The sequence below is a fragment of the Ramlibacter sp. genome, from assembly GCF_041916345.1.
Taxonomy (GTDB): domain Bacteria; phylum Pseudomonadota; class Gammaproteobacteria; order Burkholderiales; family Burkholderiaceae_C; genus Ramlibacter.
This window is the reverse complement of the sequence record NZ_JAYRZR010000001.1, coordinates 1-56,005: the sequence shown is the minus strand read 5'-3', so window position 1 is coordinate 56,005 and position 56,005 is coordinate 1. Positions and strand designations below refer to the sequence as shown.

General features: G+C 70.3%; 52 protein-coding genes (1 of these 52 cut by a window edge). 13 read left to right on the top strand and 39 right to left on the bottom strand.

Annotated features, from left to right (window positions below):
* Both ACE3T5_RS00260 and ACE3T5_RS00255 read right to left on the bottom strand, forming a co-directional pair.
* A protein-coding gene (locus ACE3T5_RS00260) for a hypothetical protein (RefSeq protein ID WP_374663196.1) crosses the window boundary here: on the bottom strand, positions 1-782 show its 5' end (the start). It extends 1,345 nt beyond the left edge of the window; the window shows 782 of its 2,127 coding nt (coding positions 1-782); it begins with the start codon at positions 780-782; its stop codon lies off the left edge, out of view.
* A 534-nt stretch (positions 783-1,316) separates the two neighbouring features.
* Entirely contained in the window at positions 1,317-2,159 is an 843-nt protein-coding gene (locus ACE3T5_RS00255) for an SMP-30/gluconolactonase/LRE family protein (protein ID WP_374663194.1), read from the bottom strand.
* Positions 2,160-2,255: 96 nt separating this feature from the next.
* Here ACE3T5_RS00255 and ACE3T5_RS00250 point away from each other — a divergent pair, with 96 nt between their 5' ends.
* The 4 genes from ACE3T5_RS00250 to ACE3T5_RS00235 are packed head-to-tail and all read left to right on the top strand — an operon-like array spanning position 2,256 to position 5,285.
* Positions 2,256-3,215 carry a GNAT family N-acetyltransferase gene (locus ACE3T5_RS00250; protein WP_374663192.1) on the top strand — a complete coding sequence of 320 codons (960 nt, stop codon included), beginning with the start codon at positions 2,256-2,258 and terminating at the stop codon, positions 3,213-3,215.
* 8 nt (positions 3,216-3,223) lie between these two features.
* A complete protein-coding gene (locus ACE3T5_RS00245; protein WP_374663190.1) occupies positions 3,224-4,132 on the top strand; it encodes a DMT family transporter in 909 nt (302 codons plus the stop codon).
* Positions 4,129-4,710, top strand: coding sequence for a chromate transporter (locus ACE3T5_RS00240; protein WP_374663188.1), 582 nt, complete (start codon positions 4,129-4,131; stop codon positions 4,708-4,710). The genes ACE3T5_RS00245 and ACE3T5_RS00240 overlap by 4 nt, the downstream gene beginning before the upstream one ends.
* A complete protein-coding gene (locus ACE3T5_RS00235; RefSeq protein WP_374663186.1) occupies positions 4,707-5,285 on the top strand; it encodes a chromate transporter in 579 nt (192 codons plus the stop codon). Before ACE3T5_RS00240 ends, ACE3T5_RS00235 begins: the two co-directional genes overlap by 4 nt.
* A 20-nt stretch (positions 5,286-5,305) precedes the next feature.
* Here ACE3T5_RS00235 and ACE3T5_RS00230 read toward each other — a convergent pair whose 3' ends face one another.
* Positions 5,306-6,031 carry an NAD-dependent deacetylase gene (locus ACE3T5_RS00230; RefSeq protein WP_374663184.1) on the bottom strand — a complete coding sequence of 242 codons (726 nt, stop codon included), beginning with the start codon at positions 6,029-6,031 and terminating at the stop codon, positions 5,306-5,308.
* A gap of 105 nt (positions 6,032-6,136) precedes the next feature.
* Between ACE3T5_RS00230 and ACE3T5_RS00225 the strand changes: the two genes are divergently transcribed.
* Complete coding sequence (locus tag ACE3T5_RS00225) at positions 6,137-8,275, top strand: hypothetical protein (protein ID WP_374663182.1); 2,139 nt, start codon at positions 6,137-6,139, stop codon at positions 8,273-8,275.
* Positions 8,276-8,288: 13 nt separating this feature from the next.
* Here the strand turns inward: ACE3T5_RS00225 and rlmB are convergent, their stop codons facing one another.
* On the bottom strand, positions 8,289-9,029 hold the full coding sequence (gene rlmB, locus ACE3T5_RS00220; RefSeq protein ID WP_374663180.1) for a 23S rRNA (guanosine(2251)-2'-O)-methyltransferase RlmB: 741 nt from the start codon (positions 9,027-9,029) through the stop codon (positions 8,289-8,291).
* A gap of 130 nt (positions 9,030-9,159) precedes the next feature.
* Here rlmB and ACE3T5_RS00215 point away from each other — a divergent pair, with 130 nt between their 5' ends.
* Both ACE3T5_RS00215 and ACE3T5_RS00210 read left to right on the top strand, forming a co-directional pair.
* Entirely contained in the window at positions 9,160-10,035 is an 876-nt protein-coding gene (locus ACE3T5_RS00215) for a DUF3365 domain-containing protein (RefSeq protein ID WP_374663178.1), read from the top strand.
* A 13-nt stretch (positions 10,036-10,048) separates the two neighbouring features.
* The gene (locus tag ACE3T5_RS00210) at positions 10,049-12,325 is read left to right on the top strand and encodes a protein kinase (RefSeq protein WP_374663175.1); all 2,277 of its coding nucleotides are present in this window, start codon (positions 10,049-10,051) and stop codon (positions 12,323-12,325) included.
* A gap of 25 nt (positions 12,326-12,350) precedes the next feature.
* On the opposite strand, the gene ACE3T5_RS00205 is transcribed toward ACE3T5_RS00210, so the two are convergent.
* Positions 12,351-13,052, bottom strand: coding sequence for an ABC transporter ATP-binding protein (locus ACE3T5_RS00205; RefSeq protein ID WP_374663173.1), 702 nt, complete (start codon positions 13,050-13,052; stop codon positions 12,351-12,353).
* Here ACE3T5_RS00205 and ACE3T5_RS00200 point away from each other — a divergent pair.
* Positions 13,051-13,689, top strand: a complete 639-nt coding sequence (locus ACE3T5_RS00200) for an arylesterase (RefSeq protein WP_374663171.1) — start codon at positions 13,051-13,053, stop codon at positions 13,687-13,689. The two genes, ACE3T5_RS00205 and ACE3T5_RS00200, sit on opposite strands and share 2 nt — an antisense overlap.
* Positions 13,686-14,792 (top strand): tRNA 2-selenouridine(34) synthase MnmH, encoded by a 1,107-nt coding sequence (mnmH, locus tag ACE3T5_RS00195; protein ID WP_374663169.1) that lies wholly within the window; start codon positions 13,686-13,688, stop codon positions 14,790-14,792. The genes ACE3T5_RS00200 and mnmH overlap by 4 nt, the downstream gene beginning before the upstream one ends.
* Here the strand turns inward: mnmH and ACE3T5_RS00190 are convergent.
* The 22 genes from ACE3T5_RS00190 to ACE3T5_RS00085 form a co-directional block, all read right to left on the bottom strand.
* Entirely contained in the window at positions 14,741-15,580 is an 840-nt protein-coding gene (locus ACE3T5_RS00190; RefSeq protein ID WP_374663167.1) for a DUF2189 domain-containing protein, read from the bottom strand. The genes mnmH and ACE3T5_RS00190 overlap by 52 nt on opposite strands.
* A 69-nt stretch (positions 15,581-15,649) precedes the next feature.
* Positions 15,650-16,849: a PLP-dependent transferase gene (locus tag ACE3T5_RS00185; protein ID WP_374663165.1), complete on the bottom strand. Its 1,200-nt coding sequence runs from the start codon at positions 16,847-16,849 to the stop codon at positions 15,650-15,652.
* A gap of 25 nt (positions 16,850-16,874) precedes the next feature.
* Entirely contained in the window at positions 16,875-17,399 is a 525-nt protein-coding gene (locus ACE3T5_RS00180) for a phosphoribosyltransferase (protein WP_374663163.1), read from the bottom strand.
* A 28-nt stretch (positions 17,400-17,427) separates the two neighbouring features.
* Complete coding sequence (locus ACE3T5_RS00175; RefSeq protein WP_374663161.1) at positions 17,428-18,756, bottom strand: adenylosuccinate synthase; 1,329 nt, start codon at positions 18,754-18,756, stop codon at positions 17,428-17,430.
* A gap of 45 nt (positions 18,757-18,801) precedes the next feature.
* Entirely contained in the window at positions 18,802-19,965 is a 1,164-nt protein-coding gene (locus ACE3T5_RS00170; RefSeq protein ID WP_374663159.1) for an ATP phosphoribosyltransferase regulatory subunit, read from the bottom strand.
* Positions 19,966-20,034: 69 nt separating this feature from the next.
* Positions 20,035-20,223 (bottom strand): DUF2065 domain-containing protein, encoded by a 189-nt coding sequence (locus ACE3T5_RS00165; protein WP_374663157.1) that lies wholly within the window; start codon positions 20,221-20,223, stop codon positions 20,035-20,037.
* Between the two features lie 19 nt (positions 20,224-20,242).
* A complete protein-coding gene (hflC, locus tag ACE3T5_RS00160; protein WP_374663155.1) occupies positions 20,243-21,148 on the bottom strand; it encodes a protease modulator HflC in 906 nt (301 codons plus the stop codon).
* A gap of 13 nt (positions 21,149-21,161) precedes the next feature.
* Complete coding sequence (gene hflK / locus ACE3T5_RS00155) at positions 21,162-22,517, bottom strand: FtsH protease activity modulator HflK (protein WP_374663153.1); 1,356 nt, start codon at positions 22,515-22,517, stop codon at positions 21,162-21,164.
* A gap of 46 nt (positions 22,518-22,563) precedes the next feature.
* Entirely contained in the window at positions 22,564-23,718 is a 1,155-nt protein-coding gene (gene hflX, locus ACE3T5_RS00150; protein ID WP_374663151.1) for a GTPase HflX, read from the bottom strand.
* A 70-nt stretch (positions 23,719-23,788) separates the two neighbouring features.
* Positions 23,789-24,037 carry an RNA chaperone Hfq gene (hfq, locus tag ACE3T5_RS00145; protein WP_374663149.1) on the bottom strand — a complete coding sequence of 83 codons (249 nt, stop codon included), beginning with the start codon at positions 24,035-24,037 and terminating at the stop codon, positions 23,789-23,791.
* Positions 24,038-24,208: 171 nt separating this feature from the next.
* Positions 24,209-25,546: a ribosome biogenesis GTPase Der gene (gene der, locus ACE3T5_RS00140; RefSeq protein WP_374663147.1), complete on the bottom strand. Its 1,338-nt coding sequence runs from the start codon at positions 25,544-25,546 to the stop codon at positions 24,209-24,211.
* A gap of 18 nt (positions 25,547-25,564) precedes the next feature.
* Positions 25,565-26,722: an outer membrane protein assembly factor BamB gene (bamB, locus tag ACE3T5_RS00135; protein ID WP_374663145.1), complete on the bottom strand. Its 1,158-nt coding sequence runs from the start codon at positions 26,720-26,722 to the stop codon at positions 25,565-25,567.
* Complete coding sequence (locus ACE3T5_RS00130; RefSeq protein WP_374663143.1) at positions 26,719-27,399, bottom strand: YfgM family protein; 681 nt, start codon at positions 27,397-27,399, stop codon at positions 26,719-26,721. Before ACE3T5_RS00130 ends, bamB begins: the two co-directional genes overlap by 4 nt.
* A gap of 31 nt (positions 27,400-27,430) precedes the next feature.
* Positions 27,431-28,756 (bottom strand): histidine--tRNA ligase, encoded by a 1,326-nt coding sequence (gene hisS, locus ACE3T5_RS00125; protein ID WP_374663141.1) that lies wholly within the window; start codon positions 28,754-28,756, stop codon positions 27,431-27,433.
* An 11-nt stretch (positions 28,757-28,767) separates the two neighbouring features.
* The gene (gene ispG / locus ACE3T5_RS00120) at positions 28,768-30,051 is read right to left on the bottom strand and encodes a flavodoxin-dependent (E)-4-hydroxy-3-methylbut-2-enyl-diphosphate synthase (RefSeq protein WP_374663139.1); all 1,284 of its coding nucleotides are present in this window, start codon (positions 30,049-30,051) and stop codon (positions 28,768-28,770) included.
* Complete coding sequence (locus tag ACE3T5_RS00115; protein ID WP_374663137.1) at positions 30,051-31,067, bottom strand: helix-turn-helix domain-containing protein; 1,017 nt, start codon at positions 31,065-31,067, stop codon at positions 30,051-30,053. The genes ispG and ACE3T5_RS00115 overlap by 1 nt, the downstream gene beginning before the upstream one ends.
* Complete coding sequence (gene pilW, locus ACE3T5_RS00110) at positions 31,060-31,884, bottom strand: type IV pilus biogenesis/stability protein PilW (RefSeq protein WP_374663135.1); 825 nt, start codon at positions 31,882-31,884, stop codon at positions 31,060-31,062. The genes ACE3T5_RS00115 and pilW overlap by 8 nt, the downstream gene beginning before the upstream one ends.
* Positions 31,881-33,035: a 23S rRNA (adenine(2503)-C(2))-methyltransferase RlmN gene (rlmN, locus tag ACE3T5_RS00105; RefSeq protein WP_374663133.1), complete on the bottom strand. Its 1,155-nt coding sequence runs from the start codon at positions 33,033-33,035 to the stop codon at positions 31,881-31,883. The genes pilW and rlmN overlap by 4 nt, the downstream gene beginning before the upstream one ends.
* 19 nt (positions 33,036-33,054) lie before the next feature.
* Positions 33,055-33,480, bottom strand: coding sequence for a nucleoside-diphosphate kinase (gene ndk / locus ACE3T5_RS00100; RefSeq protein WP_374663131.1), 426 nt, complete (start codon positions 33,478-33,480; stop codon positions 33,055-33,057).
* An 81-nt stretch (positions 33,481-33,561) separates the two neighbouring features.
* Complete coding sequence (locus ACE3T5_RS00095) at positions 33,562-34,968, bottom strand: pseudouridine synthase (RefSeq protein WP_374663129.1); 1,407 nt, start codon at positions 34,966-34,968, stop codon at positions 33,562-33,564.
* A 4-nt stretch (positions 34,969-34,972) separates the two neighbouring features.
* Positions 34,973-35,719, bottom strand: a complete 747-nt coding sequence (scpB, locus tag ACE3T5_RS00090) for an SMC-Scp complex subunit ScpB (RefSeq protein ID WP_374663127.1) — start codon at positions 35,717-35,719, stop codon at positions 34,973-34,975.
* Positions 35,720-35,812: 93 nt separating this feature from the next.
* Positions 35,813-36,838, bottom strand: a complete 1,026-nt coding sequence (locus ACE3T5_RS00085; protein ID WP_374663333.1) for an RluA family pseudouridine synthase — start codon at positions 36,836-36,838, stop codon at positions 35,813-35,815.
* Between the two features lie 35 nt (positions 36,839-36,873).
* On the opposite strand from ACE3T5_RS00085, the gene ACE3T5_RS00080 reads away from it, so the two are divergent.
* Complete coding sequence (locus ACE3T5_RS00080) at positions 36,874-37,671, top strand: outer membrane protein assembly factor BamD (protein ID WP_374663331.1); 798 nt, start codon at positions 36,874-36,876, stop codon at positions 37,669-37,671.
* Here the strand turns inward: ACE3T5_RS00080 and ACE3T5_RS00075 are convergent.
* Both ACE3T5_RS00075 and ACE3T5_RS00070 read right to left on the bottom strand, forming a co-directional pair.
* Positions 37,634-39,673, bottom strand: a complete 2,040-nt coding sequence (locus ACE3T5_RS00075) for an ATP-dependent DNA helicase (protein WP_374663125.1) — start codon at positions 39,671-39,673, stop codon at positions 37,634-37,636. The genes ACE3T5_RS00080 and ACE3T5_RS00075 overlap by 38 nt on opposite strands.
* Positions 39,670-39,873: a YdcH family protein gene (locus ACE3T5_RS00070; RefSeq protein ID WP_374663123.1), complete on the bottom strand. Its 204-nt coding sequence runs from the start codon at positions 39,871-39,873 to the stop codon at positions 39,670-39,672. Before ACE3T5_RS00070 ends, ACE3T5_RS00075 begins: the two co-directional genes overlap by 4 nt.
* A gap of 99 nt (positions 39,874-39,972) precedes the next feature.
* Between ACE3T5_RS00070 and ACE3T5_RS00065 the strand changes: the two genes are divergently transcribed.
* A complete protein-coding gene (locus tag ACE3T5_RS00065; protein WP_374663121.1) occupies positions 39,973-40,746 on the top strand; it encodes a PP2C family serine/threonine-protein phosphatase in 774 nt (257 codons plus the stop codon).
* Positions 40,747-40,776: 30 nt separating this feature from the next.
* Here the strand turns inward: ACE3T5_RS00065 and ACE3T5_RS00060 are convergent, their stop codons facing one another.
* The 5 genes from ACE3T5_RS00060 to ACE3T5_RS00040 form a co-directional block, all read right to left on the bottom strand.
* Complete coding sequence (locus tag ACE3T5_RS00060; RefSeq protein ID WP_374663119.1) at positions 40,777-41,373, bottom strand: hypothetical protein; 597 nt, start codon at positions 41,371-41,373, stop codon at positions 40,777-40,779.
* Entirely contained in the window at positions 41,370-42,470 is a 1,101-nt protein-coding gene (zapE, locus tag ACE3T5_RS00055) for a cell division protein ZapE (RefSeq protein ID WP_374663117.1), read from the bottom strand. The genes ACE3T5_RS00060 and zapE overlap by 4 nt, the downstream gene beginning before the upstream one ends.
* Before the next feature lie 13 nt (positions 42,471-42,483).
* Positions 42,484-43,911 (bottom strand): dihydrolipoyl dehydrogenase, encoded by a 1,428-nt coding sequence (gene lpdA, locus ACE3T5_RS00050; RefSeq protein WP_374663115.1) that lies wholly within the window; start codon positions 43,909-43,911, stop codon positions 42,484-42,486.
* Between the two features lie 160 nt (positions 43,912-44,071).
* Positions 44,072-45,328 (bottom strand): 2-oxoglutarate dehydrogenase complex dihydrolipoyllysine-residue succinyltransferase, encoded by a 1,257-nt coding sequence (gene odhB / locus ACE3T5_RS00045; RefSeq protein WP_374663113.1) that lies wholly within the window; start codon positions 45,326-45,328, stop codon positions 44,072-44,074.
* Positions 45,329-45,442: 114 nt separating this feature from the next.
* Complete coding sequence (locus ACE3T5_RS00040) at positions 45,443-48,313, bottom strand: 2-oxoglutarate dehydrogenase E1 component (RefSeq protein ID WP_374663111.1); 2,871 nt, start codon at positions 48,311-48,313, stop codon at positions 45,443-45,445.
* Positions 48,314-48,510: 197 nt separating this feature from the next.
* On the opposite strand from ACE3T5_RS00040, the gene ACE3T5_RS00035 reads away from it, so the two are divergent.
* On the top strand, positions 48,511-49,833 hold the full coding sequence (locus tag ACE3T5_RS00035) for a tetratricopeptide repeat protein (protein ID WP_374663109.1): 1,323 nt from the start codon (positions 48,511-48,513) through the stop codon (positions 49,831-49,833).
* Between the two features lie 19 nt (positions 49,834-49,852).
* Here ACE3T5_RS00035 and ACE3T5_RS00030 read toward each other — a convergent pair whose 3' ends face one another.
* The 3 genes from ACE3T5_RS00030 to ACE3T5_RS00020 form a co-directional block, all read right to left on the bottom strand.
* Positions 49,853-51,748, bottom strand: a complete 1,896-nt coding sequence (locus tag ACE3T5_RS00030; RefSeq protein ID WP_374663107.1) for a propionate--CoA ligase — start codon at positions 51,746-51,748, stop codon at positions 49,853-49,855.
* A gap of 112 nt (positions 51,749-51,860) precedes the next feature.
* Complete coding sequence (locus tag ACE3T5_RS00025; RefSeq protein ID WP_374663105.1) at positions 51,861-52,460, bottom strand: isochorismatase family protein; 600 nt, start codon at positions 52,458-52,460, stop codon at positions 51,861-51,863.
* 76 nt (positions 52,461-52,536) lie between these two features.
* A complete protein-coding gene (locus ACE3T5_RS00020) occupies positions 52,537-53,715 on the bottom strand; it encodes a PQQ-dependent sugar dehydrogenase (RefSeq protein WP_374663103.1) in 1,179 nt (392 codons plus the stop codon).
* Between the two features lie 134 nt (positions 53,716-53,849).
* On the opposite strand from ACE3T5_RS00020, the gene ACE3T5_RS00015 reads away from it, so the two are divergent.
* Entirely contained in the window at positions 53,850-54,467 is a 618-nt protein-coding gene (locus ACE3T5_RS00015) for a C40 family peptidase (RefSeq protein WP_374663101.1), read from the top strand.
* Here the strand turns inward: ACE3T5_RS00015 and ACE3T5_RS00010 are convergent.
* Together ACE3T5_RS00010 and ACE3T5_RS00005 are read right to left on the bottom strand one after the other, a co-directional pair.
* Positions 54,433-55,323, bottom strand: coding sequence for a serine/threonine-protein kinase (locus ACE3T5_RS00010; protein ID WP_374663099.1), 891 nt, complete (start codon positions 55,321-55,323; stop codon positions 54,433-54,435). The genes ACE3T5_RS00015 and ACE3T5_RS00010 overlap by 35 nt on opposite strands.
* 4 nt (positions 55,324-55,327) lie before the next feature.
* Positions 55,328-55,699, bottom strand: a complete 372-nt coding sequence (locus ACE3T5_RS00005; RefSeq protein ID WP_374663097.1) for a hypothetical protein — start codon at positions 55,697-55,699, stop codon at positions 55,328-55,330.
* Between the last annotated feature and the right edge of the window lie 306 nt (positions 55,700-56,005).

The window sequence follows — 56,005 nt, the reverse complement described above, 5'->3', positions numbered from 1 at the left end:
CTGTTCACCTCAGCAGTGAGTGCAGATTGGCGGTCCACAACCTGCTTCTCCCTCACATCAAGAGTTTGATGAGAATCATATTCTTTCAGGCGAGGCTCAATGTATTCTTTCCAATACTTCTCGCGCGAATTGAAATTTGACACCCTCTCCTGAAGTTCCAACCCGTCCGAAACAAGCCTCTGCGATTCTCTACTCAACTCCGAATCTCGCAAGTCAAGTTCCCGACTCCTTGCTTCAAATCTTTTTCGAGCATCTTCAAATTCACACTGAAGAAGATTGTATTTCTCCACGCCATCATTCAAGCTGGCCCTCAGCTCATCATTTCTGGCCTGAAGCCCCAATATTATGCGATCAGAGTTGAGTTTCTGATGTTCAATATGCCGCTGAAGCCCGCCCAGTTTTTCAGCGATTGCGGACTTGGCCACATGAGCATCATGAAGTGCAGCCTCCAATCTTGAAACGATCCGCTCCTTTTCCTCAAGAGAAGACTTCAACTCATTTAAACTCGCAGCAAACTCAAGACTCTTGACCTCAAGCTGCCTTTCAATACTGTTAGCATCGACCTCAAGCTTCGATGCAATATTGGTAAGATCAGCTATTATTAGATCCTTTTCCGCAATTGCTCTTGGATACTCTCGAATCTTGCCTTCTAGGATCCCGATGGTGGATTGCAATTTTTCATTTACACCCAAAAGGCGTTTTAGCTCAAGCCCTCTGCCCTCAACCTCTTTGCGGAGATTGACGATCTGCTCTTTATTGAAAATATTGTCAAACAATCCCATCACCCACTCCGTCTAGTCAAACAGCCACTCTGGGTTTCGAGAAAATTCAATGAAATTTGCCGAATAATGGAAAACTACATAGTCAAAGTCCAACCACCAACCCCATTCCAGATCGCCTACGACCGCTGATCGCCTGCCACCAAAGAGTCTTCAGCCATGTTACCTTCGGTCGGGTATTTTGGAGATCCTCTACGCCCGATTGGTGGAATGGGGTCAAACATCACTTCGTGCGAATTTTGACTTGGTTTGGGTTTATCACAAAGACTTGCTCCGACAACAGGCTGGACCGTGCATTCTGGTGGAGCGAATTGATCCTCAACGCCTTGATAACGACGGCGGGCTACCAACTGACTGTGGGCAGCTGTCCATCGACGTGGCGCCAACAACGCTCTCGGTTGCCGTTGGACTTACTGCTACACGCAACAGTTGGATCCGGGCTGAAGCTGAAGTTGGCCGGCTTCAGTCGCATGTATGCCGGGCCCCAGCATGGATTCGATGCATGCGTACTAGGAATGGCTCCCTCGTCTTTGCCTGTCACGGCATCCCCGCACCCGCGACCTCCACCCGCATCTGCAGAATCTCGCTCCCCAGCGCCGCGCACGCCTGCTCCGGCGTGACCATCACCCGCCCCGTGCAGACATAGAGCGTGCGGCGATCCTCGCCGCCCAGCATGCAGGCCACGGCCTGTTCGCGCGTGGGGATGCGATGGGTGATGGCGCCGCCTTCACGCACGCGCAGCACCTCGCGGCTCACGGGTGAGGCGATCCAGATGGCGCCTTCGGCATCCAGGCAGATGCCGTCGGGCCCGATGCGCCCCTCGAAGCTCGCCCACACCCGACGGTTGGTGAGCGAACCGTCGTCCTTCACGTCAAACGCCGTGAGCCGCTGGCCGTAGCTCTCGGCCACGATCAGCGTGCGGCCGTCGGGGGTGAGCACGGTGCCGTTCGGGAAGTGCAGGACCGGCGCCGCCACCTGCGCCCGACCCGTCGGGTCCACGCGGATCAGGCTGGCGGGCGCGAAAGGGGCGCGCCCGGGCAAGTCGAAGCCGAAGTGGCCCACCCAGGCGCGGCCTGCGCCATCCACCAGCATGTCGTTGCAGGGCGCAGGGGCCAGCGCCGACAGGTCGGCGTGCACGGTCACGTGGTGACCGTCCCATCGCAGCACGCGCCGGCTCATCATCGCCACCACCAGCAGATCGCCGCCCGGCAGCCAGCCCAGGCCGGAAGGCTGGTCGTCGAGGGACAGCATCATCTCCACCCGGCCATCGGGACAGGCGCGCGCCACGCAGCGGCGGTAGAAGTCGGAGAACCAGAGCGCGCCCGCATGCCAGCGGGGCGATTCGGCAAAGGCCAGTCCGGCGACGAAGGGGTGAAACACGATGGCAGCATAGCCGCGGGCGCGGCGCTGCGGAACGCCAGTGCCCGGTCGGCGCAATTGGTTGACTGCGTCAAGTATCTGGCCGACACTCCCCCCATGCGGCGTTCCACCCCTGCCCCCACGCCACCCGCGGTGGCCCCGGCTGACGTCAAGGCCCTGCGCGCCTTCAACCGCTTCTACACGCAGCGCATCGGCGTGCTGAAGCGCTACCTGGACAGCGACTTCACCCTGACGGAGGTGCGCGTGCTGTACGAGGTGGCGCATCAACCGGGCCTGACGGCGGCCACGCTCGTGCGCCAGCTCGATCTGGACGCGGGCTACCTCAGCCGCATCCTGCGCCGGTTCGAGCAGCGCGGCTGGCTGGCCCGCGAGGCATCGCCCCACGACGCGCGGCAGAGCCTGCTGCGCCTGACGGACGCGGGTCATGCCGTGTTCGCACCGCTGCAGCAGAAGTCGCGCGATGAGGCGGCTCAGTTGCTGGGCACCCTGCCCGCGCCGGAGCGGCCGCGTCTGCTGCAGGCGCTGGGCACCGCGCAACGCCTGATGGCCCATGAGGCGAGCGACGCGCAGACCGCGCCGGATGTGACCCTTCGCCCCCTGCAGCCCGGCGACATGGGCTGGGTGGTGCAGGCCCATGGCGAGGTCTACGCGAAGGAGTACAGGTACAACGCCGAGTTCGAGGCGCTGGTGGCCGAGATCGCGGCCCGCCTGCTGCGCCGCTTCGACCCCGCGCGCGAAGCGGGCTGGATCGCTGAACGCCAGGGCCAGCGCGTGGGCTCGGTGTTCCTGGTGCGCAAGTCCGCGCGCGTGGCCCAGTTGCGGCTGCTCGTGCTCACGCCGGATGCAAGAGGCTTGGGGCTTGGCAGTCGGCTCACCGATGCCGCGCTGGACTTCGCCCGGGCCAAGGGTTATCGCAAGGTGGTGCTGTGGACGCACCGGCAGCTCAAGGCCGCCCGGGCCATCTACCAGACACGTGGCTTCCGCCTGGTGCACAGCGAGCCGCATCATGCCTATGGACGCAAGCTGGTGAGCGAAACCTGGGAGCTGACGCTCTGAACACCGCCTTGCTGGCCGCCGCCGCAACGGGCGTGCAGGTGGGCGCGGCCATCGTGGCCTCCCGCTTCGCGGTGGGGGAGATTCCGCCCTTCACGCTGGCGCTGCTGCGCTACCTGATCGGCCTGGCCTGCCTGCTGCCCTTCGCCGTACCGGCCTGGCGCCGCTGGCGCCGTGCCCACGCGGCACCCTCCAGCATCGATCTGGCGTTGATGGCCGTGCTGGGCATCGTGCAGTTCGGCGTGCTCATCGCGCTGCTGAACTGGGGCCTGCAGCATGTCGCCGCGGCGCGGGCTGCCCTGCTGTTCAGCCTGTTCCCGCTGTTCACCCTGCTGCTGGCCGCGGCCCTGGGGCATGAGCGCATCACGCCGCCGGTGCTGGCCGGCGTGCTGCTGTCGCTGGGCGGGGTGGCGGTGGCCCTCTGGCCCAAGCTGCGCGAAGCGGTGCCGGCAGCGGGCTGGTGGGGTGAGGCCGCGGTCGTGGGGGCGGCCGGGCTCGCGGCCTTGTGCAGCGTGCTGTACCGGCCCTACCTCCGGCGCTATCCGTCGCTGCCCGTCTCCGCCTACGCCATGCTCGCCGCGGTGGGCTTGCTGGCGGTGATGGCTGCGGCGGAGGGCGGCCACGCGCGGCTGGGCGAGGTGTCGGTCACGGCGTGGAGTGCCGTCGTCTTCATCGGCATCTCCAGCGGCGCGGGCTACTTCGCGTGGCTGTATGCCCTGTCGCGCGAGGCCGCCACGCGGGTGACCGTGTTCCAGGCGCTGGGGCCGGTCACGGCCGCCCTGCTCGGCTGGTTGCTGCTGGCCGAGCCGCTCGGTGCCAGCTTGGCCGGCGCACTGGCACTCATTGCCGCCGGCCTGGCCCTGGCCACGGGCGCGTGGACAGCGTTTCGACAGCGCGCCTCCGTATCATCCAGCCGATGAGCAGCCCAGCGGCCACACCGCCCACCACCGAGCGGCCCGCCTCCCTGTGGGAGGTCTTCACCTCGTTCACCGGGCTGGCCTTGCAGGGCTTCGGCGGCGTGCTGGCCGTCGTGCAACGGGAGATGGTGGAGAAGCGGCGCTGGCTCACGAAGGAGGAGTTCATCGAGGAATGGGCCGTGGCGCAGATCATGCCCGGACCCAATGTCGTGAACCTCTCGCTGATGCTGGGCGCGCGCTGGTTCGGCCTGCGCGGCGCGCTCACGGCGCTGGCCGGCATGCTGGTGTGCCCGCTGCTGGTGGTCCTGGCCCTGGCGCTGGTCTACGCGCGCTTCGCGGCCGATCCGCACGTCGCCGGTGCGCTTCGGGGCATGGGGGCGGTGGCGGCCGGCCTCGTCACCGCCACCGGCATCAAGCTCGTGCCCGCGCTCGCGCGCAATCCGCTCGGCCAGGGCCTGTGCGCGCTGTTCGGCGTGGCCACGTTCGTCGCGGTGGCCTGGTTGCGCCTGCCGCTGGTGGCGGTGCTGCTCGTGGCGGGCGGCCTGGCCTGTGTGGTGGCCTGGCGGAGGATCGCGCCTTGACGCTCACCACCACGCTCGGCACCGCCGACTGGGTCGCCCTCTTCGCGCACTTCCTGGGCTTGTCTCTGCTGGCGGTAGGCGGTGCGATCACCACGGCCCCCGACATGCACCGGTTCCTGGTGCAGGACAAGGGGTGGCTGACCGACCCGCAGTTCAGCGCGTCCATCGCCATCGCGCAGGCCGCCCCCGGGCCCAACGTGCTGTTCATCGCCCTGCTCGGCTGGAACGTCGGGCTGAATGCGGGCGGCGTGCCGCTGGCCGTGCTGGGCATGGCGCTGTGCATGATGGGCATCCTGCTGCCCAGCACCACGCTCACCTACGTCGCCGCGCGCTGGGGCCACGCGAACCGCGAATTGCGCGCCGTGCGGGCCTTCAAGCAGGGCATGGCCCCCGTGGTGGTGGCCCTGCTCGTGGCCACGGGGTGGATCCTCGCCACCGCGCACGGCTATGACCTGGCCAACTGGCGCCTGTGGGCGGTGGCGGCCGTGACCACGGTGATCGTCTGGCGCACGCGCATCCACCTGCTGGTGCTGCTCGCGGCCGGCGCGGCCCTGGGCGCCGCCGGCTGGGTCTGACGGGCTGGCAGCCGACGCGCTCAGGCGTCCGCCAGCACCTTCGGCAGCACGGCGGCCGCGGTGCCCCGCACCACGAGATCAGCCGCATCATCGAGATCGCTCTCGTGCGGATTGATCACGACGACGCGCCCTCGTGTCGCCCTGGCGAGCCCGGCCGCCGGGTAGACGACGCCAGACGTGCCCACCACCAGCATCAGGTCGCAATCGCGCGCGGCGCGCTCGGCCTGCGCCAGTTCCCGCGCGGGCAGCATCTCGCCGAACCACACCACGGCGGGCCGACGCAGGTTGCCGCACACGCCGCAGGCCGGCGGGCGCCCCGGCACCGGTGGCGCCGCCTCGCAGCAGGGCCGAGGCGGATCGAGCCAGGTGTCCTGCGCGATCTGGCCGTGCAGGGCCAGCACGTCCGGCGATCCCGCGCGCTGATGCAGGCCGTCGACGTTCTGCGTCACCACGGTGAGCCGGCCGGGATGCCGCCGCTGGAAATCGGCGATGGCCAGGTGTCCGGCATGCGGGGCCACGTCGCGCATGCGGGCACGGCGCTCCTCATACCAGTCCCACACGAAGGCCGGCCGCGCGCGGAAGGCCTCGGGCGTGGCCAGCTCCTCGGGGCGGAAGTTCGCCCACAGGCCGGTCTGCGCGTCGCGGAACGTGGGTACGCCGGATTCGGCGCTCATGCCTGCGCCGCTCAGGATCACCAGCCGCGCGGCCGCGCGGATCCATTGGTGCAATTCGACCGTGACATCCATCCAGGCATTGTTGCAAGCACACCCCTTCGTGACATTCTTCGTTTTCCTGTCGGTGACATCTGGATACACTTGTACCGGTCGAAGTAATCAGATGGTGAACAGCCGATGACCCAGGAAGCACCCGCCACGACCGAAGTCCCTCGATTTGACGTGGTGGCACGGCTGCCCAGCAGTGCGCGTCTGGAAGACGTGGAGGCGAGGGCCCTGGCCGCTGGCATCCGGCCGGACCGCGTGGAGGCACTGATCAAGGCCCTGCGCACGCTGCCCTCCGTCAAGATCGGCGCCGCGGTGGACCGCGAACGCGCCGACAAGGCGCGCGAGCAGTTCACGGCCGCCGGGCTCACGGTGGAGATCACGCCGGTGCTGGCGCTCGCCCCGATGATGACCGGCGCCTTCGACAACCGCTTCGAATGCCCCAACTGCGGCCAGCGCGTGGACCTGCCCGAGAACCGCCAGTGCCCGCACTGCGGCGTGTTCGTGGACAAGGTCACGCCCGAGATGATCATGCGCCGCAAGCTCCGCGAGAAGGAGAAGCTGGCGCTGGACTTCCGGCTGCAGCGTGACCAGCAGGCGGCAGAGCGTGCGGCGCGCGAGGCGCTGGAGAACCAGGTGCGCGAGGAGGTGCGCCGCGAACTCGAGGCCGAACTGGGCCTGGGCAAGGGGCGCATGACGGTGAACCGCAACCTCATGATCGGCGGCGCCCTGCTGGTGGCGGCCAGCGCCTTCGGGGCCGGCCTCGTGTCTTCCGGCGGCATGGCCATCGACGGCCTCTTCGGCGGCGGCAAGGCCGACCAGCCCGTGCAGGATGCGCGCACCAAGGGGCTGATCGACCAGCTGGACAAGCTCGACAAGAGCGCTGCAAAGGGCGGCGACACGGCCGCGGCGGCCCGTGCGAACGGCGGCCCGGCCACCGGCGACCCGGACGTGGACGATCCTTTGGTGCAGGCCGCGGGCGGCAAGCGCATCGGCGCCAAGGGCATCTCCGTCGAACAGGCCGTGCAGGCCGCGCAGACGCTGGCCAAGGCGGCCGGCTACAAGGGCGTGGGCACGGAAGCCGCCGTGGCGGCCCCCGGTGATCCGACCGCTTCGCTGGAAGCGCGCATCGAGGCCGGTGGCGGCGCTGCCCCGGCCGCCTCGGGTGGCGCGGCAGCGGGTGGCGCGCCTGCGGGCGCCCCGGGCGGGGCCGCAGGCGCCACCGCCGCCGGCGCCGACCCGGCCGCCGCGGTGCAGGTCTCTCCTCGCGTGCGCGCCCTGGTGGCGGTTGACCTGGCGCGAACCGTGGCGCAGGTCGGCCAGACGGCACGGGCCCGCGAGATGATCCGGGCGCTGCAGGACAACCCGGCCTATCGCGCGGACCCCGCGCTCGTCGAGGCCACTTCGCAGGCCGCCGTCGAGATCCGCGCCTGGAGCCTGCACACCGCTTCGGCGGGCAACCTGCGGCAGGCCGCGGAAGCGGTGCTCGCCGACGCACGCATCCTGCCCACCCCGCTGGCCCGCGTGCAGGCCCTGGCGGCAGCGGGCGCCATCGCTGCCCGGCACCCGCTGCTGCCGCCCGAGACGGCACGCCTCTTCCTCTCGGAAGCGGCGGAAGCGCTGAAGCGGGTCGAGGGCCCGCAGCAGGCCCGCGGTGCGAGCCTGTGGGCGGTGGCGCTGGGCGAGGTGATGCTGCAGGAGGCGACGCACCGTGCCCGCACGGGTCAATGGGCGCGCGCCAACGAGCTCACCGGCCAGATCGAGTCGCTGGCTGCGCAGGCGCCCGATGGCGCCTCGGCGGCACGGCTGCGCGCCCTGGAGCACCAGGCCCGGCTGCTGGTGGGTCAGGCCGACAAGGCCGCCGCCGCGCTCACGGCCGGCCTCGCCCTCGTGGGCAAGGAGACCCGCGTGGCCGACCGTGCGGCGTTGCTGCGCGCCCTCGCCCACCTGGGGGGCGGCGCCACGGACGAGCGCATGGCCGCGGCGGTGGAGCAGGTGAAGGCCGCTGCCCAGACTGCCGCCCCAACGGAGCGTGCCGTCGCCCTGATGCACCTGGCGCTGCTGCATGCCGAGGCCGGCCTGCGCGGTCGCGCGGGCGAGTACACCCAGCTCGCGCTGGCCACGCCGGGACTGGCCAAGACCGAGGCCGGCGACCTGCATGCCGAACTGCTGCTGCGCGGCGACCTGGCGACAGCCCAGTCGCTGCACCAGATCGGCCTGTACGCGGAGGCCGAGTCGGCGCTGCGCAGGCTGGGCGGCCTGGTGCTCTGACGGTGGGCCGCCCTCAGGCGGCCAGTCGCTGGCGCACCGCCTCGTACAGGCAGATGCCGCTGGCCACCGAGACGTTCAGGCTCTCCACCGCGCCGAGCATCGGGATGGACACGAGCGAGTCGCAGGTCTTGCGCGTGAGCTGGCGCAGGCCTGCGCCCTCGGCGCCGAGCACCAGCGCGGTGGCGGTCTTCAGGTCGGCCTGGTAGAGCGACTGGGTCGCCTCGTCCGACAGGCCCAGGCACCAGATCTGGCGCTCCTTGAGCTCGCCCAGTGTGCGCGCGAGATTGGTCACCATGAAGTACGGCACCGTCTCGGCCGCGCCGCTGGCCACCTTCGCCACGGTCGCATTGATGCCCACCGCGTGGTCCTTCGGTGCGATCACCGCGTGCACACCCGCCCCGTCGGCCACGCGCAGGCAGGCGCCCAGGTTGTGCGGGTCGGTCACGCCGTCGAGCACCAGCAGCAGCGGCGGCACCTGCAGCGCGTCGAGCAGGTCGTCGAGCGAGGTCTTGGCGGGCAGCGGCTGCGCCCGCGCCACCACGCCCTGGTGCCCCGCACTGCCGGCCAGGCGTGACAGGCGCAGGCTGTCGGCCTCCACCAGGCGCACGCCCGCCTCCTGCGCGCGTGAAAGAAACTGACGCATCCGTGCATCCTTCCTGGACGGATCCACGTAGATCTCCACAATGGATTCGGGAGCGGTGCGCAGGCGCACGCCGACGGCATGGAAGCCGAACAGGACTTTGGGGGCGGACATGCCGGCATTATCGAAGGCTGCCGCATCCGGTGTCCCGCGCGGTGGAACGCGGGCCCGGCAAGCCTGCCCCACGTGTCAAGGTTCGATCCGCGTGGTTAGAATGCAAAAGGCTCAATCGGAGAGGGCTGCTATGGGACTTCGACTCAAGTTCAACCTGGTACTCATCGTCGTGTTCCTCGCCGGCTTCGCTGCGGCGGGATGGGTGTCACGCCAGCTGCTGCAGGAGAACGCCCGTGATGAGGTCGTGCGTGACGCGCGCCTCATGATGGAGGCCGCGCTCTCGGTGCGCGCCTACACGGTCGACCAGATCCGCCCGCATCTCATCAAGCAGATGGATGAGGTCTTCCTGCCGCAGACCGTGCCCGCGTTCGCCGCCACCGAGGCCATCAGCACGCTGCGCAAGAAGTACGCCGAGTACAACTACAAGGAAGCGGTGCTCAACCCCACCAATCCGCGCAACCGCACGGCCGACTGGGAGGCGGACATCGTCCAGCAGTTCCGCCAGTACCCCGATCGGGGCGAGATCGTGGCCGAGCGACAGACCAGCACCGGCCGCAACCTCTTCATCGCCAAGCCGATCCAGATCAGCAACCCCGCCTGCCTGCAGTGCCACAGCACGCCGGCGGCCGCGCCGCCTTCCATGCTCAAGGTCTACGGCGAGGCCAATGGCTTCGGCTGGAAGCACAACGAGATCGTAGGCGCGCAGGTCGTGACCGTGCCCATGGACGTGCCGCTGCGCAAGGCCGAGCGCGCCTTCACCACCTTCATGATCTCCCTGGCGGCGGTGTTTTTCTCCGTTTTCGTGGTGCTCAACATCATGCTCAGCTGGCTGATCGTGCGGCCCATCCGCCGCATGTCGGAAGCCGCCGACAAGATCAGCACCGGCGATTTCGGCGTGCCCGAGTTCGCCGAGAAAGGCCGTGACGAGGTCTCGGTCCTGGGCAGCTCGTTCAACCGCATGCGCCGCAGCCTCGAGAAGGCCATGCAGATGATCGGCGACCAGTGAGGCGCGAGCGCCCGTGAACGCGGCGGCCGCCAACCCGCCCCCACCGCCGCCCGTGGACGCGGCGGCGCTGCCGGCCAGCTATCGCATCAACGAGTACGAGATCGAGCGGCCGCTGGGCGGCGGCGGCTTCGGCATCACCTACCTGGCCCGCGACGGCAACCTGAACCTGCCGGTTGCCATCAAGGAATACTTCCCGGCGGATCTCGCGCTGCGCGGCGCCAACCACACCGTGCTGGTGCGCACCGGCCAGGCCGACGTGCGCGAGCAGTACGACTGGGGCCTGGAGCGCTTCCTCGACGAGGCGCGTGCACTGGCCACCTTCCGCCACCCGCACATCGTGCGCGTGCTGCGCTACTTCCGCGACAACGGCACGGCCTACATCGTGATGGAGTACGAGTCGGGCCTGCCGCTCAAGCGCTGGGTGCCGCAGAACGCGCCGCTCACGCAGCGCTCGCTGCTGGGCATCGTGCGGCCGCTGCTCGACGGCCTGGAGCAGGTGCACCGCGCCGGCTTCCTGCACCGCGACATCAAGCCCGACAACATCTACGTGCGCGCGGACGGCTCGCCGGTGCTGCTCGATTTCGGCTCGGCCCGCCGCGTGGTGGCGAACACCGAGCTCACCAACATCGTGAGCCCGGGCTTCGCGCCCTTCGAGCAGTACCACTCGCAGGGCCACCAAGGGCCCTGGACGGACATCTACTCCCTGGGCGCGGTGATGTACTGGATGGTCACGGGCCGCAAGCCGGTGGAATCCGCCGCGCGCGTGCGCGAGGACGCGATGATGCCCGCCTCCACCCTCGCCGATGCGTCGGTATACGGCGAGAACCTGCTCAAGGCGATCGATTGGGCCATGCGCCCCGATGAGTCGCAGCGGCCGCAGTCGGTGGCCGAGTTCCGCACCGCGCTGACCGGCGCCGAGCGCAGCGGCGGCGGCGACCCCACCCAGGTGCTGCCGGATCGCCGGGCCATGGCCGCGGCCGGCTTTGCGCCTTCCCAGCCGTATGGCAGCGGCGCCTCCGGTGCGTCCGGATCGCAGCGGCGCAACCTGCTGGGCACCATCATGTTCCTCGACCTGGTGGGCTACTCCATCCGCTCGGTCGATGACCAGGTGGCCGTCAAGCGCCTGTTCAACGAACTGATCGGCAAGGCCCTGCGCGGCGTGCCGGAGGAATCGCGCATCGCCATCGACACCGGTGACGGCGCGGCCATCTGCTTCATGGGCGACCCCGAGGAAGCCCTGCACTCCGCCCTGCTGCTGCGCGATCTGCTCACCCAGCGCTACGGCACCGTGCTCACCGCCCGCATCGGGCTGCACATGGGGCCGGTGCGCGTGATCGCCGACATCAACGACCGCATGAACGTCATCGGCGACGGCATCAACGTGGCCCAGCGCGTGATGGACTTCGCCCAGCCCAACCAGGTGCTGGTCTCGCGCGCCTACTACGACGTCATCTCGCGCATCACCGACGACACGGCCGAGCTGTTCAGCTACCTCGGCCAGTACGAGGACAAGCACGGCCGCCTGCACGAGGTGTACGCGGTGGATACGCAGCAGGCCGCCACGGGCACCACGCGCCGCCAGGGCCCAGCCACCGGCTTCACCCAGACGGTGCCGGCAGGCCAGGTGCTCGACGACGAGACCGTGCACGACGTCGAGGCCGAACTGGCCCGCCACATCGGCCCGCTCGCCAAGGTGCTGGTGCGCAAGGCCAGCGTGATCGCGCAGTCGGGCGCCCAGCTGCGCGAGGCCCTCGCCCCGTCAATCCAGGACGTGAAGGCACGCGAGCAGTTCCTGGCCGGCCCGCCCGCCACGGCGCCCTCACGCAGTGGCTCACCAGGCGCGGCCTCGCGCAGCGGCCCGCCCAGCGTGTCCTCGGGGGCACCGCACAGCGTGCCTCACCAGTCCGGTTTCGGCCCCAGCGTGCCGGCCGGGCTCAGCCGGCCGGCCACGCAGCCGCCGCCGCGCGGCGCCACCACGCCGCTGCGCGCGCCGGCCGCGGCCCAGACCCGGCCCATGCCCGCCACGCAGACGCTGACGTCGGTGCCGCGTTCGGCGCCGGTGTCCGGACGCACCGGCCCCGAGCTCAGCGCGGAGGAATCCGCGGCGCTCGAACAGGCATTGGGCAAGTTCATCGGGCCCATGGCCCGCATCGTGCTCCGCAAGGAGGCCGCGCGCGCCGCCACCTTGAAGGATCTGGTGGCCGCCCTCGCCGCCCAGGTGGACACGGCGGCCCAGCGTGAGGCCTTCGTCCAGGCCGCCCACAAGGCCATCCCGCGGCGCACGTTCTGACCGGCGCCTGCGCCTCCGGCAGGCCTCAGGCCGGCTGCGCGGCCCCGGTGCTCTCCAGCGAAGCAATGCGGCCCGCCTCGATGGTGATGCGCCGCTCGCAACGCGCGGCGATGCCGCGGTCATGCGTGACCAGCACCAGCGTCGTGCCCTGCTCGCGGTTGAGGTCGAACATGAGCTGCATCACCGTCTCGCCGGTGGCGAAGTCGAGGCTGCCGGTGGGCTCATCCGCCAGCAGCACCGCCGGCTGCACCACGAACGCACGCGCCAGGGCCACGCGCTGCTGCTCGCCGCCCGACAGCACCTTCGGATAGTGACCCAGCCGCTCGCCCAGGCCCACGCGCGCCAGCATCTCGCCGGCCGCCTTGCGCGCGTCGCGCCGGCCCGCCAGCTCCAGCGGCAGCATCACGTTCTCGAGCGCGGTGAGGTTGCCCATGAGCTGGAAGCTCTGGAACACGAAGCCCACCTGGCGCGCGCGCAGCGCCGCGCGCTCGTCTTCGTCCAGCGCGAACAGGTCCTGCCCCGCCAGACGCACCGTGCCACTCGTGGGCGTGTCCAGCCCGGCGATGATGGACAACAGCGTGCTCTTGCCCGAGCCGGAGGCGCCGACGATGGCTGCCGTCTCGCGCGGCGCGAGGGTGAAATCGATATCGCGCAAAATGTCGAGGGTGCCGGTCGAATCAGTGACCGACTTGTGGACGTGCTCGACGGAGATGATGGGATCGGACATGGGCTCTCGCGGTTGGCGGCGGCGTCACTTTATCGCGGCCGGCTTAGCCGGCTCTTATGCAGGGTTGGCCGGCGCCGCCGTGCCGCTGATCCTGGTGGTGGGGGATTCGCTCAGCGCCGAGTATGGCCTGAAGCGCGGCACCGGCTGGGTCGCCCTGCTGGAGCAGCGGCTGGCGCGCGAGAAGATCACCGCCCAGGTGGTCAACGCCAGCATCAGCGGCGACACCACCTCGGGCGGACGCGCACGGCTGCCCGCCCTGCTGCGCCAGCACAAGCCCAGCCACGTGATCATCGAGCTCGGCGGCAACGATGCCCTGCGCGGCCTGCCCCTGCCGATGACGGAGGAGAACCTGTCGCAGATGACGGTGGCCGCGCAGAAGGCCGGCGCGCGCGTGCTGCTGGTGGGCATGCAGGTCCCGCCCAACTACGGCACGGACTACGGTGAGCGCTTCGCCGGCCTGTTCGCCAAGGTGGCCCGGCAGCACAAGGCCGCGGTGGTGCCCTTCCTGCTGAAGGGCGTGGCCGACGGGCCGGACCCGACCCGCCTGTTCCAGCCCGATCGCATCCATCCGCGCGAGGAGGCGCACCCGATCATGCTGAACAACGTGTGGCCGGTGCTGCGCGGGCTGCTGCCATGAGCGTCCACATGCTGCCCGCCGCCCAGGCGCTGGCGCGGCTGGGTGAGTTCGACACCGTCATCGACGCCCGCAGCGAATCCGAATACGCGGAAGACCGCCTGCCCGGCGCGGTGAACTGGCCGTCGCTCAACGACGCCGAGCGCCACGAGGTGGGCACGCTGTACAAGCAGGTCAGCCCGTTCGATGCGCGCAAGCGCGGGGCCGCGCTGGTGGCGGCCAACATCGCCCGCCATGTCGCCGCCCACGTGGCCGACAAGCCCAAGGACTGGCGGCCGCTGGTGTACTGCTGGCGTGGCGGCCAGCGCAGCGGCTCGCTCGCGCTGGTGCTCGGGCAGATCGGCTTTCGGGTGCATGTGGTCGAAGGCGGCTACAAGGCCTTCCGCAGCGTGGTGCTGGCCGAGCTGCCCGGGCTGGCCAGCCGCTTCACCTGGCGCGTGGTCTGCGGCCCCACCGGTTCCGGCAAGACGCGCTGGCTGCAGGCGCTGGCCCAGGCAGGCGCCCAGGTGCTCGACCTGGAGGCCCTGGCCAGCCACCGCAGCTCGGTGCTGGGCCTCATCCCGGGCCAGCCGCAGCCATCGCAGAAGCGCTTCGACACGCTGATCTGGGAGCACCTGCGCGCGCTCGATCCGGCGCGGCCGGTCTACGTGGAAAGCGAGAGCCGCAAGGTCGGCAACGTGGCCGTGCCCGAGGCGCTGATCGTCGCCATGCGCGCGGCCGACTGCATCCGCCTGGAGCTGAGCAACGAGGAGCGGGTTCGCCTGCTGCTGGAGGACTACGCCTTCTTCACGCACGACCGCGAGCTGTTCTGCGAGCGGCTCGGCGCGTTGACAGCGCTCCGAGGCCGCGCCCAGGTGCAGGCCTGGCAGCAGGCCGTGCGCGCCGGCGCGCTCGAGGACGTGGTGCGCGAGCTGCTGGCCCGCCACTATGACCCGGGCTATGCGGCATCGACCGAACGCAACTTCCCGCGCTTTGCGCAGGCGGTGCAGGTGCGCCCGGCGAACCGATCCCCCGCGGCGATGGAAGCCGCCGCACGCGAGCTGGTCGCCGCCGATCAGGCAGCGGCCGCAGGCGCCGCGTCTTCCCAGCCCACGGCGTCGCGGTAGGCGTGCCAGGTGGCATGGCCCAGCAGCGGGCCGGCCAGCAGCAGGCCCAGTGCCCAGGGCATCAGGGCCAGCAGCGTGATCACCACGATGAGCGCGCCCCAGAACACCAGCACGCCCGGATTCTCGAACACGACACGGATGCTGGTGATGGCCGCGGTGATGGCGTCGGTGTCACGGTCCAGGATCATCGGGATCGACACCACCGTGCTGCAGAACACGAGCGAGGCGAACACGCCGCCGACCACGGTGTAGACGGCCAGGAACTCCCAGTTGCGCGGGTTGAACACGGCCTCCAGCACGGTGGCGGTGGTGGGCATGCCGGTGTTGAAGAACACGGCGAACACGACCAGCGACGCGCGCCCCCACAGCAGCTCCAGCACCGTCAGCACCAGGACCAGCAGGCCCATGCTGCCCAGGTGCTGGTCCCAGCAGGTGAGGGAATGCGAGAGCGCGACCTCGGCCCCCGTCTCCAGGCGCCGGCTCACCTCGTACAGGCCCATGGCCATGAAGGGGCCCACCAGCAGACAGCCCGAGACGATGGTCATGGTGTATTCGGGCTTGTGCCGGAACACCGCGCCGAGCGTGAGGGCCATCATCCAGAAGCAGAGGCCGTAGAAGACGCCGATGCCGATGTGCCGTCGCAGGTCCTTCGCGCCGAGCGCGAGCCAGCGCAAGGGGGCGCTCAGGCCCAGGCGCCGGACCACCATGCGGGGCGGCGGCGGGGCGCCCGGGGCGGGCGCTTCGGCAGGCGCATCGTGGGCGGGGGACGGCGTGGTGGTGGGCGTCAAGTCAGTCCAGCAGGTCGGCGAATCGGTGGCGCAGCGTAAGGCCGCGCACCGATGCCAGGCCATCCGGACTCACCCGGAGTGCAGCGCGCCGAGCGCCTGTTCCAGATCGGCCCGGAGGTCCTCGACCGCTTCCAGCCCGATGGAGAAGCGAACCAGCACGCCGGCATGCGGCCACGCCGGTCGCATCGACGGCACGTCATACGGCACCACGAGGCTCACCGGCCCGCCCCAGGAGTAACCCAGGCGGAACAGGCGCAGCCGGTCGCAGAAGGCGTCCACCCGCGCGGTGTCGAAGCGGGCATCGAGCACGACCGAGAACAGGCCGGCGGCAGCATCCTGCATGCCGCACAGCGCCCGCCAGTGCGCGTGCCCCGGGGCGCCTTCCAGCGCCGGGTGCAGCACGTGGGCCACCTCGGCGCGTCCGCGCAGCCAGGTCGCCAGCTCGCGAGCCGCCGCATCGTGCGCGCGATAGCGCAGCGCGATGCTGGGCAGCGCCCGCAGCACCGCCTCGGCATCGTTCGCGCCCACGCCCCAGCCGCCGCGCATGTGCGTGAGCTTCAGGCGGTGATGCAGCGCCTCGTCGCGCGTGACCACGCTGCCCATGAGCACGTCGCCGCCGCCGCTGGGGTACTTGGTCAGCGCCTGCACGGCGATGTCCACCGCGAGCGGCGTGGCCGCACCCGGCTGCAGGTCGAAGGCGTTGAAGGCCAGGCCCGCGCCCCAGGTGTTGTCCAGCGCGCAGGTGACGCCGCGCTCGCGGCAGAGGCGCACCAGCGCCGGCAGATCCGGGAACTCCATCGTCACCGAGCCCGGCGCCTCCAGCCACACCAGCTTCGTGCGCGGGCCGATGCGGGCCGCCAGGTCCTGCGGCTGCATCGGGTCATACAGCTGGTGCGTGATGCCCCACTGGCGCAGCTCGCCCTCGGCCAGGGCCTTGCTGGGGCCGTAGACATTGGCAGGCAGCAGCACCTCGTCGCCGGTGGCGAGCAGGGCCATGCCCACGTTGGCGATGGCGGCCAGGCCACTGGGCAGCAGCAGGCACTCGCGCCCGCCTTCCAGCGCGGCGATGCGCTCTTCCAGCAGGAAGGTGGTGGGCGTGCCGTGCAGGCCGTAGGTGTAGCCGTTCTTGTGGCGCCAGTCGCGCGCGCGCATGGCGGCCACGCTGGCGAAGAAGACGGTGGAGGCCTTGTGCACCGCCGGCTGCGGCGCTTCAAAGCCGGCTGGCGGCTGGTACGGATGGTGGATCAGGTCGGTGATGCGCTCGGACATCAGCCGATGGTAGCGCCGGGCGCGCTCAGATCTTCCACTTCTCCAGCAGCTTGTCGGGGGTGAGGCTGTCGTAGCCCTCGAAGGGCTGGTGGATCCACGGATTCGTGGGCAGGAACTCCACCGAGTAGTCGGGCTGGAACGTGGAGAGACCCTTGGTCCAGATCACGGCGCTGCGCAGCTCGGTGATGGGCTTGTAGCTGCCCCGCAGCAGGTCGATCACCTTGTGCAGGGTGTGGCCGGAATCGGCCAGGTCGTCCACCAGCAGCACCTTGCCGCTGATCTCGCCCTTGGGCGTGGTGATGTAGCGCGCAATGTCCAGGTGGCCCTGCACCGTGCCGGCCTCGGCGCGGTAGGAGCTGGTGGACATGATGGCCAGCGGCTTGTCGAAGATGCGCGAGAGGATGTCGCCGGGCCGCATGCCGCCGCGGGCCAGGCACAGGATGGTGTCGAACTGCCAGCCCGACTGGTGGATCTTGATCGCGAGCTTCTCGATGAGGTTGTGGTACTCGTCGTAGCTCACGTACAGGTGCTTTCCGTCCTCAGTCAGCATGCAGGGCTCCTCTGTGCTCGGGATGCGCTCAGGGCAGGTAGGGATGGCGCATCATGATGGTGTGGTCCCGGTCGGGGCTGGTCGAGATGATATCGACTGGCACGCCGGTCACCTGCTCGATGCGCTGCAGGTACAGGCGGGCGTTCACCGGCAGCTTGTCGTACTGGGTCACGCCCACGGTCGACTCGGTCCAGCCGGGCAGCGTCTCGTACACGGGCTTGCAGCGCGCGATCTCGTCGGCGCCCATGGGCAGGATGTCGATGTGCTCGCCGTCCAGCTCGTAGCCGGTGCACAGCTGCAGTTCCTTCAGGCCGTCCAGCACGTCCAGCTTGGTGATGCACAGGCCCGACAGGCCATTGACCTGCGCGCTGCGCTTCAGCAGCGCGGCGTCGAACCAGCCGCAGCGGCGCGAGCGGCCGGTGGTGACCCCCTTTTCCGCGCCCACGGTCGACAGGTGGTAGCCCACGGTGCCCGGCGTCTCCCAGTCCAGCTCGGTCGGGAACGGGCCGCCGCCCACGCGCGTGCAGTAGGCCTTGGTGATGCCCAGGATGTAGTGCAGCATGCCCGGGCCCACGCCAGCGCCCGCGGCGGCGTTGCCGGCCACGCAGTTGCTGGAGGTGACGTAGGGATAGGTGCCGTGGTCCACGTCGAGCAGCGTGCCCTGCGCGCCCTCGAACAGCAGGTTGTCGCCGTGCAGGTGCGCCTCGTTCAGCTCGCGCGAGACGTCGGCCATCATCGGTCGCAGCAGCTCGGCGTGGCGCATGGCCTCGTCGAACACAGCCTGGAAGTCCAGCGGCTGCGCATGCAGGTAGTTCACCAGCACGAAGTTGTGCAGCTCCAGCAGCACGCGCAGCTTCTCGGCGAAGCGTTCCGGGTGCTTCAGGTCCTGCACGCGCAGCGCGCGGCGGGCGATCTTGTCCTCGTACGCGGGGCCGATGCCGCGGCCGGTGGTGCCGATCTTCTCGGTGCCGCCCTTCTCGCGCAGGGCCTCGCGGGCCACGTCCAGCGCGGCGTGGAAGGGCAGGATCAGCGGGCAGGCCTCGCTGATGCGCAGGCGCGAGCGCACCTCCACGCCGGCCTTCTCCAGGCCCTCGATCTCCTCCAGCAGCTTGGCCGCCGAAAGCACCACGCCGTTGCCGATGTAGCACTTCACGCCCGGCCGCATGATGCCGCTGGGGATGAGGTGCAGCGCTGTCTTCACACCGTTGATCACCAGCGTGTGGCCGGCGTTGTGGCCGCCCTGGAAGCGCACCACGCCTTGCGCCATCTCGGTCAGCCAGTCGACCAGCTTGCCCTTGCCTTCGTCACCCCACTGGGTGCCGACCACGACCACGTTGCGGCCCTTCGTCTTCGTCATGACAGATCGCTCTTTGCGAATGGGGATGGGAAATGGGGGTGCGGCTCAGCGCGCACGCACGGACCAGCCGCCGGCGCCGTCGGCCACCAGCTCGCGGTCGCAATGGAATTCGTCGACCTCGCTGCCGTGCCCGGGCAGCATGCACACGACCGTCTCGCCCTGGCCGCGCAGCGCCGCGATGGCCGCGCGCAGGCTCTCGGCCTCGGCGCCGGCTTCCAGCCAGGGGGCGCGGACCGCGGCCTTCAGCGCGGGACGGGCGGCAACCGCCGCCAGTTCCTTCACGTCGAGGCTGAAGCCGACGGCCGGGCGGTTGCGCCCGAACACCGCGCCCACCTCGTCGTAGCGGCCGCCGCGCACCAGCGCGTCACTCGCGCCGGGCGTGTAGATGCCGAAGCGCACGCCGCTGTAGTAGGCGTAGCCGCGCAGATCCGCCAGGTCGAAGCGGACGGCCGCGCCCTGCACCTGCTGAGCCAGCGAGGCCATCTGGGCCAGGGCCTCGTGCACGCCCGGCAGCGCCGGCAGCACGGCGCGGGCCTCGGTCAGCACGGCCTCGTCGCCGTACAGCCGCGTGAGGGCCTGCAGGGCGGCGCTGGTGCCAGGTGCCAGGTCACGGCACAGGCTGGCCAGCTCAGCCGCATCCTTGGCGGCCAGGGCGGCGTGCAGGGCCGCCTCGCGTGCGGCGTCGAGCGACTGGCCCGCCAGCAGCGCGCGCACCACGCGCACGTCGGCCATGTCCACGGTCAGCGGACCCACCTGCGTGGCCCGCAGGCAATCGAGCGCCAGGGCCAGCGCCTCCTGGTCAGCCTCGGGGCCGGCGTGGCCGTAGATCTCGGCGCCGAACTGCAGCGGCTCCCGCGTGGCGTGGGGCTTGTCGGGGCGGGTGTGGAGCACCGGGCCGCAATAGCACAGGCGCGTGACGCCTCGGCGGTTGAGCAGATGTGCGTCGATGCGGGCCACCTGCGGCGTGGTGTCGGCGCGCAGGCCCATCATGCGGCCGGAGAGCTGGTCCACCAGCTTGAAGGTCTGCAGGTCCAGCGCCTCGCCGGTGCCGGTGAGCAGCGACTCCAGGTGCTCCAGCAACGGCGGCATCACCAGCTCGCAGCCATAGCCGCGGGCAGTGTCCAGGAGCAGTCGGCGAAGTTCTTCGATATGCCGGGCCTCGGAAGGCAACACATCGGCGATGTGATCCGGCAGGACCCAGGCGGACATGGGCGTCGGGTGGGGCTGTTAAAACGTGGATTCTACGCGGTCGACCGAGGTCGCCCGCGGCGGCCCGGCTCAGGCCAGCAGCCAGAGCCCGGTGAGGCCGAGCACGATGCTCACGAGTCCGAAGAAGCGCAGCTGGCCGTCGCGCAACTGCAGGATCTGCTGGAAGGTGCGCCGCCAGCCGCCCGGCGAGAGGAAGGGCAGCAGGCCCTCGAACACCAGCATCAGGGCCAGCGCGGCCCAGAAGACGTCGGCGCTCAAGGCGGCTGCCCCGTGGCGGCTACTTGCGCGGCGCGGCCGGGGCGGGCGCGTTGCCGCCGCGGAAGGTACGGAAGAACTCCGATCCCTGCGGGTCGACGATCATCACGTCACCGCGGCGGCCGAAGCTCGCCTTGTAGGCTTCGAGGCTGCGGTGGAACTGCGCGAACTGCGGATCGCGGCCGAAGGCCTCGGCGTAGATGGCCGCGGCCTGGGCATCGCCCTCGCCCTTGATCTTCTGCGCGTCGCGGTAGGCGTTGGCCACCGTCACCTCGCGCTGCCGGTCGGCGTCGGCGCGGATCTTCTCGCCCTCGGCGCCGCCGGTGGAGCGCAGCTCGTTGGCCACGCGCTTGCGCTCGGCCTCCATGCGGCGGTAGACGGACTCGGTGATCGCCTCCACGTAGTCGGCGCGGGTGATGCGCACGTCGATGATGTCGATGCCCCAGGGCTTGGCGCCCTTCACGGCCTCGATCACCTCGCGCTTCACGTCGGACATGATCTCCTCGCGCTTGGCCGACAGCAGCTCGCGCACGGTGCGGCGGTTGATCTCTTCCTGGAACGCGTTGCGCACCACGCGGTTGAGCTGGTTGGCGCCGGCGGCCTCGTCGAGGCCGACGTTGCGGATGTATTCCGACGGATCGGTGATGCGCCAGCGCACGTACCAGTCGATCACCACGCGCTGCTTCTCGGCGGTGAGCATGGGTTCGGTGTCCACGCTGTCCAGCGTGAGCAGGCGCTTGTCGATGTAGCTCACGTTCTGGAACGGCGGCGGCATCTTGACGTGGAGGCCCGGCTCGGTGATCACTTCCTTGATCTGGCCGAGCGCGTACACCACGCCGAACTGGCGCTGGTCGACGACGAAGAGCATGGAGCTGGCCAGCGCGAGCGCCACCAGCAGGGAGGAGACGATGAATCCGACTTTGTTCATGGCGGGGCCTCGATCAGCGGGTCTCGCGTTCGCGGCTGCGCGCGTTGTCGCGCGCCCGGGCATCGCCCTGCGCCGACGGGGTCGTCACGGCGGCCGGCGCACTGATGGCCGGCGCGGCCTCGGCGGCGGCGCCCTGCTGCGCGACCTGCTGCATGATGCGGTCCAGCGGCAGGAACAGCATGTTGCCGCCCTGGCGGGACTCGACCATCACCTTGGTCACGTTCGAGTAGATCTGCTGCATGCTCTCCAGGTAGAGGCGGTCGCGCGTGACCTGCGGCGCACGCTGGTATTCGGCCAGCAGCAGCTTGAAGCGTTGCGCGTCACCCTGGGCCTGCGCCACGATGCGGGCCTTGTAGCCTTCGGCCTCCTCGGCCAGGCGCGAAGCCGCGCCGCGGGCCCGCGGGATGACCTCGTTCGCGTAGGCCTGCGCGTCGTTCTTGGCGCGCTCGCGTTCCTGGCCGGCCTTGAGCACGTCGTCGAAAGCGGCCTGCACCTGCTCGGGCGGCCGCACGCCACCTTGCTGCAGGTTGATGCCCACGACTTCCACGCCCACCTTGTAGCGGTCCAGGATGGTCTGCATCAGCGCCCGCACGCGCGGGCCGATCTGGTCGCGCTCGTCGGCCAGGGCGGAATCCATCTTCATCTTGCCCACCACCTCGCGCACGGCGCTCTCGGCGGCCTGGACCACGGCCTCGGCGGGGTTCTTGCTCTCGAACAGCCAGGCACGGGCGTCGTTCAGGCGGTACTGCACGGCGAACTTGATCTCGACGATGTTCTCGTCCTCGGTCAGCATCGCCGATTCCTTCAGGCCGGTGGTGCGGATCACGCTGTCGCGGCCCACGTCGACCGAGCGGATCTGCGTGACGTACACCACCTCGTGGCGCTCGATCGGGTATGGCAGGCGCCAGTTGAAGCCCGCGCCGACCGTGGAGGTGTACTTGCCGAAGCGGGTGATGACCGCCTGCTGGCCTTCCTGCACGATGAAGATGCCGGTGCCCATCCAGATGACGACCACCACCGCGGCGATCAGGCCGGCGCCGACGCCGGCGCTCTTCATGTCGGGCTGGAAGCCACCGCCCTGCCCGCCGCCGCCGAAGCCGCCGCCAGAACCGCCGCGCTTGCCGCCGAACAGGCCGCCGAGCTTGCGGTTGAAGTCACGCCAGAGTTCGTCGAGGTCCGGCGGACCCTGGTTGGGGCCCTGCGGCCGGTTGCCACCGCCCTCGGGCCGATGGCCATTGCCCTCGGGCCGCTGGCCGCCGCCCTCGTTCTTGTCCTCGCCACGGCCCCAGCGCGGGTCGTTGAGGTTGAACATGCCCCGGATCCGACCACGGAGGCCGGCCATGCCCAGGCTGGGGAAGGAAAATTTCATGCGCTTGGTCTTCTCTCGAATTCGGCCCGATTGTGCCCAATCACGACTAGGCATCGACTGGAAGGGCTTCCCGCGTGGCGCCGGCCCGGTCGGCGACGGCCTGTGCCAGGTGCTCGCGCAGCGTGTCCAGGCCTTCGCCCGTGCGGCTGCTGACGAACACCCGCGGCACGGGGTGGCCCTCGATCTCGTAGAGATCATGTCCATGGGGCGGCCGGCGGTCCGCCGGCAGGGCGTCGAGCTTGTTGAACACCAGCACCTGCGGCACGGCCGCGGCGCCGATCTCCTGCAGGACGCGCTGCACCTCGGCGATCTGCTCGGGGTGATGGGGATTGGCGGCGTCCACCACGTGCAGCAGCAGGTCGGCATCGGCCGCCTCCTGCAGGGTGGCCTGGAAGGCGTCGATCAGGCCGTGCGGCAGATCGCGGATGAAGCCCACCGTATCGGACAGGGACACGCTGCGGCCCGCCTCGCCCAGGTAGAGCTGGCGGGTGGTGGTGTCCAGGGTGGCGAACAGCTGGTCGGCCGCGTAGGCGCGGGCCTTCACCAGCGCGTTGAACAGCGTGGACTTGCCGGCGTTGGTGTAGCCCACCAGCGAGATGTTGAAGGTGTCTCGCCGCTCGCGCTGGCGGCGCTGCGTCTGGCGCTGCTTCTTCACCTTCTGCAGGCGCTCGCGGGTGCGCTTGATCGCGTCGTCGATCATGCGGCGGTCCAGCTCGATCTGCTTCTCGCCCGGGCCGCCGCGCAGGCCGGCACCGCCCGTCTGGCGCTCGAGGTGGGACCAGCGGCGCACCAGTCGCGTGCTCAGGTACTGCAGGCGGGCGAGCTCGACCTGCAGCTTGCCCTCATGGCTGCGGGCACGCTGGGCGAAGATCTCGAGAATGAGCAACGTGCGGTCATTCACCGGCAGGCCGGTGTGGCGCTCGAGGTTGCGCTGCTGCGCGGGCGAGAGCGCCTGGTCGAACAGGATCTCGGTGGCGCCCGAGGCCGTGGCGAGCATCTTGATCTCGTCGGCCTTGCCGCTGCCCACGAACAGCGCGGCATCCGGCGCGCGTCGCTTGCACGTGATGCGCCCCACCGGTTCGAGGCCGGCAGTCTGGGCGAGAAGGCCGAGCTCTTCGAGTTCGGCGTCGAAATGGGGCAACCCCAGGTCCACCCCCACCAGGATGGCGGAGGCGGCGGGCTTGTCGGACGTGGGTGTCAAGTCGTATGGTGGCGGGTAGCAGGTCGCGGGGCTGGCCCGCCGGAGAGGCCCGGCCTCTGGGGGGCGCGGCTCAGCCGGCGCCGCCCTCGGCCGGCTCCGCCGGCGAGAAGTTCACCGCCCGGCCGGGCACGATCGTGGAGATGGCGTGCTTGTAGACCATCTGGGTGACCGTGTTGCGCAGCAGGACGACGTACTGGTCGAAGGATTCGATCTGGCCCTGCAGCTTGATGCCGTTGACCAGATAGATCGAGACCGGCACGTGCTCGCGACGCAGGGTGTTGAGGAAGGGGTCTTGTAGAAGCTGCCCTTTGTTGCTCACGATATTCTCCGTGTTCAAGCGTTGCTGGAACTTGCACATTACCACATCGGTCCCGCCGGCACGGCTTTTTCGCGTGCCGGGCGAGCCGGGGTGGGCCGGTCGGCGCGGCGCAGCTTGCGCCCCGTGAGGGGGAGATGGGGCCCCGCGCCGGCCTTGCAAGGGCCCCGCCGGCTATTCCTTGTCGGCGTAGGGGTTCTTCGAGGTCCGCATCTCGATGCGCAGCGGGGTGCCCACCAGGTTGAAGGCCTTGCGGAAGCGGCCTTCGAGGAAGCGCTTGTAGGCGTCCGTCACGTGTTCGAGCGAGTTGCCGTGCACCACGATCACCGGCGGGTTCATGCCGCCCTGGTGCGCGTAGCGCAGCTTGGGCCGGAACATGCCCGAGCGCTTGGGCGACTGGAACTGCACGGCCTCCAGCAGCAGGCGGGTCAGCACCGGCGTGGTCATCTTGGTCATGGCGGCCTTGTGGGCCTGCGCGATGGCGCCCCACAGCGGGCCCAGGCCCTGCCGCTTCTTCGCCGAGATGAAGTGCAGCTCGGCGAACTTCAGGAAAGCAAGCCGGGCCTCGATCTGGCGGCGCAGCACCTCGCGCGCGTACTCGTCCACCGCGTCCCACTTGTTCACCGCCAGCACCACCGCGCGGCCGCTCTCGAGGATGTAGCCGGCGATGTGGGCGTCCTGGTCGGTCACGCCCTGGGTGGCGTCCAGCAGCAGCAGGACGACATTGGCGCTCTCGATGGCCTGCAGCGTCTTGACGACCGAGAACTTCTCGATGGCCTCGAATACCTTGCCCTTGCGGCGCAGGCCGGCCGTGTCGATCAGCTCGAACTTCTGCCCGTTGCGCTCGAAGGGCACCGCGATCGCGTCGCGGGTGGTGCCCGGCAGGTCGAAGGCGACCAGGCGTTCCTCGCCCAGCCAGGCATTGATGAGGGTGGACTTGCCCACGTTGGGCCGGCCGGCCACCGCCAGCTTGACCACGCCGGCTTCCTGAGGGGGCGCAGCGTCGTCTTCCTCGGGCAGGTCGAGCGGGTCGAGCGCGGCCTCCACCAGGCTGCGGATGCCCTGGCCGTGCGCGGCCGACACGGGATGCACCTCGCCCAGACCCAGTTCATAGAACTCGGTGAGCTGCGGGCCGGTCTGCATGCCCTCGGCCTTGTTCGCGGCCAGCACCGTGGGCTTGCCCAGCCGGCGAAGGTAGCGCGCGATGTCGTGATCCTGCGCGGACAGGCCGGCCCGCGCATCGACGACGAACACGACGACGTCCGCCTCGGCCACGGCCTGGCGCGTCTGACGGGCCATCTCCATGAAGATGCCGGATTCGGCATCGGGCTCGAAGCCGCCGGTGTCGATGACGATGAACTCGTAGCGACCCTGGCGCGCATTGCCGTAGTGGCGGTCGCGCGTGAGGCCGGCGAAGTCCGCGACGATGGCGTCGCGCGACTGCGTCAGGCGGTTGAACAGGGTCGACTTGCCGACGTTGGGGCGCCCCACCAGGGCCATCACGGGCTTCATGGGCGCCTCGGGTTTCGGCTACTGCGGCGTGAAGCCGTAGACCCCGCCCGAACGGGTGACCACGACCAGGGTGTTGGCGGCCACCACGGGGCCGGCCGCCACCGCTGAGCCATCGGTGGCAAGGCGGTTCAGCAACGTGCCGTCCTCACGCGACAGCAGGTGCACGAAGCCCTGCGCGTCGCCCACCACGACCGAACGACCCAGCACCAGCGGCGTGCCCAGGCCGCGGAACTGCAGCTTGTCGTTGAGCCAGGCGCGCTGGCCGTTGTCACGGCGCCAGGCGACGACGCGGCCATCGCTCTCGGTGCCGAAGACGTGCGTGGCGTCGCCGTGCACGCCGGTGGCGCCACTGGCCTTCTGCGTCCACAGCACGGCGCCGCGGGACGTGTCCACGCAGCCCACCGTCGCCTGGAAGGCCCGCACGCAGACGCTCTGGCCTTCGCGGCTGACGCGGTCGACCAGGTCGACCAGCCGCTCGACGTCGTTCACGCCCCGGGCGATGGCGATCGGGGCCTCCCAACGCACGCTGCCAGTCAGCGGGTTGAGGCCGGCCAGACGGCCGCCCTGCCCCGCCACCAGCGTGTCGCCCACGGCCAGCAGCACGCCCGCCTGGCGCAGCACCAGGGCCTCACCGGGGCGTTGCTGGCTCCACAGGCGGGCGCCGGTCTGGCCGTCGAAGGCGCTCACGGAGCGGTCGGCGCCGAGCACGAACACGCGCGCACCAGCCACCAGCGGCGGGGTGTACGACAGCACCGGCAGCTTCTGGCGCCACAGCACGCGGCCACCCGTCATGGCCACCAGTTCCTGGCCGCGGGTGACGACCGCCGCCGTGGTGCCGTCCGAGCCCACGCCTGCGGCCAGCGCACCGCCGGCGGCGGCGCGCCAGACCTCGCGGCCGCTGGTCGCGTCGAGGGCCACCACGGTGCCGTCAGAGGCGGCCAGGGTCACCTGGTTGCCATTCACGGCCACGCCGAGCGGGAAGCCGACCTCGCCGATGCGCGCCGACCAGGCCTGCCGCACACCCAGCAGGTTGGGGTTGGCCTGCAGTTCGGCCGGCTTCGGCTTGTCGTCCGATCCGCCCATGAAGGGCAGCGACGAGCAGCCTGCCAGCGCAGCCAGGGCCATGCCGGCCAGGGCCAGGCGACCGGCGCGGGAGCGGATCGCGCGGGCGATCATGATTTCACGGCCGGCTGCGCGGCGGGCTTGAGCGTCTGCATGTCGAAGCCGAGCGCGGTGAGCTTGGCCTCGACCAGGGTGCGGTACTCGGCCTCGGCGTCGAGCGCCTTCCAGGCCTTGGCGTATTCAGCCTGCGCCTCCGTACCCTTGCCCTGCAGGTTGTAGACGTCGCCGCGGCGGTCCGCCGCCAGGCCCTCGAACTGCGCCGGGAAGGCCGCCGAGAGGGTCTTGAGCGCGTCGTCGAAGGCCTTCGCCTCCACCTGCAGCCCGGCGAGCCGCAACCGCGCGACGGCCTTCAGGCCGGCGTCGCCGGAGCTGTCGGCCACCCATTGCAGCGCGGCGCGCGCCGCATCGGCCTTGCCCTTCTGCGCCAGCACGCGGGCGGCCATCAGGCCCCCCTGGTGCGCGTAGGTGGTGCGACCGAACTTGTCGCGGATGTCGTTGAAGGCCTGCTCGGCCCGCACCGGATCGCCAGCGCCAGCCGCGCGGTCGATCTCGTCGTAGAGCACCGAGGCCTGGGCGGCCTGCGAGCGCTGCCAGTACTGCCAGCCGTTCCAGGCGGCAAAGCCGCCCAGCACGGCGATCAGGAACCAGGTGATCGCGTTGCCGTATTGCTTCCAGAAGTGCCTGAGCTGGTCAAGCTGTTCCTGTTCTTCGAGGTCGAGTTGTCGTGCCATGGATGGGGCGCTCGCGCGCCGGGCGCGTGGATCAAGCCGGGGATTGTAGTTTCACGGCCCAGGACGCCGGGTCGGCCAGGGGCATCGGCACCTGCGTGCCATCGCCGCCGCGCAGGGCCTTCACGCCGACCTGGCCCTGGGCCAGCTCGTCGGGGCCGAAGACGAGCGCATAGCGCGCGCCACTGGCGTCGGCCTTGCGGAACTGCGCCTTCATGCTGCCGGGGCCTTCCGGGCCGGCCGCATGCATCTGCACCCGCACACCGGCACCGCGCAGCGACTCGACCGCGGCGATGACCGCTGGCAGCGGCACACCGGCCGGCACGACCGCGTAGGCATCCGGGGCAGCCGAGGGCACGGGCACCTGCAGCGCCTGCAGCAGGAGCAGCAGGCGCTCGATGCCCAGGCCGAAGCCGACGGCGGGCGCGGGCTTGCCGCCCAGCTGCTGGATGAGTCCGTCGTAGCGCCCGCCCCCGCACACCGTGCCCTGCGAGCCGAGCTGGTCAGTCACCCACTCGAACACGGTGAGGTTGTAGTAGTCCATGCCCCGCACCAGGCGCGGGTTGACGGTGTAGGCCAGGCCGACGGCGTCGAGCGAGGCACGCAGCGTGTCGAAGTGCGCCAGCGACTCGGGTCCGAGGAAATCGATCAGCCGGGGCGCGGACTCCACGACATCGCGCATGGCCTCATTCTTGGTATCGAGGATGCGCAGCGGGTTGCTGTGCAGGCGGCGCTGCGCGTCGGCGTCCAGCCGGTCGGCATGGGCCTCCAGGTGGGCCACCAGCGCGTCACGGTGCGCTTTGCGCTCGGCCGGTTGGCCCAGGCTGTTGATCTCCAGCCGCACGTCGCGCCCCTCGACCAGGCCGAGCTCGCGCCAGAGCGCGCGCGCCATGAGGATCATCTCGACATCGACGTCGGGGCCGGCGAGACCCAGTGCCTCCACGTCGAGCTGGTGGAACTGGCGGTAGCGCCCCTTCTGCGGCCGCTCGTGCCGGAACATCGGACCGATGGTCCAGATGCGCAGCGGACCGTTGTACAGCGCGTTGTGCTCGATGACCGCGCGCACGATGCCGGCCGTGGCCTCCGGCCGCAGGGTGAGGCGGTCGCCGTTCATGGCGTCGGTGAAGGAGTACATCTCCTTCTCGACGATGTCGGTCACCTCGCCCAGGCCGCGCACGAACAGCGCGGTGGGCTCGACCACCGGCGTCAGCACGTAGTGATAGCCGTAGCGGGCCAGCACGTCGCGCACGGCGGACTCGAACCACTGCCACAGCTGCGAGTCGGGCAGCTTCTCCGTGCGCGGCACGGCGGCCGGCAGGATGTCGTTCATGCCCTTGACGGCACTCAGTTTCTCAGCCATGGAAGCCTTGCTCAGGCATGCCCGGCCGACGCCGGAGCGTGGCCGAAGCGCTTGTCGATGTAGTTCTCGACGATCTGGTGGAACTCCTGCGCGATGCGTTCGCCGCGCAGGGTGAGGGCCTTCTCGCCGTCAATGAAGACGGGGGCGGCCGGTGCCTCGCCGGTGCCAGGCAGGCTGATGCCGATGTCGGCATGCTTGCTCTCGCCCGGGCCGTTGACGATGCAGCCCATCACCGCGACCTTGAGCTTCTCGACGCCCGGGTACTTGGCACGCCACACGGGCATCTGCGCGCGCAGGTGATCGTCGATCTGCTTGGCCAACTCCTGGAAGGTGGTGCTGGTCGTGCGGCCGCAGCCGGGGCAGGCGGTGACGCTGGGGACGAAGGCGCGCAGGCCCAGGGCCTGCAGGATCTCGGTGGCGATCACCACCTCCTGCGTGCGCGACTCGCCGGGCTGCGGCGTGAGCGACACGCGGATCGTGTCGCCGATGCCCTCCTGCAGCAGGATGCCCATGGCGACCGAAGAGGCCACCGTGCCCTTGGTGCCCATGCCGGCCTCCGTCAGCCCGAGGTGCAGCGGGTGGTTGGTGCGGCGCGCGAGTTCGCGGTAGACGGCGATCAGGTCCTGCACGCCGCTGACCTTGCACGACAGCAGGATCTGTTCGCGCGGCAGGCCCAGGGCCTCGGCCCGGTGGGCGGATTCGATGGCGGAGGTGACCAGGGCTTCATACATCACCTGGCGGGCCTCCCAGGGCTGGGCGCGGCGCGCGTTCTCGTCCATCAGGCTGGCCAGCAGCTCCTGGTCGAGGCTGCCCCAGTTCACCCCGATGCGCACCGGCCGGTTCCACTTCAGCGCCGCCTCGACCATCAGCGCGAACTGGCGATCGCGCTTGTCGCCCTTGCCGACGTTGCCGGGGTTGATGCGGTACTTGGAGAGCGCCTCCGCGCAGGCCGGATGGTCGGTCAGCAGGCGGTGGCCGTTGTAGTGGAAGTCGCCCACCAGCGGCACGTCGATGCCCATGCGATCGAGCTGCTCGCGGATGTAGGGCACCTGGGCGGCGGCCTCGGGCGTGTTCACCGTGATGCGCACCAGCTCGCTGCCGGCCAGGGCCAGCTCCTTCACCTGGATCGCCGTCGCGATGGCGTCCTCGGTGTCGGTGTTGGTCATCGACTGCACGCGGACCGGCGCGTCGCCGCCGACGGTGACGACACGCGCGCCCCAGGCCACGCGGGCCTGCAGCGAGCGGCGGGGGGCCGGCGCAGCCGGCGCGATGGGCAGACAGGCCTGATCGTTCATCAGCGGACTTCGAAGCGGGCCACGTTGTCGCGGCTCACGGGGGCCAGGTTGAAGGGTTTGCCGCGGACCTGCACCTCGGTGGAGGCGACGCTGCCGACGATCACCGTCAGCGGGGCAGCGCCAGCGGCGGTGGCCGTGTCACCGGGCCCCATGAGGCGACGCAGCACGTCCTGGCCGCGCGCGTCGGTCACGTGGATCCACGAGATGCCCGAGGTGCGGAAGGCCACCAGGCCCGCCGGCCAGGCGGCAGGCGACACAGCGGATGCAGGCGCGGCGGCCACCGGTGCACGGGTCTGCGCCACGGGCGGAACCACGGCGGCCGGCGCGGGAACCGGAGCGGCCGTCACGGGAGCGGGCGCGGGCGCGGGTGCGGGTGCCGGCGCGGGTGCCGGCGCGGCCACAGGGGCCGGTGCGGGCGGCGCGGGCGGCGCGGGCGGCGTGGCAGCCGGCGCAGGCGCCAGCACCGCCTTCGGGGCGACAGCGGGCGCGGTCAGCGGCGCGGTGCGCGGCGGCTCCACCGGCGTCACGGTGACGGCCGGCGGCGGCAGCACCGGCGTGGCCGCCACCGGTGGGGCCTCGGAGCTGCCCGGGGCGCCGGGCAGGAACACGAGCACGACCGCGGCCAGCAGCAGTGCCAGCACGCCCAGTACCACCGGGCGCGACAGCTGCTCCATCCAGCCGGGTGCCGGGCCATCACCGGGCGCCCGGAAGGGCGCATTGATGCCATCGTCGTCCTGCACCAGACGCGGCTTGGACGACTGCGGCAGGCGTTCCAGCACCGGCTGGGGATCGATCTTCAGCGTGCGGCAGACGCTGGAGGCCAGCGCGCGCACGAACACGGCATCGGGCAGGAGGTCGTAGCGGTCCTCATCCAGGGCCTCGAGCTTGCGCACCGGCACCTTCAGGTTCACGGCGAGGTTGGCCACATGCAGGCCGGCGGCTTCGCGTGCCCGCCGCAGCATGGCCCCTGCGGTCTCCCCGGCGGCCGGCGCCGGCGGCGCCTCCGCTTCACTCATCGAAGGCCCTCCGGTCCAGCGCCGCGCGCTCGCGCGACTGCGGGAAGCGCTTGCGCAGCTGGTCCGCCAGCTGCTCCAGCGCGACGTTGTCGTTCATGCGCTGCTCCACCTTGATGCCCAGCCACAGCGACTCGGCGTTGGCCAGCTCGCTGTTGTTCAGGCGGCGGATGTAGAACTGCGACCGCGCGTAGTCGCCGCGCAGGTACAGCAGCTGCGCGAGGTTGTAGCCGATGATGGGGTTGCCCGCATCGAGCTCGTAGGCGCGAGCGAGGCTGCGCTCGGCCTCGGGCCGCAGGCCTGCGCGCGCCTGGCACAGGCCCAGCGCCATCAGCGTCTTGGCCCGGCCACCGTAAACGGGGTTGGCGATCGCCGCCTCGAACGAACGGAACGAATCCTGGTAGCGACCGAGCTGGCACTGCAGCCAGCCCAGGTTGTGATGCACGTTGGAATCGCGCGAGTTCAGCGCCAGTGCGCGGCGGAAGCTGTCTTCGGCCTGGCGGTTGTCGCCCAGCCGCATGTAGATGAGTCCGCGCAGGCTGTAGGCATCCGGGAAGGACGGGTCGATGGTGATGACCTGCTTCAGCTCGTCGAGCGCGACCTCGGTCTTGCCTTCCTCGAAGTAGCCGGAGGCGAGTTCCAGGCGGATGCGCGCGCGACGGCGCGTCTCCGTCTCGTCGGACGGCGTCACGATGTCGGCCGCGCTGGCTTCCTGGGGCGGGTTCGCACAGCCGCCCAGCGTCAGCAGCAGCACGCCGGCCGCCGCCGCAACGGCCCACCCGGGGGACAGCCGCCCCACCCTCGCCCAGCCCGTTGTCATGATCGCGTCGTCTCCTTGGTCCGGCCGGGGGCCGGCGCCCTTCTCAGTACCACCGTGCGCTGCTGCGCCATGCGCTCGCCGACGCGCGTGCGGTCGCGCACGTCACCGGCGAGTTGCCCGCAGGCGGCGTCGATGTCGTCGCCACGGGTCTTGCGCACGGTCGTCACGATACCAGCATCAACCAGGATTTTCGCGAATGCCTGCACGCGCTGTGGCGGCGAGCGCAGCAGGCCGGAGGCCGGGAACGGGTTGAACGGGATCAGGTTGAGCTTGCACGACACGCCCGTGCCGCGATGGCCACGCACCAGGTCCACCAGCGCCTGGGCATGCTCGGGCTGGTCGTTCACGCCGTCGAGCATGCAGTACTCGAAGGTGATGAAGTCACGCGGGGCGTGCTCAAGGTAGCGCTGGCAGGCGTCCAGCAGCTCGGCCAGCGGGTACTTGCGGTTGAGCGGCACCAGCGCGTCGCGCAGCGCGTCGGTGGGCGCATGCAGCGAGACCGCCAGGGCCACCGGGCAATCCTGCGCCAGGCGGTCGATCATGGGTACCACGCCCGAGGTGGAGACGGTGACCCGGCGACGCGACAGGCCGTAGGCGTGGTCGTCCAGCATCACGCGCAGGGCGGGCACCAGGGCCGCGTAGTTCTGCAGCGGCTCGCCCATGCCCATCATCACCACATTGGAGATGACCCGCTCGTCGCGGCCGAGGTGGCGGCGCAGGAAATGCTCGGCGAACCAGAGCTGCGCCACGATCTCGCCCGTGGAGAGGTTGCGCGAGAAGCCCTGGTGGCCGGTGGAGCAGAAGCGGCAGCCCACCGCGCAGCCGGCCTGCGAGGACACGCAGAGCGTGCCGCGGTCGTCCTCGGGGATGAAGACCGCCTCGACGGCGTTGCCGTCACCGACGTCGAACAGCCACTTGATGGTGCCATCGGCGGATTCGTGCTGCGAGAGCACGGCCAGGCCCTCGACCCGCGCATGCTGCGCGAGCTTCTCGCGCAGGGAGCGGGCCAGATCGGTCATCTGGCTGAAATCACTGGCGCCGCGCTGGTGGATCCAGCGGAACAGCTGGGTGGCGCGGAAGCGCTTCTCGCCCAGCGTGGCGCAATAGGCGGCCAGCCCCTCGAGATCGAAATCGAGCAGGTTGGCCGTCATGGCATGGCCTGTTCCCGGCTCAGCGGGAATAGACGTTCATGCCGGCGAAGAAGAAGGCGACTTCGGCCTTCGCCGTCTCGGGGCCGTCGGAGCCGTGCACCGCGTTGGCGTCGATGCTGTCGGCGAAGTCGGCGCGGATGGTGCCGGCGGCGGCCTTCTTGGGATCGGTCGCGCCCATCAGGTCACGGTTCTTCAGGATGGCGTTCTCGCCTTCCAGCACCTGGATCATCACCGGGCCGGAGACCATGAAGTCCACCAGGTCCTTGAAGAAGGGGCGCTCCTTGTGGACGGCGTAGAACTGCTCGGCCTCCTGGCGCGACAGATGGGCCATGCGCGCGGCAATGACCTTCAGGCCGGCGGCCTCGAAGCGCGCGTAGATCTGGCCGATGACATTCTTGGCAACGGCGTCGGGCTTGATGATGGACAGGGTGCGTTCGATGGCCATGGGGGCTTCCTGGAAGGGTTCTGCTGATGCTAGGGAATCTCGCCGCAACCGGAAAGTTCGGCAAAGCCCGCGATTCTAGCCTCAACCCCGCCCGCGACCGGTGCCGCGGCGTGAACCACCCCGCCCGCCGCCCGGGCCGCCGCCTTCGCGGCGCTGCCGGTTGAAGCTGTCGCTGCCGATGTAGCCGAGCGACGTCTTCATGGGATCGGGCTGGCCGCCGCCCTGCCCCTTGCCGCTGCCGCCCTTGCCACCGCCGCCCGCGCCGCCGCCGGGCCGCCCGCGCCGGTTGCCCGATGGCGGGCCGTCCGTCCGGGCGCCGGGGCCGCCCTGGGGCCGTGGGCCGTCGCCGCGGCCGCGCCGCTGGTTGCGGCCGCGACCGCTGCCTTCGGATGCCGCCTCGCGGCCGAGCTCCGGCACGCCGGCGGCCTGGGTGAGCTCGCGGATGTCGCGCTCGTCGAGCTCCATCCACATGCCGCGCTTCAGGCCATGCGGCAGCACCATCGCGCCGTAGCGGATACGGATGAGCCGGCTGACCGCGTGGCCCACCGCCTCGAACAGGCGCCGCACCTCGCGGTTGCGGCCCTCGTGGATGGTCACGCGGTACCAGCGGTTGGAGCCGTCGCCGCCGCCGTCCTCGATGCTGCCGAACTGGGCCATGCCGTCATCGAGGCGCACGCCATCCAGCAGGCGCTGGCGCTCCTCGTCGGCCAGCGCCCCCAGCACGCGCACGGCGTATTCGCGCTCCACGCCGAAGCGCGGGTGCATCAGCCGGTTGGCGAGCTCGCCCGAGCTGGTGAACAGCAGCAGGCCCTCGGTGTTGAGGTCCAGCCGGCCGACCGACTGCCACTTGCCCTGCTGCAGGCGGGGCAGCTTGCGGAACACGGTGGGCCGGTTCTGCGGGTCGTCATGGGTGACCACCTCGCCGACCGGCTTGTGATAGGCGATCACGCGCGCCGGTGGCGGCGCGATGCGCACGCGGATCGGCTTGCCATTGACCTTGATCTGGTCCCCGTACTGGATGCGCTGGCCGATGTGGGCAGGCTCGTTGTTGACGGAGATGCGCCCCTCCATGATGAGCTGCTCCATCTCCAGGCGCGAGCCCAGGCCGGCCTGGGCCAGCACCTTGTGCAGCTTGGGTGTCTCGGGCTGGGGCAGCAGCACGCGCTTGGGCGGCGCGGCGTCGGCGGCCTCGGCCTCGGCGTCGAAGCGGCCGGAGATGACGTCCAGGAAGCGGTTGTCCGGACGGTCGCCATCGGCGGTGTCGGCCGTGTCGATGCCGGCGGCTGCTTCGTCAGCGGGTTCGGCCCCGGGCGCATCGCCCGCTTCCTCGTCGGGCGGGCCGGCCTCTGACGACGCCTCAGGCACGGCCGCACCGGCGGGAGGGGCCGAGGGCACTGCATCGTGCGGCAGCTTCGCATCCTCGTCCGGCTCGCGCACGGGCTCGGCGGGGGTCTCGGGCGCGTGGGCGGCTCTGGGGGGGGTGTTCATCGCTTCAGGTCGGCAGGGCTTGGGCGTGGTCCGGATCGTCGGCGTCGTCGGCCTCGTGGGGGGGCGTTGGGGTCGACGCGGCGGGCGCAGCCGGCGCATCCGCCGGCACGGGGGTCTCATCGGCGAAGAGACCTTGCTCGATGGGCAGGCCGGACGCCATGGCGGCGTCGCCTTCGCCATCGGCGCCGGGGGCCTCCGGCAGCTCGCCGGCGAGGCCGGCCAGGGCATCGGCCTGCGGCGACGGGCTCTGCAGCTCCGGCAGCTGGTCGAGCGAGGCCAGGCCCAGGTCATCCAGGAACTGCCGCGTGGTCGCGTACAGGGCCGGCCGGCCGGCCGCCTCACGGTGGCCGATCACCTCGACCCATCCGCGGTCCTCGAGCTGCTTGAGCAGCTGGCTGCTGATGGTGACGCCGCGGATCTCTTCCATGTCGCCGCGCGTCACGGGCTGGCGATAGGCGATGATGGCCAGCGTCTCCAGCGTGGCGCGCGAATAGCGCGGTGGCTTCTCCGGGTGCAGCCGGTCGAGGTACTCGCGCATCTCGGGGCGGCTCTGGAAGCGCCAGCCGCTGGCCACGCAGACCAGCTCCACGCCGCGTTGCGTCCAGGCCTGCTGCAGCTCGCCCAGCAATTCGCGGATGGTGTCGGCGCCGAGCGCGTCGTCGAACAGCACGCGCAGGTCGCGCACCGATAGCGGTTGCTGCGCGCAGATCAGCGCGGTTTCCAGGATGCGCCGGGCATCCGCCGTGTTCATGGTCTCGTCGCTGGTGCCGTGGGGCTGAGGGTTCGCGCGGCGGCATCGCGAAAGCGGATCGTCGCCGCGCCGTGGCCGCGGCAGGCGGGCCGTTCAGGCCGCCGCCGGGGGCTCGCTCTGGAGCCGGTGCGCTTCATTGTACTCCAGGCCCCACGCCGAGAGGGCCTCGGCCAGGTCCGCCGGCAGGGGCGAATCGAAGGTCAGCGGCTGCCGCGTGACGGGGTGCTCGAAGGCCAGCCGCACCGCATGCAGCGCCTGCCGCGCCAGGCCGCCGGCCGGCGCGCCGCCATACAGCGCATCGGCCACCAGGGGATGCCCGATGTGGGCCATGTGCACGCGGATCTGGTGCGTGCGCCCGGTCTCCAGCGTGCAGCGCACCAGGCAGCCGGCAGCGGCCTGCGCCACGCACTCGATCACCGTGGCGGCGGGGCGGCCGGCGTGGCGCTGCAGGTCGACCACGGCCATGCGCAGCCGCTGCCGCGGATCGCGCCCGATAGGGGCCTCCACGCGGCGTCTTGCAGGCCCCTCCCAGCGACGGTGCGCCAGCGCCACGTACTGCCGCGTCACTTCGCGCGCGGCGATGCGCTGCACCAGGCCGTCCATGGCGGCGCGTGTCCGCGCCACCACCATCAATCCGCTCGTGTCCTTGTCCAGCCGGTGCACGATGCCGGCCCGCGGCAGTGCCGCAGCGGCGGGGTCCCGTGCCAGCAGGCCGTTGAGCAGCGTGCCGCTCCAGTGGCCGGGCGCGGGATGCACCACCAGGCCAGCAGGCTTGTCGATCACCAGCAGGTCGGCGTCCTCATGCACCACGGCCAACGGCATCGGCTGCGGCAGGAAGGCCTGGGTACGCGGCGTGGGTCGCAGCTCGATCGTGCCGGACTGGCCCGCGCGCACGCGGGTGGCGCTGCGCAGGGCCGGTGCGCCGCCGAGCCGCACCGCGCCTTCGGCGACCAGCTGTTGCAGGTAGCTGCGTGAGAACTCGGGCGCCAGCAGGGCGAGGGCGCGGTCGAGCCGCTCCCCGTGCAAGGGGGTGTCGATGACGAAGGCCCGCGTCTCGGCGGCTGCTTCGGCCTCTTCGAGCAGGTCGTCCAGGGCTTCCGGCGAGGGGTCGGTCGATATAATGGTTCGGCCCAATTCTGCGAGACAGACGCGTGATCCTTCGAGACCGATTATCGACGCTGGCCGCCGTGCTGGCCGCCCTGGCAATCGCCGGCTGCGCGTCCACCGACGACGACAAGACCTCGAAGTGGAGCCCCAACCGCATCTACGCGGAGGCACGCGACGAGATGAGCGCCGGCGCCTACGACAAGGCCGTGCTGCTGTTCGAGAAGCTGGAGGGCCGCGCCGCCGGTACCCCGCTGGCGCAGCAGGCCCAGCTGGAGAAGGCCTACGCCCACTACAAGGCGAACGACCCGGCGCAGGCGGTGGCCACGCTGGAGCGCTTCATGAAGCTGCACCCGGCCAGCCCCGCGATCGACTACGCGCTGTACCTCAAGGGCGTGGTCAACTTCAACGACAACCTCGGGCTGTTCGCCTTCGTCTCCCGCCAGGACCTGTCCGAGCGTGACCAGAAGGCCGCCAAGGAATCGTTCGAGGCCTTCCGCGAGCTGACCACCCGCTTCCCTGATTCCCGCTACACGCCCGATGCCCGCGCGCGCATGACGTACATCGTCAACTCGCTCGCCCAGTACGAGGTGCACGTGGCGCGCTACTACTACAACCGCGGCGCCTACGTGGCCGCGATCAACCGGGCCCAGGCCGCCCTGGCCGACTACCGCGACGTGCCCGCGCTGGAAGAGGCGTTGTTCGTGCTCATGCGCTCCTACGATGCCCTGGGCATGGCGCAGCTGCGCGACGACACCCGCCGCGTGCTCGAGAAGAACTACCCCGCCAGCGAGTTCCTGAGCAAGGGCTTCAAGGGTCCCGGAGACCCGTGGTGGAAGTTCTGGTAGCCGGGTCGGCCCCCAGCGCATCCAGCGCCGCCTCGAACTGATCGGCCGCCTCCAGCCGCCGCATGGGCGGCAGCGCCGCCAGCAGGCGCCGGCCGTAGCCCATGGTGGCGAGCCGCGGGTCGCACACCACCAGCACGCCGCGGTCCGCCTCGCTGCGGATCAACCGCCCCGCGCCCTGCTTCAAGGCCACGGCCGCCTCCGGCACGTAGTAGCTGTTGAAGGCGTTGCGGCCCTGCGCCTGCAGGCGCTGCGCGCGCGCCTCCACCAGCGGATCGTTGGGCGGCGGGAAGGGCAGCTTGTCGATCACCACCAGCTGCAGCGCGTCCCCCGGCACGTCCACGCCTTCCCAGAACGAGGCCGAGGCGACCAGCACGCAACCGGGGCGGCCGCGCGAGTCACCCTCGCGGAAGCGGTCGATGAGCAGGCGCTTGGGCTGCTGGCCCTGCACCAGCACCTCCAGCGCGCCCTCGCTGCCCAGCCGATCCTGCAGCTGTTCGCCAATGGCGCGCAGCGCGCGCAGGGTCGTGGTGAGCACCATCGTGCGGCCGCCGAGGCGTCGCGCGCCCTGCTCCGCCAACCGGGCCACCGCCGGCGCATGCCCCGGGTCGTTGGGGGCCGGCATGGCTCGCGGCACGTACAGCGCGGCCTGCCGGGCGTAGTCGAACGGACTGCCGACGCGCAGGATGTGCGCGTCCTGCAGGCCACAGGGTTCGGTGAACCAGGTCAGGCGGTCGTCGTCACCCAGCGTGGCGGAGGTGAAGATCCAGCTGCGCCGCGAGGCCTCGGCACCGGCCTCGGGCAGGCGCAGCATGCGGCTGCGTACCGCCTCCGCGATGTCCAGCGGGGACTCCACCAGGCGCAGGTGGTTGCCGGCATCCACCCAGCGGATGCTGCCTTCCGCGGGCGGCGCCAGGAAGGCGCGCGTGCGCTCAGTGAGGGACAGCGCGCGTTCGTGCAGGCGCGGAAAGTCCGGTGCGATCTCCGACACCGTGTCCAGCGCCTCGGCGGCACCCTGCAGGGCCGCGATGATCTCGTTGAGCGCGGCCGTCCATTCCGGCTCGGGCACGCCATCGGGTGCAGGCCCTTGCCAGCGCAGCCGGGCACCAGGCGGCGTCCGGCCGACGACGAGGCGCAGGTCGCGGGCGGCGCGTTCGCAGGCCGCGGCGTGCTGCTGCCAGTCCGCCAGGCCCCGCGCGAGCTGCAGACCCGCGGCCAGCAGGTCTCGGGTGAAGTCGAGCACCTGCGCCGTGCCCAGTTGCCGCCCGAGGAACTGCACGCCGGTCTCGTTGAGCTGGTGCGCCTCGTCGAAGACGGCGACCCGCACCGTCGGCAGCAGCTCCGCCATGCCGGACTCGCGCACCGCGAGATCGGCAAAGAACAGATGGTGGTTGACCACCACCACGTCGGCGGCCATGGCCTCGCGCCGAGCGAGGTTCACGTGGCAGGCCTTGGCCTTGGGACATTGCGAGCCCAGGCAGTTCTCCCGCGTGGAGGTGACCAGCGGGATCACCGGCGATCGCTCGTCCAGGCCCGGCAGTTCCGCCAGGTCACCGCTGGCGGTGGACTGGGCCCACTGCTCCACCTTGGCCAGCGCACGCACGGCGGTTCGGTCCGGCAGGGTGGCGTCTCGTCGCGCCAGTTCCATCCGGTGCAGGCACAGGTAGCTGGCGCGGCCTTTCAGCACCGCCTGCCGCACCGGCACGCCCAGCGCCTGCGCGAGCCGCGGCAGATCGCGGCCGGCAAGCTGGTCCTGCAGGGTCTTGGTGGCAGTGGAGAGCAGCACGCGTTCGCCGCTCAGCAGCGCCGGCACCAGGTAGGAGAAGGTCTTGCCGACACCGGTGCCGGCCTCGACCACCAGCACGCCGCCCGCCTCCACCGTGGCGGCCACGGCCATGGCCATCTGGGTCTGGCCTTCGCGCGGCAGGAAGTCGTCGGCGGCCCGGGCCAGCGGCCCGAGCGCCGCGAAGGCCTCGCGCGTGAGGTCGACGAGGCCGACGCTCACGCGGGCTCTTTGGGGTCGAGCACGCGCTCGAGGCGGGCGATCTCGTCGCGCAGGGCCAGGCGGCGCTTCTTGAGGCGGCGCATCATCAGTTCATCGACCGGGGTCTGCGCGGCGGCGCCGTCGATCAGCGCATCGAGGTCGGCGTGTTCCATGCGCAGCTCGATCAGCCGCCGTTCGGGAGAATGCAGGTTCGAGTCCAAGGGTGCCGGGGCTGCGGCCCATGGGCCGGATCGGTCGATAATACGTCTTTCGAAAGCATTTTTCGAGATTCGCACCCAGGGTGCACAATCGCTTCCAGCATGGCTACCAGTTCCTCCAAGGGCTACCGCATCACGGCCTCGACCGGCATCCACAAGGGTGACCGCGAATACCAGCAGGACCAGATCGCGCTGCTCACCCATCACCGGGTGCAGGGGTGCATGCTGGGCATCGTGGCCGACGGCATGGGCGGCCGCAGCGGCGGACGCAAGGCTTCCGACCAGGTGATGATGACGGCGCGCCAGCTGTTCGAGCGCTACTCGCCCGACAACGACGACCCGCCGTCCCTGCTGAAGCAGATCGTGACCGAGGCGCACCTCGTCATCAAGCTGACGGCGATCTCCTCCGAGCAGGAGCCGCACAGCACGCTGGCCGCCTTCCTGATCAATCCCGATGGCGAGTGCCACTGGGTCCACGCCGGCGACTCCCGCATCTACCACTACCACCAGAACCGGCTGGTGAAGCGCACGATGGACCACTCCTACGTGCAGACGCTGGTGGATGCGGGCCAGCTCACCGAGGAAGAGGCCAACGTGCACCCGCAGTCCAACATCCTGATGGGCTGCCTGGGCGCCGATGACGACCCGCCGATGGACCTGCACTACATCGAGCGTCTGGAGCCAGGCGACATCCTCATGGCCTGCAGCGACGGCGTGTGGCACTACTTCAGCCCGCAGGAGCTGGGGTCCGTGCTGTCATCGCTTTCCCCGCGCGAGGCCACCGAGTTCCTGATCGAGAAGGCCCGCGCCCGCGCCCATGGTGGCGGCGACAACCTGTCGCTGGTCATCGTCAAGCTGGAACCCCTGGGCCGCTGAGGCCCGCATCGACAGGCGGGGAGCCGCCTGTCAGCGCGCCGGCGGCGGCAGCGCGGAGGCCGCCTTGCGCGGCTTCGCGGCGCGCTCCAGCACCCTCGCCTTGCGCTCGCGCGCCTCGCGTTCACGCGCCTCGAAGGCCTCGCGGTTGCGCCGCGCCGCCTCTGCGTCGGTCTGGCGGCTGCGCACCCGATCGGCCTCGGGCGAACGGGCAGCTGAAGCCGCACGCGCCGCGCGTCGCGCCGCCTCCTGCTCGGCCTGCGCCTGGCGTTCGGCCTGCGCGGCCAGGCGCTCACGGCGCTCGCGCGCCTCGGCCTCGCGCCGCTCGGGCGACTGGCGCTCATCCAGCTCCACCTGGCGCTGCGCCGCACGCTGCCGGCGGGCGGCATCGTCCAGCGTCTGCTCCTGCCGGCGCAGATCCGCCATGGCGTCCGCCCGGCGCTTGCGCGCGGCGCGCAGGCAGTCATTCACCGCGAAGCGCGTCTGGCAGTCCCGCTCCTCGGCGGCGAAGCGCTGCTCCACCGTGGCCCGCTCGACGCCGATGCGCGCGCGCTCGGCCGCCTCGTCGTCGGCGTGCGCGGCGGTCGCCGCCAGCAGCGCGATGACGACACTGACGAGCCGACGGGTCATGTCAGTCGCGTATCCACGGTGCGGTGCTCGAGCGCCAGGAACTCCGACGACTGCATCTCGGTGAGGCGAGACACCGTCCGCGGGAACTCGTGCGCGAGCGGACCTTCCGTATACAGCTGCTCGGGGGGCACTTCGGCCGAGAGGATCAGCTTCACGCGGCGGTCGTACAGCACATCGATCAACCAGGTGAACCGCCGCGCCTCCGAGGCCAGCCGCACCGACATGCGAGGCACGTTGGACAGCAGCACGGTGTGGAACTGGGTCGCGATCTCCAGATAGTCGTTCTGCGAGCGCGGCCCTGCGCAAAGGGAGCGGAAGTCGAACCACACCACGCCGCCGGCCTTGCGGCGCGCGCGGATCTCGCGGTGCTCGATGTGCAGCACCGGGCTCTCGTCGTGCGCCTCGGCCAGGCGGGTGAACGCCTCGTCCATCTCGGCGTCGACCGCCTCGCCCAGCGGCGTGAGGTACAGGCGCACCTGCTCCATCGTGCGGCGCCGGTAGTCGGTGCCGTTGTCCACGCTCAGCACCTCCAGCTTCTCGTTCAGCAGCGCGATGGCCGGCAGGATGCGATCACGGTGCAGGCCGTTCGGGTACAGATCGTCCGGGCGGAAGTTGGAGGTGGTGACAAACCCCACGCCGTTGTCGAACAGCGCCACCAGCAGGCGATGCAGGATCATCGCGTCGGTGATGTCCGCGACGTGGAACTCGTCGAAGCAGATCAGGCGGTAGCGCTTCGCGATGCGCTCGCCCAGCGCATCGAGCGGATTCACCGTGCCCTGCAACTCGGCCAGCTCGCGGTGTACCTCGCGCATGAACTCGTGGAAGTGCAGCCGCGTCTTGCGCACCACCGGCACCGCCTGGAAGAAGCAGTCCATCAGGAAGCTCTTGCCGCGGCCCACCCCCCCGTACATGTACACGCCACGCGGGATCGCGGGGCGGTTGATCAGCTTCTTGAAGACGTTGGAGCGTTGCTCCTTGTACTGCGCCCACTCGGTCGCGCAGCGCTCCAGAGCCTCGACCCCGCGCAGCTGTGCGGGGTCGCTCTGGTAGCCGCGCGCGGCCAGTTCCGCTTCGTAGACTTCTCGGACCGAAGGCACGCTGCGGCGGCGCTCAGAAATTCAGCGTGCGCTTGTCGACAGCCAGCGCGGCTTCCTTGGTGGCCTCCGACAGCGAAGGGTGCGCATGGCAGATGCGGGCGATGTCCTCGCTGGAAGCGCGGAACTCCATCGCCACCACGGCCTCGGCGATCAGTTCGCTGGCCATCGGGCCGACGATGTGCACGCCCAGGATCTCGTCCGTCTTCGCGTCCGCCAGGAACTTGACCATGCCGGTCGTGTCGCCCAGCGCGCGCGCGCGGCCGTTGGCCAGGAATGGGAAGGTGCCGGCCTTGTAGGCGACGCCCGCGGCCTTGAGCTGCTGTTCGGTCTGGCCGACCCACGCGATCTCCGGGCTGGTGTAGATCACCCAGGGGATGGTGTTGAAGTTCACGTGGCCGTGCTGGCCCGCGATGCGTTCGGCCACGGCCACACCCTCTTCCTCGGCCTTGTGCGCCAGCATGGGGCCGCGCACCACGTCCCCCACCGCCCACACACCCGGCAGGTTGGTGCGGCAGTCGGCGTCGACCACGATGGCACCCCGCTCGTCGAGCTTCAGACCCACGCCCTCCGCGTTCAGGCCGGTGGTGTTGGGCACACGGCCGATGGAGACAATGAGCTTGTCGGCCTCCAGCTTCTGCGCCTCGCCCTTGGCACTGGTGTAGGCGATGGAGACGCCGGCCTTGCCGGTCTTGATGTCGCCGACCTTCACGCCCAGCTCGATCTTCAGGCCCTGCTTGTCGAAGGCCTTCTTGGCCTCCTTGGCGATCTGCTCGTCGACCGCGCCCAGGAACGTGGGCAGGGCTTCGAGCACCGTCACCTCGGCGCCCAGGCGGCGCCAGACCGAGCCCATCTCCAGGCCGATCACGCCGGAGCCGATCAGCACCAGCTTCTTCGGCACCGCGCCGATGCGCAAGGCGCCATCGTTGGAGAGCACCTTCTCCTCGTCGAACGGCACGCCAGGCAGCGCGCGGGCACTGGAGCCCGTGGCGACGATGACCTGCTTCGCCACCAGCGTCTCGGTTGCGGCGCCGGCCACGGCGATCTCGTAGCCGCCTTCCACCGCCTTGGCGAACGAACCGCGGCCGTGGAAGAAGCTGACCTTGTTCTTCTTGAACAGGTACAGGATGCCGTCGTTGTTCTGCTTCACGACCGCGTCCTTGCGGCCGATCATCTTGGCGACGTCGAGCGAGAGCCCCTGCACGCCGATGCCATGCTCGGCGAAGTGCTTGCCCGCGTGCTCGTAGTGCTCGGACGACTGCAGCAGCGCCTTGGACGGGATGCAGCCCACGTTGGTACAGGTACCGCCCGGTGCCGGGCCGCCCTTGTCGTTCTTCCACTCGTCGATGCAGGCGGTGTTGAAGCCCAGCTGCGCCGCGCGGATGGCCGCGATGTAGCCGCCGGGGCCGCCGCCGATCACCACCACGTCAAATGCTTTGGTCATTTCATTCTTTCAGTCATTCACTCGCCTGGCCTGGCCACAATCGGGCGAGCGAAGCAAGGCCCCTTCGGGAGACACCGCGGAACCGGCTTCGCCGGGCCGCTGGTGTCGCCCCCTTGAGGGGGGATGACGGCCCGCGCAGCGGGACGTCAACGGGGGTGGGTCAGATATCAAAGAGGAGGCGGGCTGGGTCTTCCAGCGCTTCCTTCATCGCCACCAGGCCCAGCACGGCTTCGCGGCCGTCGATGATGCGGTGGTCATAGCTCATCGCGAGGTAGTTGATCGGGCGCACCACCACCTGCCCGTTCTCCACCACCGCGCGGTCCTTGGTGGCGTGCACGCCCAGGATGGCCGACTGCGGCGGGTTGATGATGGGGGTGGAGAGCATGGAGCCGAACACGCCGCCGTTGGAGATGGAGAAGGTGCCGCCAGCCAGGTCATCGAGGCCCAGCTTGCCATCCTTGGCCTTCTGGCCGAACTCGGCGATCTTCTTCTCGATGTCGGCGAACGACATCTGGTCGGCATTGCGCAGGATCGGCACCACCAGGCCGCGCGGCGAGCCCACCGCGATGCCGATGTCGAAGTAGCCGTGGTAGACGATGTCGTTGCCATCCACCGAGGCGTTCAGGATCGGGTACTTCTTGAGCGCGTGCACCGCGGCCTTCACGAAGAAGGACATGAAGCCGATCTTGACGCCGTGCTCCTTCTCGAACTTGTCCTGGAAGCGCTTGCGCATCTCCATCACCGGGGCCATGTTCACCTCGTTGAAGGTGGTGAGGATGGCGTTGGTGGATTGAGACTGCACCAGGCGCTCGGCGATGCGCGCGCGCAGGCGGCTCATGGGCACGCGCTGCTCGGGGCGGTCACCCAGGTTGGGCGCGCCGACCGGCGCGGCCACCTGCTGCAGCGCCGCCTTGGGCGCGGCGGCCACCGGCACCGGGGCGGCCACGGCGGCCTTGGCGGCACCGCCGGCGATGGCGCCGAGCACGTCGCCCTTGGTCACACGGCCGTCGCGGCCGGTGCCGGCCACGGAGCCGGCGGCCACGTTGTTGTCCGCCATCAGCTTGGCGGCGGCGGGCATGGCGATGTCGCCCTTGCCGCCACCTGCAGGAGTCGCGGCCGCGGCGGGCGCGGCAGCCGCCGCCTGGGCCGGCGCGGGCGCGGCGGCGCCCGCCTTGCCTTCGGTATCGATCTTCGCGATGAGCTGATCCGACACCACGGTGCCGCCGTCGCCCACCACGATCTCGGCCAGCACGCCGGCAGCGGGCGCCGGCACTTCCAGCACGACCTTGTCGGTCTCGATCTCGATCAGGATCTCATCGATCGCCACGGCCTCACCGGCCTTCTTCTTCCACTGCAGCATGGTGGCTTCCGCCACGGATTCGGAGAGCTGCGGGACCTTCACTTCAACGATAGCCATAAGAATCTTTCAGAATCAGTCTGTGCGCAATCTGCACGGTGACCCGCCCGAAGGGTCGGCGTCGACCACGCAGAGCAACCCCTGCACGCGCCACGCGCGTGTCGGGGCGTCGCCTTACTTCGTGAGGACGAACCCCTTGAGCTTGGCAAAGGCCGCATCCACGAGCGCCTTCTGCTGCTCCACGTGCAGGTGCGAGTAGCCCACCGCGGGCGAGGCCGAGGCGGCCCGGCCGGCGTAGCCGAGCTTCTGGCCTTCCAGCATGTTCTCGTGGATGTTGTGCTGGATGAAGAACCACGCGCCCTGGTTCTGCGGCTCGTCCTGGCACCACACCACGTCGGCCGCGTTCGGGTACTTCTTCAGTTCCGTGGCGAAGGCCTTGTGCGGGAACGGATAGAGCTGCTCCACGCGCAGGATGGCCACGTCGTCGGCGCCCTTCTCCTCGCGCTTCTTGGCCAGGTCGTAGTAGACCTTGCCTGAGCAGACAATGACCCGCTTGACCTTCTCGGCCTTCAGGTCCTTGTGCTCCGGAATCACCGTCTGGAAGCTGCCCTTGGTGAACTCCGACAGGGGCGAGGTGGCGTCCTTGTTCCGCAGCAGGGACTTGGGCGTCATGATCACCAGCGGCTTGCGCAGGTTGCGCACCATCTGCCGGCGCAGCAAGTGGAAGATCTGGCTGGCCGTGGTGGGCTGGCAGACCTGGATGTTGGTGTCCGCCGACAGCTGCATGAAGCGCTCGAGGCGGGCCGAGCTGTGCTCGGGACCCTGGCCCTCATAGCCGTGCGGCAGCATCAGGGTGATGCCGTTCACGCGGCCCCACTTCACTTCGCCGGAGGCGATGAACTGGTCGATGACGACCTGCGCGCCGTTGGCGAAGTCACCGAACTGGGCTTCCCAGATGACCAGCGTGTTGGGGTCGTTGGAGGCATAGCCGTACTCGAAGCCCAGCACCGCCTCCTCGGACAGGATGGAGTCGATCACGACGAAGGGCGCCTGGCCATCGGCCACGTGCTGCAGCGGCGTGTAGGTGCCGACGTCCCACTTCTCGCGGTTCTGGTCGTGCAGCACGGCGTGGCGGTGCACGAAGGTACCGCGGCCGCAGTCCTCACCCGACAGGCGCACGGGGTAGCCGCTGGCCACCAGCGAGGCGAAGGCCATGTGCTCGCCCATGCCCCAGTCCACGTTCATCTCGCCACGGCCCATGGCGGCACGGTCATCCAGCACCTTGCGCACCAGCGGATGGACGGTGAAACTCTCGGGCACCGTGGTGATGCGTTCGGCCAGGCGCTTCCACTCGGCCACCGGGATGGCGGTGTCGGCGGCGTCCGTCCACTTGCGGCCCAGGAAGGGGCTCCAGTCGACGGCGTACTTGCTCTTGAAGTTGGTCAGGACCGGATCGACGGTGTGCTTGCCGGCGTCCATCGCGGCGCGATAGGCCTTGACCATGTCGTCGCCCAGGCTCTCGCCCAGCCCCTGGGCCGCCAGCTTGTCGGCGTACAGCTTGCGCGTGCCGGGGTGCTGGGCGATCTTCTTGTACATCAGCGGCTGGGTGAGCGCCGGCGTGTCCTGCTCGTTGTGGCCCAGCTTGCGGAAGCACACGATGTCGATCACGACATCCTTGTTGAACTCCATGCGGTAGTCCAGCGCGAGCTGCGTGGCCAGGACCACGGCTTCGGGGTCGTCGCCGTTCACGTGCAGCACCGGCGCCTCGATCATCTTGACGATGTCGGTGCAATACAGCGTGGAGCGTGCGTCACGCGGGTCCGACGTGGTGAAGCCGATCTGGTTGTTGATGACGATGTGCACCGTGCCGCCGGTGTAGTAGCCGCGCGTCTCGGCCAGCGCCAGCGTCTCCTGCACGACGCCCTGGCCGGCGATGGCGGCGTCGCCATGCACCAGCACCGGCAGCACCTGCTTGCCGGCGGCGTCGCCGCGGCGGTCCATGCGGGCGCGCACCGAGCCCTCGACCACCGGATTCACGATCTCCAGGTGCGAGGGGTTGAAGGCCAGCGACAGGTGCACCGGGCCGCCAGGGGTGGTGACGTCCGAGCTGAAGCCCTGGTGGTACTTCACGTCACCGGCGGGCAGGTCTTCCTGGGCGGTGTGCTCGAACTCGGCGAACAGGTCCTTGGGCATCTTGCCCAGGGTGTTGACCAGCACGTTCAGGCGGCCGCGGTGGGCCATGCCGATCACGATCTCCTGCACGCCGCGGGTGCCGGCCTGCTGGATCAGTTCATCCATCGACGCGATGAAGCTCTCGCCGCCCTCCAGCGAGAAGCGCTTCTGGCCGACGTACTTGGTGTGCAGGAAGCGCTCCAGGCCCTCGGAGGCGGTGAGCCGGTCGAGGATGTGGCGCTTCTTCTCGGCGCTGAAGTTCGGCTTGCTGCGGATCGACTCCAGCTTCTGCTGCCACCAGCGCTTGCGGCCCTGGTCGCTGATGTACATGTATTCGGCGCCGATGGTGCCGCAGTACGTCTCGCGCAGGGCGTTCATCAGCTCGCGCAGGGACATGCTGTCCTTGCCGAAGAAGGTGTTGCTGATGTTGAACACCGCTTCCTGGTCGGCGTCGGAGAAGCCGTAGAAGGAAGGCTCCAGCTCGGGGATGTTCTCGCGCTCGGTGCGCTTGAGCGGGTCCAGGTCGGCCCAGCGGCAACCCACGTTGCGGTAGGCCGCGATCAGCTGCTGGACGGCGGTGCGCTTGCGGGCGAGCTCCAGGTCGGCGCCGGCGGCGACCACCACCTTGGTGCCGCCCTGCTTGGCGCGCTCGGCGAAGGCGTTGACGACCGGGAGATGGGGGACGTCCTTGGCGTTGCTGCCGTCGACGGCCGGCACGTGCTGCAGCGCGTCGAAGTAGTCGCGCCAGATGTCGGGGACGCTGCCGGGGTTGGCGAGGTAGTTCTCGTACATCTCCTCCACGTACGGCGCGTTGCCGCCAAAGAGGTACGAGTTGCCTTGATAGGCCGTGTAGACGGAGCCGGGCTCGCTCATGCGTGCGCTACTTTCCGTTCCCCTGCAGGGAACATGAGTTGGTTGATCAACCTTCCGCGGCACGGCTGAACCGGTTGGCGGATGCGACTGTGGCTTAGGAAGGGCCTTGTTGCGGGCGCGATTGTGCCACCGAAAGGCGCCGGGCGCCACCGTTTCGCACCGGCCGGGTGCGCGCCTTCGCGGATAATCGCGCCCTCATGACGACCGCCACCGCCCCCGACGACATCCTCCGGACCCGCCTGCAGGCGGTGGAGAGCCTGATCCTGCAGCGCCGACTGAACGACGCCGCGCAGCAATTGAATACCCTGGTCCGCAAGAACCCGGCCGACGCCCGCGTCTACCTGCTCGGCTGCCGCCTGGCGGAAGCCTCCGGCAACCCGGCCGGCTCGATCGAGATGGCGCGGCGCGCCGTGGGTGCCGCGCCGGGCTGGAGCGTGGCGCTGACCGAGCTGGCGATGGCGCTGGCGCGGGCCAACCAGTTTCCCGAGGCCATCGCCGCCGCCCAGCAGGCCGTGCAGATGGATCCCGAGAACGCGGGACTGCTGTCGCGCGTGATCGACGTCGCCCACCGCGCGCAGCGGCCCGACATCGCCCTGCCCTGGGTCGAGGCCGCGCTGCAGCTGGCCCCGGCCTCGGCCCGCGCGGGCCTGCTGCTCTGGCGCGCGCGGGACCTGGGCGCGCTGCGCCGGCATGCCGAGGCGGTCGCGGCCTACACCGAGCTGCTGGCGCTGGAGCCGTCCAGCAAGGCGGCCCGCTTCGGGCGCCTGCAGGCCGCCGTGGCCGCCGGCGAACTGGAACTCGCCCGCCAGGACGTGACCGCCCTGCTCGCCGACGATCCCGACAGCCCCGAGCTGCAGTTCTGGAACGAGGTGGCCCAGGGCCGGGTGCCGCCGCAGCAGCCGGCAGGCATCGCCCAGGCCCTGTTCGATGGCGTGGCCGAAGTCTGGGACCTGCACGTGGTGGGCAGCCTGCGCTACCGCCTGCCGAAGCAGGTGGCCGAGCGCCTGGTCGAGTGGCACCCCGACCGGCAGCTGAACGTGCTCGACCTGGGCTGCGGCACCGGCCTGCTGGGCGTGGCGCTGGGCCCCATCCAGGGGGCGCTCATCGGCGTGGACATCTCGCGGCCGATGATCGACCAGGCCGCGCGCCACAACCTCTATCACCGCTTCCACCAGGTCGACGTCCGCGAGGCGCTCGAGGCCACGCCCGAGGGTCTGTACGACGTCATCACGGCGCTCGACGTGTTCATCTACATGGGCGACCTGACGCGGGCGATCCCCGACGCCGCGCGCATCCTCAAGCCGGGTGGCCGACTCGTCTTCTCGTGCGAGACGGCGGGCGAGGACGAGGCCGATCTGGTGCTGCGCCCCTCGATGCGGTATGCCCACAAGGCCTCGGCTGTCGAGGCGCTGTGCCGGTCGGCCGGCCTCACCGAGGTGACGATCGAGCCGATGGAGCTGCGCCAGGAGGGGGGCACGCCCCTGGCGGGCCACCTGGTGGTCGCGCGCAAGCCGGCCTGAGCCGGCTGCGTCCGGCCGTTCAGGCCTGCACCAGTTCCTTGATCTGCTGCAGCGCCGACGGATCCTCGATGGTCGTCAGGTCGCCAGGGTCGCGGCCTTCGCACACGGCCTGGATGGCGCGCCGCAGCAGCTTGCCGCTGCGCGTCTTGGGCAGCAGGGTGACGAAACGCACGCGGGCCGGCCGCGCCACCGCGCCCAGCTGTTCGTCCACCACCTTCATCACCTCGCCTTCCAGCTTCAGCCGGGCCGCGTCGTCCACGAGCGCCGAGGCATCCTTCACCACCGCGAAGGCCATGGCCACCTGGCCCTTCAGCTGGTCGGCCACGCCCACCACCGCCACCTCGGCGATGTTCGGGTGGCTGGAGATGCTCTCCTCGATCTCGCGCGTGCCCAGACGGTGGCCGGCCACGTTGATCACGTCGTCGGTGCGGCCCAGGATGTAGAAGTAGCCGTCCTGGTCCTTGATGCCCCAGTCGAAGGTGCTGTAGACCTGCCGGCCCGGGATGCTGGACCAGTAGGTCTTGACGAAGCGCTCGTCGTCGTTCCACACCGTCTGCATGAAGCCCGGCGGCGTGGGCCCCTCGATGACGACCACGCCCTTCTGGTCGGGCGCGGTCAGCTCCTCGCCGGTGGACTCGTGCACGATCTTCACGTCGTAGCCGTACATGGGCACGCCGGGGCTGCCGAACTTGCTGGGCTTCTTCTCGACGCCGTTGGCGATGGTGAGGATGGGCCAGCCGCTCTCGGTCTGCCAGTAGTTGTCGATGATGGGCACGCCCAGGCTGTCGCTGATCCAGCGCGCCGTGGGTTCGTCCAGCGGTTCGCCGGCCAGGAACAGCGCGCGCAGGCTGGACAGGTCGTACTTCTTGAGGAACGCAGGGTCCTGCTTCTTCAGCACGCGCACCGCGGTGGGCGCGCTGAACATCGAGGTGACCTGGTACTTCTCGACCAGGCTCCACCAGATGCCCGCGTCGGGGCGGATCGGCAGGCCCTCGTAGAGGATGGTCGCCATGCCGGCCAGCAGGGGGCCATAGACGATGTAGCTGTGGCCGACCACCCAGCCGATGTCGCTGGTGGAGAAGTAGGTCTCGCCGGCCTTGCCCAGGAAGATGTGCTTCATCGACGCCGCCAGCGCCACCGCGTAGCCACCCACGTCGCGCTGCACGCCCTTGGGCCGACCGGTGGTGCCGCTGGTGTAGATGGTGTAGCTGATGTCGGTGGCCTGCAGCCACTCGCACGGCACCTGCGCGTCGGCATGGCGGGCGGCCAGCGTGGCCCAGTCATGGTCGCGGCCAGCCGTCATCTCCATCGGTGCCAGGCCGCGGTCGACCATCAGCACGCCCTGCGGCTTGTGCTGCGACAGGTGGATGGCCTCGTCCAGCAGGTGCTTGTAGGGCACGACCTTGCCGCCCCGCGAGCCGGCGTCGGCGCTGACCACCAGCTTGGGGGTGGCGTCCTCGATGCGCGAGGCCAGCGACACCGAGGCGAAGCCGCCGAACACCACCGAGTGGATGGCACCGATGCGGGCGCAGGCCAGCATGGCGAACACCGCCTCCGGGATCATCGGCATGTAGATCAGCACCCGGTCGCCACGACCGGCGCCCAGGGCCTGCAGCACGGCCGCCATGCGCTGCACCTCGGCGTGCAGCTCGCGGAAGCTGTACACCTTCTCCTGGCCGGTCTCGGTGGAGACGAAGATCAGCGCGCGCTGGTCCGCGCGGTCCTTCAGGTGGCGATCGACCGCGTTGTGGCACAGGTTGGTGGTGCCCCCCACGAACCAGCGGGTGAAGGGTGGCTTGCTGTCGTCGCAGATCTGCTGCGGCGGGGCCTGCCAGTCGATCAGCTTCGCCTGCTCGGCCCAGAAGGCGTCGCGGTCGGTGAGCGAGCGGCGATGGAATTCGGCGTACGACGTCATGCCTTGTCTCCTTGTGATTGGGCGCCGGTGATTGTGACCGTCGCCCTTGCGAGGACCTGACGTGGAATTGTCCGCAGGCCGACGATCCCCGTCCAGCCGAAGACCCCCGGCGCTACTTCACCAGCGCCAGCGCCTCGCGGAAGTTCGGATGCGTGGCATCGCGCAGCCACTCGAAGACCACCATCTCGGTGGTCACCAGCTCGGCGCCGGCAGCGGCCAGGCGGTCGAACGCGGCGTCGCGGTTGCGCTCGGTGCGCGAGCTGCTGGCGTCGGTGACGACCCACACGTCCACCTCCGCCTCCAGCAGGCCCAGCGCCGTCTGCAGCAGGCAGACGTGCGTCTCGCAGCCGGCCAGCAGGAGGGTCTCGCGCGCGGGCGCGGGCACGGCCTTCTGCAGGTGCCGGGGCAGGCTGCGCGCGTTGCCCTGCGGCGGACGGGCGGCCGGCTGCAGGCGTGGCAGCAGCAGCTCGGCCGCGCCGAATGCGGTCTTGGCGATCACGCGCCCCTCCACCAGCGGCCGCAGCGCCTCGACCGTGGGGCCCAGCCCGGCGGGATTCTGCTCGGTCGCCCAGAGCGGCACGCCCAGCAGCCGGGCCGCCTGCGCAAGGCGCACCGCGTTGCGAACGGCTTCGTCGCCGCCGTGGATGGCCGGCATCAGGCGGGTCTGGTAGTCGACCAGCACGAGCTGGCAATCATCGGCGGCAAGCAGCATGGGTTTCCTGGAGTGACCGTGCGATTATTCCAGCCCGCCGTGCTCTCGCACGGCCTGCATCAGCACCCGCAGGCCGTCACGGCCTGATGCGCAGCAGCCGCCCCTGCGGACTATCGGTGAGCAGGTACACCAGCCCGTCCGGGCCGACCCGCACGTCACGCACCCGGCCCAGGCCGCTCAGCCAGCGCTCCTCGCGCAGCACGCGATCGCCCTGCACCTCCAGGCGGACCAGCGCGCCGAACTTCAGCGAGCCCACCAGCAGGCTGCCGCGCAGGGCTGGCCCGTAGCGGTCGGAGGCCAGGAAGGCCATGCCGGAGGGGGCGATCGAGGGCACCCAGTGGTGCAGCGGCGCCTCCAGGCCCGCGCGGGCCGACTGGCCGTCACCGATGGGACCGCCGCCGTAGTTCTCGCCGTGGGTGATCAGCGGCCAGCCGTAGTTGCGGCCAGGCTCCGGCCGGTTCACCTCGTCGCCGCCCTGGGGCCCGTGCTCATGGGTCCACAGGCGGCCATCCGGGCCCCAGGTGGCGCCCTGCGGATTGCGGTGTCCCAGACTCCAGATCTCCGGCAGCGCGCCCGCACGTGCGACAAACGGGTTGTCACGGGGCACCGTGCCGTCCTTGCCGATGCGCACCACCTTGCCATGGTGGTTGTCCAGCGTCTGCGCGTCCTGCATGCGCTGGTAGCGCTCGCCGAGTGTCAGGAACAGGTGCCCGTCGGGCGCCTCGACGATGCGGCAGCCGAAATGCAGCGAACTCTCCACCTTGGGGCGGCCGCGGAAGATCACGCGTACGTCGTCCAGCCGGCTGTGGTCCGCGGCCAGCCGGGCGCGGGCCAGCGCCGTGCCGTTGCCGCCCTCGCCGGCCTCCGAGTAGCAGAAGTAGAGCGTGCGATTGGCGGCGAAGCCGCTGTCCAGTGCCACATCCAGCAGGCCGCCCTGCCCGCGTGCCACCACGGCCGGCACGCCGGCCAGTGCCGGGCCGACGGCGCCGTCCGGCTGGACGATGCGCATGCGACCGGGGCGCTCGGTCACGAGGAATCGGCCGTCGGGCAGGAAGGCCAGGCCCCAGGGATGCGCCAGCCCTTCAGCGATCGGCTCGGCACGCGGCGCGGCGAGCGCCACGGCCGGACCCGCGAGCGCGGCCGTGGCCAGGCCCAGCACGGTGGCCAGTCGCGCGAGGTTCCGCACGATGGTGGCGGTGTTCCAGCGGGGGGAGCGCCGGCCATGCGGCGCCGCAAACGAGGCAACTGCGGTCATGCGGCATTCTGGTCCAGCACCGCACCGGCCGTGCGAAAGACCCCGAAATCCCCACGAACATCATTTCAAATCAACAAGTTGAATGAGATTCCTCGCTTGACATCTCAACTCGATAGGGGCTAACCTCCGCCCCCATGCGCCGCTGGCCCCTCGCCCTGCTGCTGGCTCTTGCCTCCAGCGCCCACGCCCTGCCCCCGGCCGTCGCCGAGGACGACGTGAACCGCTTCCTGGCCGAGAAGGGCCTGCTCCAGCGTCTCGACGCCGTCCGTCAGGACGTGAGCGGCAAGGTGTCCGAGGGCGCCGGCGCCGTGGCACGGCAGGCCTCGGAGCTCGTCGTCACCGCAATGGGGTTCCTGGGCGTGCCGTATCGGCGCGGCGGCAACTCCAGCGAGACCGGGTTCGACTGCAGTGGCTTCGTGAAGGCGATGTACGAGCAGACCGTGGGCCTGATCCTGCCGCGCCGTGCAGACGCCCAGGCGGCCGCCACGCAGAAGATCGAGCGCGAGGACCTGCAGCCCGGCGACCTGGTGTTCTTCAACACCATGCGCCGCGCGTTCAGCCACGTGGGCATCTACGTCGGCGAAGGCAAGTTCATCCACTCGCCGCGCCCGGGTGCCCAGGTGCGGGTGGAAGACATGTCCATGGCCTACTGGAACCGTCGCTTCGACGGTGCGCGCCGCGTGCTGCCGGCGGCAGGCGGCACGGTGGCTGGCGAGTTCACGCCGACGGGCGCCGATACAGCGCGGCATTGAGCTCCACGGCCGCGCCGGCCGCGGCGAGATCGAGCTGGCGCAGCGCGTGGGCAAAGGCCCCGGCGGAGGGAAACCGCTCACGCGGCTCGCGGGCCAGCGCCTTCACGAGCACCTGGCCCACCGGGCTGCCCTTCAGGCCGGGGGGCAATCGCAGCTCACCCCGCACATGGGCATAGGCCACGGTGGCGAACGGGCCGTCCTCCACCATCGTCCAGCCCAGCAGTGCCTCCGCCAGCACCAGGCCCATCTGGTAGACGTCGGAGGCGTGCAGCACCTCGCTGCGCGTCAGGTACTCGGGCGCGGTGTAGCGCGGCGTGCAGGCGAGGCCGCCCTCCTGCGTGATGCGCGAGCGCTGCATCTGGTGGGCGATGCCGAAGTCCATCACGCGCAGCCGGGGCTCGGCCGCGTCGCGCCGGTCCATGAACAGGTTCGGCGGCTTGATGTCCTTGTGGATGATGCCCACGCGGTGCACGGCGTCGAGCCCGTCGAGCGCGCCGCAGAAGAGCGGAATGAAGGTCTCGGCCTCGCAGGCGCCCTCGCGCGCGAGATGCACCGCCAGGTCTTCGCCGTGCAGCAGCTCCATCACGAAGAACGGCCGCTGGCTCGCGTTGTCGATGCCGAAGTCGACCACGCCCACCAGGTTCGGGTGGCGCACCTGCGCGGCGGCCAGCAGCTCCTGCAGGAGGCGGCGGTCCAGGGTGCCGGACTCCACCGGGTCGCGCAGCAGCTTCACCGCCACGGTCTCGCCGGTTTCCAGGTCGTCCGCCGCATGCACCTGCGCCATGCCGCCCGAACCGATGGCCCGCCGCAGCGCATAGCGCCCGCCGAGCAGCACCGGATCAGCCGTGGCGTCCATCGCGTCAGCGCAGGGCGACGACGGCCAGCACCACGACCGCGCCGAACAGCACCACCAGCCCGGCGGCCATGGCCATCACCACCGCACCCGAGACGCCGGGTGCGGGCTGCGGCGCGGGCGCCGGCGGCGCCTCGCGGGCCTGGTCGCGCTCACGCTGGGCCAGGGCCAGCCGCACCTCGGCGGCCACCAGCTGCGGCAACGACTGCAGGCGCCCCTCCAGTGCCGCCATCATCTGCGCCTGTTCGCGCACCTGCACGCCCACCTGGTTCAGCTCGTGGCGCAGCAGCGGCTGCAGGTCGGCCAGCACCGCCTTGCTCACCGTGTCGGCCGCGGTGATCGGCAGCGTGGGCGCCAGCACGATGTCCGGCTGCGACACGGCATTCGGCGCCGCCTGGGCCACCGACACGGCCGGTGCGCGAGCCGGTGGCGTGGCCGGCCGCGGCGGCTGCGCCGGCGGCGGCGGGATGCGGAGGGTGTCCTCCGGACCTGGGCCCGCGGGCGCGGGCCGACCCGGCCGGCCGCGGGCGCCTGCGTCGCGGCGCGGCGCGCCAGCGCATGCAGGTCGGCCAGGCGCCCCCGGGCCGGCGGATAGGGGCCGTCCGGCTGCGTGTGATAGACCGCGAACGACAGGCCGGAGCCCGGCACGGCGCGGCCGCCCAGCGCCATGAACACCTGGGCCGGG

Coding starts and splice junctions, on each gene's coding strand:
- ACE3T5_RS00040 (WP_374663111.1), bottom strand. CDS start 48,313: ATGAGCGAGCCCGGCTCCGTCTACACGGCCTATCAAGGCAACTCGTAC.
- ACE3T5_RS00095 (WP_374663129.1), bottom strand. CDS start 34,968: ATGAACACCCCCCCCAGAGCCGCCCACGCGCCCGAGACCCCCGCCGAG.
- pilW (WP_374663135.1), bottom strand. CDS start 31,884: ATGACAACGGGCTGGGCGAGGGTGGGGCGGCTGTCCCCCGGGTGGGCC.
- ACE3T5_RS00205 (WP_374663173.1), bottom strand. CDS start 13,052: ATGTCCGATCCCATCATCTCCGTCGAGCACGTCCACAAGTCGGTCACT.
- ACE3T5_RS00185 (WP_374663165.1), bottom strand. CDS start 16,849: ATGTCCGAGCGCATCACCGACCTGATCCACCATCCGTACCAGCCGCCA.
- ispG (WP_374663139.1), bottom strand. CDS start 30,051: ATGAACGATCAGGCCTGTCTGCCCATCGCGCCGGCTGCGCCGGCCCCC.
- ACE3T5_RS00240 (WP_374663188.1), top strand. CDS start 4,129: ATGAGCAGCCCAGCGGCCACACCGCCCACCACCGAGCGGCCCGCCTCC.
- bamB (WP_374663145.1), bottom strand. CDS start 26,722: ATGATCGCCCGCGCGATCCGCTCCCGCGCCGGTCGCCTGGCCCTGGCC.
- ACE3T5_RS00200 (WP_374663171.1), top strand. CDS start 13,051: ATGGGCTCTCGCGGTTGGCGGCGGCGTCACTTTATCGCGGCCGGCTTA.
- mnmH (WP_374663169.1), top strand. CDS start 13,686: ATGAGCGTCCACATGCTGCCCGCCGCCCAGGCGCTGGCGCGGCTGGGT.
- ACE3T5_RS00250 (WP_374663192.1), top strand. CDS start 2,256: ATGCGGCGTTCCACCCCTGCCCCCACGCCACCCGCGGTGGCCCCGGCT.
- ACE3T5_RS00065 (WP_374663121.1), top strand. CDS start 39,973: ATGGCTACCAGTTCCTCCAAGGGCTACCGCATCACGGCCTCGACCGGC.
- ndk (WP_374663131.1), bottom strand. CDS start 33,480: ATGGCCATCGAACGCACCCTGTCCATCATCAAGCCCGACGCCGTTGCC.
- rlmN (WP_374663133.1), bottom strand. CDS start 33,035: ATGACGGCCAACCTGCTCGATTTCGATCTCGAGGGGCTGGCCGCCTAT.
- hisS (WP_374663141.1), bottom strand. CDS start 28,756: ATGGCTGAGAAACTGAGTGCCGTCAAGGGCATGAACGACATCCTGCCG.
- ACE3T5_RS00130 (WP_374663143.1), bottom strand. CDS start 27,399: ATGGCACGACAACTCGACCTCGAAGAACAGGAACAGCTTGACCAGCTC.
- hflC (WP_374663155.1), bottom strand. CDS start 21,148: ATGAACAAAGTCGGATTCATCGTCTCCTCCCTGCTGGTGGCGCTCGCG.
- ACE3T5_RS00020 (WP_374663103.1), bottom strand. CDS start 53,715: ATGACCGCAGTTGCCTCGTTTGCGGCGCCGCATGGCCGGCGCTCCCCC.
- ACE3T5_RS00230 (WP_374663184.1), bottom strand. CDS start 6,031: ATGGATGTCACGGTCGAATTGCACCAATGGATCCGCGCGGCCGCGCGG.
- ACE3T5_RS00035 (WP_374663109.1), top strand. CDS start 48,511: ATGACGACCGCCACCGCCCCCGACGACATCCTCCGGACCCGCCTGCAG.
- ACE3T5_RS00175 (WP_374663161.1), bottom strand. CDS start 18,756: ATGACGAAGACGAAGGGCCGCAACGTGGTCGTGGTCGGCACCCAGTGG.
- odhB (WP_374663113.1), bottom strand. CDS start 45,328: ATGGCTATCGTTGAAGTGAAGGTCCCGCAGCTCTCCGAATCCGTGGCG.
- der (WP_374663147.1), bottom strand. CDS start 25,546: ATGAAGCCCGTGATGGCCCTGGTGGGGCGCCCCAACGTCGGCAAGTCG.
- ACE3T5_RS00010 (WP_374663099.1), bottom strand. CDS start 55,323: ATGGACGCCACGGCTGATCCGGTGCTGCTCGGCGGGCGCTATGCGCTG.
- rlmB (WP_374663180.1), bottom strand. CDS start 9,029: ATGTCCGCCCCCAAAGTCCTGTTCGGCTTCCATGCCGTCGGCGTGCGC.
- scpB (WP_374663127.1), bottom strand. CDS start 35,719: ATGAACACGGCGGATGCCCGGCGCATCCTGGAAACCGCGCTGATCTGC.
- ACE3T5_RS00215 (WP_374663178.1), top strand. CDS start 9,160: ATGGGACTTCGACTCAAGTTCAACCTGGTACTCATCGTCGTGTTCCTC.
- ACE3T5_RS00030 (WP_374663107.1), bottom strand. CDS start 51,748: ATGACGTCGTACGCCGAATTCCATCGCCGCTCGCTCACCGACCGCGAC.
- hflK (WP_374663153.1), bottom strand. CDS start 22,517: ATGAAATTTTCCTTCCCCAGCCTGGGCATGGCCGGCCTCCGTGGTCGG.
- ACE3T5_RS00115 (WP_374663137.1), bottom strand. CDS start 31,067: ATGAGTGAAGCGGAGGCGCCGCCGGCGCCGGCCGCCGGGGAGACCGCA.
- ACE3T5_RS00225 (WP_374663182.1), top strand. CDS start 6,137: ATGACCCAGGAAGCACCCGCCACGACCGAAGTCCCTCGATTTGACGTG.
- ACE3T5_RS00025 (WP_374663105.1), bottom strand. CDS start 52,460: ATGCTGCTTGCCGCCGATGATTGCCAGCTCGTGCTGGTCGACTACCAG.
- lpdA (WP_374663115.1), bottom strand. CDS start 43,911: ATGACCAAAGCATTTGACGTGGTGGTGATCGGCGGCGGCCCCGGCGGC.
- ACE3T5_RS00180 (WP_374663163.1), bottom strand. CDS start 17,399: ATGCTGACTGAGGACGGAAAGCACCTGTACGTGAGCTACGACGAGTAC.
- ACE3T5_RS00015 (WP_374663101.1), top strand. CDS start 53,850: ATGCGCCGCTGGCCCCTCGCCCTGCTGCTGGCTCTTGCCTCCAGCGCC.
- ACE3T5_RS00170 (WP_374663159.1), bottom strand. CDS start 19,965: ATGTCCGCCTGGGTCCTGCCGGATCACATCGCCGATGTGTTGCCTTCC.
- ACE3T5_RS00060 (WP_374663119.1), bottom strand. CDS start 41,373: ATGACCCGTCGGCTCGTCAGTGTCGTCATCGCGCTGCTGGCGGCGACC.